The organism is Bifidobacterium longum subsp. longum JCM 1217 (assembly GCF_000196555.1).
Classification (GTDB): Bacteria; Actinomycetota; Actinomycetes; order Actinomycetales; family Bifidobacteriaceae; genus Bifidobacterium; species Bifidobacterium longum.
The window spans coordinates 691,227-748,897 of the sequence record NC_015067.1; the positions used below are offsets into that span (position 1 = coordinate 691,227).

At 61.2% G+C, this 57,671-nt stretch carries 54 protein-coding genes (2 of these 54 cut by a window edge); 42 read left to right on the forward strand and 12 right to left on the reverse strand.

The window, feature by feature from the left end; genetic code table 11:
• Positions 1 to 213, reverse strand: partial view of a hypothetical protein gene (locus BLLJ_RS02770; RefSeq protein ID WP_013582460.1) — the 5' portion only. It extends 321 nt beyond the left edge of the window; 213 of the gene's 534 nt are visible here — the first part of the coding sequence; the start codon lies at positions 211 to 213; the stop codon falls past the left edge of the window.
• A gap of 138 nt (positions 214 to 351) precedes the next feature.
• On the opposite strand from BLLJ_RS02770, the gene BLLJ_RS02775 reads away from it, so the two are divergent.
• The 3 genes from BLLJ_RS02775 (at position 352) to BLLJ_RS11585 (ending at position 3,409) form a co-directional block, all read left to right on the forward strand.
• On the forward strand, positions 352 to 750 hold the full coding sequence (locus BLLJ_RS02775; protein ID WP_013582461.1) for a hypothetical protein: 399 nt from the start codon (positions 352 to 354) through the stop codon (positions 748 to 750).
• Between the two features lie 162 nt (positions 751 to 912).
• Positions 913 to 2,019 (forward strand): FtsK/SpoIIIE domain-containing protein, encoded by a 1,107-nt coding sequence (locus tag BLLJ_RS02780; protein WP_013582462.1) that lies wholly within the window; start codon positions 913 to 915, stop codon positions 2,017 to 2,019.
• A 304-nt stretch (positions 2,020 to 2,323) separates the two neighbouring features.
• Complete coding sequence (locus BLLJ_RS11585) at positions 2,324 to 3,409, forward strand: MerR family transcriptional regulator (protein ID WP_371826241.1); 1,086 nt, start codon at positions 2,324 to 2,326, stop codon at positions 3,407 to 3,409.
• A gap of 113 nt (positions 3,410 to 3,522) precedes the next feature.
• Here BLLJ_RS11585 and glnA read toward each other — a convergent pair whose 3' ends face one another.
• The 4 genes from glnA to BLLJ_RS02810 all read right to left on the reverse strand — a co-directional run bounded on the left by glnA (position 3,523) and on the right by BLLJ_RS02810 (position 8,407).
• Positions 3,523 to 4,959, reverse strand: coding sequence for a type I glutamate--ammonia ligase (gene glnA / locus BLLJ_RS02795; RefSeq protein ID WP_013582464.1), 1,437 nt, complete (start codon positions 4,957 to 4,959; stop codon positions 3,523 to 3,525).
• Between the two features lie 319 nt (positions 4,960 to 5,278).
• The gene (locus BLLJ_RS02800; protein WP_007053625.1) at positions 5,279 to 6,061 is read right to left on the reverse strand and encodes a DUF4191 domain-containing protein; all 783 of its coding nucleotides are present in this window, start codon (positions 6,059 to 6,061) and stop codon (positions 5,279 to 5,281) included.
• Positions 6,062 to 6,144: 83 nt separating this feature from the next.
• On the reverse strand, positions 6,145 to 7,635 hold the full coding sequence (locus BLLJ_RS02805; protein ID WP_007051179.1) for a dihydrolipoyl dehydrogenase family protein: 1,491 nt from the start codon (positions 7,633 to 7,635) through the stop codon (positions 6,145 to 6,147).
• Positions 7,636 to 7,783: 148 nt separating this feature from the next.
• Entirely contained in the window at positions 7,784 to 8,407 is a 624-nt protein-coding gene (locus tag BLLJ_RS02810) for a DUF3043 domain-containing protein (RefSeq protein WP_013582465.1), read from the reverse strand.
• Positions 8,408 to 8,498: 91 nt separating this feature from the next.
• Between BLLJ_RS02810 and BLLJ_RS02815 the strand changes: the two genes are divergently transcribed.
• The 15 genes from BLLJ_RS02815 to BLLJ_RS02885 all read left to right on the forward strand — a co-directional run bounded on the left by BLLJ_RS02815 (position 8,499) and on the right by BLLJ_RS02885 (position 26,111).
• A complete protein-coding gene (locus BLLJ_RS02815) occupies positions 8,499 to 9,866 on the forward strand; it encodes a dipeptidase (RefSeq protein WP_007053622.1) in 1,368 nt (455 codons plus the stop codon).
• A 299-nt stretch (positions 9,867 to 10,165) separates the two neighbouring features.
• Positions 10,166 to 10,765: an ECF transporter S component gene (locus BLLJ_RS02820; RefSeq protein WP_008782764.1), complete on the forward strand. Its 600-nt coding sequence runs from the start codon at positions 10,166 to 10,168 to the stop codon at positions 10,763 to 10,765.
• Positions 10,765 to 12,240, forward strand: a complete 1,476-nt coding sequence (locus tag BLLJ_RS02825; RefSeq protein ID WP_007053620.1) for an ABC transporter ATP-binding protein — start codon at positions 10,765 to 10,767, stop codon at positions 12,238 to 12,240. Before BLLJ_RS02820 ends, BLLJ_RS02825 begins: the two co-directional genes overlap by 1 nt.
• Positions 12,237 to 13,064: an energy-coupling factor transporter transmembrane component T family protein gene (locus BLLJ_RS02830; protein WP_007056880.1), complete on the forward strand. Its 828-nt coding sequence runs from the start codon at positions 12,237 to 12,239 to the stop codon at positions 13,062 to 13,064. The genes BLLJ_RS02825 and BLLJ_RS02830 overlap by 4 nt, the downstream gene beginning before the upstream one ends.
• A 196-nt stretch (positions 13,065 to 13,260) precedes the next feature.
• Positions 13,261 to 14,139 (forward strand): TrmH family RNA methyltransferase, encoded by an 879-nt coding sequence (locus BLLJ_RS02835; protein WP_007053618.1) that lies wholly within the window; start codon positions 13,261 to 13,263, stop codon positions 14,137 to 14,139.
• Positions 14,140 to 14,192: 53 nt separating this feature from the next.
• On the forward strand, positions 14,193 to 15,260 hold the full coding sequence (gene pheS / locus BLLJ_RS02840; RefSeq protein ID WP_007051172.1) for a phenylalanine--tRNA ligase subunit alpha: 1,068 nt from the start codon (positions 14,193 to 14,195) through the stop codon (positions 15,258 to 15,260).
• Positions 15,261 to 15,267: 7 nt separating this feature from the next.
• Positions 15,268 to 17,877 (forward strand): phenylalanine--tRNA ligase subunit beta, encoded by a 2,610-nt coding sequence (gene pheT / locus BLLJ_RS02845; RefSeq protein ID WP_013411020.1) that lies wholly within the window; start codon positions 15,268 to 15,270, stop codon positions 17,875 to 17,877.
• Between the two features lie 30 nt (positions 17,878 to 17,907).
• Entirely contained in the window at positions 17,908 to 18,594 is a 687-nt protein-coding gene (locus BLLJ_RS02850; protein ID WP_007056863.1) for a hypothetical protein, read from the forward strand.
• Between the two features lie 98 nt (positions 18,595 to 18,692).
• Positions 18,693 to 19,787 (forward strand): N-acetyl-gamma-glutamyl-phosphate reductase, encoded by a 1,095-nt coding sequence (argC, locus tag BLLJ_RS02855; RefSeq protein WP_012471942.1) that lies wholly within the window; start codon positions 18,693 to 18,695, stop codon positions 19,785 to 19,787.
• Positions 19,784 to 20,959, forward strand: coding sequence for a bifunctional glutamate N-acetyltransferase/amino-acid acetyltransferase ArgJ (gene argJ / locus BLLJ_RS02860; RefSeq protein WP_007053613.1), 1,176 nt, complete (start codon positions 19,784 to 19,786; stop codon positions 20,957 to 20,959). The genes argC and argJ overlap by 4 nt, the downstream gene beginning before the upstream one ends.
• Before the next feature lie 71 nt (positions 20,960 to 21,030).
• Entirely contained in the window at positions 21,031 to 21,987 is a 957-nt protein-coding gene (gene argB, locus BLLJ_RS02865; RefSeq protein WP_011068277.1) for an acetylglutamate kinase, read from the forward strand.
• Positions 21,977 to 23,272 (forward strand): acetylornithine transaminase, encoded by a 1,296-nt coding sequence (locus BLLJ_RS02870; RefSeq protein ID WP_013582466.1) that lies wholly within the window; start codon positions 21,977 to 21,979, stop codon positions 23,270 to 23,272. The genes argB and BLLJ_RS02870 overlap by 11 nt, the downstream gene beginning before the upstream one ends.
• 43 nt (positions 23,273 to 23,315) lie before the next feature.
• On the forward strand, positions 23,316 to 24,281 hold the full coding sequence (argF, locus tag BLLJ_RS02875; RefSeq protein WP_013582467.1) for an ornithine carbamoyltransferase: 966 nt from the start codon (positions 23,316 to 23,318) through the stop codon (positions 24,279 to 24,281).
• A complete protein-coding gene (argR, locus tag BLLJ_RS02880) occupies positions 24,278 to 24,790 on the forward strand; it encodes an arginine repressor (protein ID WP_013582468.1) in 513 nt (170 codons plus the stop codon). The genes argF and argR overlap by 4 nt, the downstream gene beginning before the upstream one ends.
• Before the next feature lie 82 nt (positions 24,791 to 24,872).
• Positions 24,873 to 26,111 carry an argininosuccinate synthase gene (locus BLLJ_RS02885; protein WP_007053609.1) on the forward strand — a complete coding sequence of 413 codons (1,239 nt, stop codon included), beginning with the start codon at positions 24,873 to 24,875 and terminating at the stop codon, positions 26,109 to 26,111.
• A gap of 218 nt (positions 26,112 to 26,329) precedes the next feature.
• Here the strand turns inward: BLLJ_RS02885 and BLLJ_RS10295 are convergent, their stop codons facing one another.
• A complete protein-coding gene (locus tag BLLJ_RS10295; RefSeq protein WP_007056876.1) occupies positions 26,330 to 26,548 on the reverse strand; it encodes a type II toxin-antitoxin system YoeB family toxin in 219 nt (72 codons plus the stop codon).
• Positions 26,549 to 26,557: 9 nt separating this feature from the next.
• Here BLLJ_RS10295 and argH point away from each other — a divergent pair, with 9 nt between their 5' ends.
• The 12 genes from argH (at position 26,558) to BLLJ_RS02940 (ending at position 37,554) form a co-directional block, all read left to right on the forward strand.
• Positions 26,558 to 28,030, forward strand: a complete 1,473-nt coding sequence (argH, locus tag BLLJ_RS02890) for an argininosuccinate lyase (RefSeq protein WP_007051162.1) — start codon at positions 26,558 to 26,560, stop codon at positions 28,028 to 28,030.
• Positions 28,031 to 28,378: 348 nt separating this feature from the next.
• Positions 28,379 to 28,573, forward strand: coding sequence for a sulfur carrier protein ThiS (gene thiS / locus BLLJ_RS02895; RefSeq protein ID WP_007051161.1), 195 nt, complete (start codon positions 28,379 to 28,381; stop codon positions 28,571 to 28,573).
• Positions 28,574 to 28,584: 11 nt separating this feature from the next.
• Positions 28,585 to 29,454 carry a thiazole synthase gene (locus BLLJ_RS02900; RefSeq protein ID WP_003828815.1) on the forward strand — a complete coding sequence of 290 codons (870 nt, stop codon included), beginning with the start codon at positions 28,585 to 28,587 and terminating at the stop codon, positions 29,452 to 29,454.
• Positions 29,455 to 29,530: 76 nt separating this feature from the next.
• Positions 29,531 to 30,340, forward strand: a complete 810-nt coding sequence (thiF, locus tag BLLJ_RS02905; RefSeq protein ID WP_007056327.1) for a thiazole biosynthesis adenylyltransferase ThiF — start codon at positions 29,531 to 29,533, stop codon at positions 30,338 to 30,340.
• A gap of 56 nt (positions 30,341 to 30,396) precedes the next feature.
• Positions 30,397 to 30,753 carry a rhodanese-like domain-containing protein gene (locus BLLJ_RS02910; protein ID WP_007051158.1) on the forward strand — a complete coding sequence of 119 codons (357 nt, stop codon included), beginning with the start codon at positions 30,397 to 30,399 and terminating at the stop codon, positions 30,751 to 30,753.
• A gap of 161 nt (positions 30,754 to 30,914) precedes the next feature.
• Positions 30,915 to 31,448, forward strand: coding sequence for an HD domain-containing protein (locus BLLJ_RS02915; protein ID WP_007051157.1), 534 nt, complete (start codon positions 30,915 to 30,917; stop codon positions 31,446 to 31,448).
• On the forward strand, positions 31,445 to 32,212 hold the full coding sequence (locus BLLJ_RS02920) for a putative ABC transporter permease (RefSeq protein ID WP_007051156.1): 768 nt from the start codon (positions 31,445 to 31,447) through the stop codon (positions 32,210 to 32,212). The genes BLLJ_RS02915 and BLLJ_RS02920 overlap by 4 nt, the downstream gene beginning before the upstream one ends.
• Positions 32,213 to 32,337: 125 nt before the next feature.
• Positions 32,338 to 33,660: a tyrosine--tRNA ligase gene (gene tyrS / locus BLLJ_RS02925; protein WP_007051155.1), complete on the forward strand. Its 1,323-nt coding sequence runs from the start codon at positions 32,338 to 32,340 to the stop codon at positions 33,658 to 33,660.
• 27 nt (positions 33,661 to 33,687) lie between these two features.
• A complete protein-coding gene (locus BLLJ_RS02930) occupies positions 33,688 to 35,475 on the forward strand; it encodes a tetratricopeptide repeat protein (protein WP_011068271.1) in 1,788 nt (595 codons plus the stop codon).
• An 8-nt stretch (positions 35,476 to 35,483) separates the two neighbouring features.
• Positions 35,484 to 36,524, forward strand: coding sequence for an HAD-IIA family hydrolase (locus BLLJ_RS02935; protein WP_007053603.1), 1,041 nt, complete (start codon positions 35,484 to 35,486; stop codon positions 36,522 to 36,524).
• Between the two features lie 4 nt (positions 36,525 to 36,528).
• The gene (locus BLLJ_RS11255) at positions 36,529 to 36,675 is read left to right on the forward strand and encodes a hypothetical protein (protein WP_007051152.1); all 147 of its coding nucleotides are present in this window, start codon (positions 36,529 to 36,531) and stop codon (positions 36,673 to 36,675) included.
• A 105-nt stretch (positions 36,676 to 36,780) separates the two neighbouring features.
• Entirely contained in the window at positions 36,781 to 37,554 is a 774-nt protein-coding gene (locus BLLJ_RS02940; RefSeq protein WP_007051151.1) for a TlyA family RNA methyltransferase, read from the forward strand.
• Here the strand turns inward: BLLJ_RS02940 and BLLJ_RS02945 are convergent.
• The 3 genes from BLLJ_RS02945 to BLLJ_RS02955 all read right to left on the reverse strand — a co-directional run bounded on the left by BLLJ_RS02945 (position 37,536) and on the right by BLLJ_RS02955 (position 40,529).
• A complete protein-coding gene (locus BLLJ_RS02945) occupies positions 37,536 to 38,210 on the reverse strand; it encodes a hypothetical protein (protein WP_007053602.1) in 675 nt (224 codons plus the stop codon). The genes BLLJ_RS02940 and BLLJ_RS02945 overlap by 19 nt on opposite strands.
• Before the next feature lie 139 nt (positions 38,211 to 38,349).
• The gene (locus BLLJ_RS02950) at positions 38,350 to 39,012 is read right to left on the reverse strand and encodes a potassium channel family protein (protein ID WP_013582469.1); all 663 of its coding nucleotides are present in this window, start codon (positions 39,010 to 39,012) and stop codon (positions 38,350 to 38,352) included.
• Between the two features lie 50 nt (positions 39,013 to 39,062).
• A complete protein-coding gene (locus tag BLLJ_RS02955) occupies positions 39,063 to 40,529 on the reverse strand; it encodes a TrkH family potassium uptake protein (RefSeq protein WP_007051148.1) in 1,467 nt (488 codons plus the stop codon).
• A gap of 246 nt (positions 40,530 to 40,775) precedes the next feature.
• Between BLLJ_RS02955 and BLLJ_RS02960 the strand changes: the two genes are divergently transcribed.
• The 7 genes from BLLJ_RS02960 to BLLJ_RS02990 all read left to right on the forward strand — a co-directional run bounded on the left by BLLJ_RS02960 (position 40,776) and on the right by BLLJ_RS02990 (position 47,294).
• Positions 40,776 to 41,798, forward strand: a complete 1,023-nt coding sequence (locus tag BLLJ_RS02960) for an NAD kinase (RefSeq protein WP_013582470.1) — start codon at positions 40,776 to 40,778, stop codon at positions 41,796 to 41,798.
• A complete protein-coding gene (recN, locus tag BLLJ_RS02965; protein ID WP_013582471.1) occupies positions 41,798 to 43,624 on the forward strand; it encodes a DNA repair protein RecN in 1,827 nt (608 codons plus the stop codon). The genes BLLJ_RS02960 and recN overlap by 1 nt, the downstream gene beginning before the upstream one ends.
• A gap of 29 nt (positions 43,625 to 43,653) precedes the next feature.
• A complete protein-coding gene (locus BLLJ_RS02970) occupies positions 43,654 to 44,301 on the forward strand; it encodes an HAD family hydrolase (RefSeq protein ID WP_013582472.1) in 648 nt (215 codons plus the stop codon).
• Positions 44,302 to 44,541: 240 nt separating this feature from the next.
• Positions 44,542 to 44,916 (forward strand): GntR family transcriptional regulator, encoded by a 375-nt coding sequence (locus tag BLLJ_RS02975; RefSeq protein WP_007051144.1) that lies wholly within the window; start codon positions 44,542 to 44,544, stop codon positions 44,914 to 44,916.
• A gap of 21 nt (positions 44,917 to 44,937) precedes the next feature.
• Entirely contained in the window at positions 44,938 to 45,858 is a 921-nt protein-coding gene (locus BLLJ_RS02980; RefSeq protein WP_013582473.1) for an ABC transporter ATP-binding protein, read from the forward strand.
• A gap of 6 nt (positions 45,859 to 45,864) precedes the next feature.
• A complete protein-coding gene (locus BLLJ_RS02985; protein WP_032740687.1) occupies positions 45,865 to 46,578 on the forward strand; it encodes an ABC-2 transporter permease in 714 nt (237 codons plus the stop codon).
• Positions 46,579 to 46,580: 2 nt separating this feature from the next.
• On the forward strand, positions 46,581 to 47,294 hold the full coding sequence (locus BLLJ_RS02990) for an ABC-2 transporter permease (protein WP_013582475.1): 714 nt from the start codon (positions 46,581 to 46,583) through the stop codon (positions 47,292 to 47,294).
• Positions 47,295 to 47,369: 75 nt separating this feature from the next.
• Here the strand turns inward: BLLJ_RS02990 and BLLJ_RS02995 are convergent, their stop codons facing one another.
• A complete protein-coding gene (locus BLLJ_RS02995; protein ID WP_013582476.1) occupies positions 47,370 to 50,156 on the reverse strand; it encodes a calcium-translocating P-type ATPase, PMCA-type in 2,787 nt (928 codons plus the stop codon).
• Positions 50,157 to 50,675: 519 nt separating this feature from the next.
• Positions 50,676 to 52,166, reverse strand: a complete 1,491-nt coding sequence (gene thrC / locus BLLJ_RS03005; protein ID WP_013582477.1) for a threonine synthase — start codon at positions 52,164 to 52,166, stop codon at positions 50,676 to 50,678.
• A gap of 222 nt (positions 52,167 to 52,388) precedes the next feature.
• On the opposite strand from thrC, the gene BLLJ_RS03010 reads away from it, so the two are divergent.
• From BLLJ_RS03010 to nadD, 4 genes are all read left to right on the forward strand, one after another.
• Complete coding sequence (locus tag BLLJ_RS03010; RefSeq protein ID WP_007051137.1) at positions 52,389 to 53,090, forward strand: PLP-dependent aminotransferase family protein; 702 nt, start codon at positions 52,389 to 52,391, stop codon at positions 53,088 to 53,090.
• 121 nt (positions 53,091 to 53,211) lie between these two features.
• On the forward strand, positions 53,212 to 54,507 hold the full coding sequence (locus tag BLLJ_RS03015) for a glutamate-5-semialdehyde dehydrogenase (protein ID WP_007051136.1): 1,296 nt from the start codon (positions 53,212 to 53,214) through the stop codon (positions 54,505 to 54,507).
• Positions 54,504 to 55,085: a hypothetical protein gene (locus tag BLLJ_RS03020; protein WP_007053591.1), complete on the forward strand. Its 582-nt coding sequence runs from the start codon at positions 54,504 to 54,506 to the stop codon at positions 55,083 to 55,085. Before BLLJ_RS03015 ends, BLLJ_RS03020 begins: the two co-directional genes overlap by 4 nt.
• Positions 55,082 to 55,867 (forward strand): nicotinate-nucleotide adenylyltransferase, encoded by a 786-nt coding sequence (nadD, locus tag BLLJ_RS03025; protein WP_007051134.1) that lies wholly within the window; start codon positions 55,082 to 55,084, stop codon positions 55,865 to 55,867. Before BLLJ_RS03020 ends, nadD begins: the two co-directional genes overlap by 4 nt.
• Positions 55,868 to 55,964: 97 nt before the next feature.
• Here the strand turns inward: nadD and BLLJ_RS03030 are convergent, their stop codons facing one another.
• Positions 55,965 to 57,170, reverse strand: coding sequence for a glycoside hydrolase family 3 N-terminal domain-containing protein (locus tag BLLJ_RS03030; protein ID WP_013582479.1), 1,206 nt, complete (start codon positions 57,168 to 57,170; stop codon positions 55,965 to 55,967).
• A 172-nt stretch (positions 57,171 to 57,342) separates the two neighbouring features.
• Here BLLJ_RS03030 and BLLJ_RS03035 point away from each other — a divergent pair, with 172 nt between their 5' ends.
• A protein-coding gene (locus tag BLLJ_RS03035; protein WP_013582480.1) for a UPF0182 family membrane protein crosses the window boundary here: on the forward strand, positions 57,343 to 57,671 show its start. The gene runs 2,911 nt beyond the window's last position; the window shows 329 of its 3,240 coding nt (coding positions 1-329); its start codon is at positions 57,343 to 57,345; its stop codon lies beyond the right edge, outside the window.

Here is a 57,671-nt window from a genome sequence, read left to right on the forward strand (position 1 = left end):
CATCACTATGCGGCCGTTCTCTCGTTGTATTGGCATGACAGCCGTCTCTGCTTCCAGCTGTTTGGCTAAATCAGTGGACGCTTCATCGACTTGGTCGAGAAGATCGAGAACCATGTTGTGCATGAGTTTGCTGTAATAGGCGCTGTTCTCGATTTCCTTGAGAACTCGCATGTTATCTCGCGTGTGTTTCTGCGGTGATTCCAGCCGTGCCATAGGAGTCCCTTCTCCAGAACAATTCTATATGAATATGGTACCCAGAAAAACTTTGGGGAATTAGCTGATTGACGAAAGGATGGACATCGTCAAGGGAGCGCACAGAGCGATCCCGAAAACCAGAAAGGCGGCGGTCATATGCCACGCAGGAAAAGCTATACAACTGTCGAAGGATTTCAGAGCCTTGATCAGCATCTCATTGCCCAGCAGATGATTCCCCTGAGGGTTGATGCGAAGCAGGGCGATTGGGATGCCGAGACCAAAACCAATGCGCAGAAGACCAATGCGGACGGCGTACCCCAGTGGCTGATCCAGACCTTGTTCCAGCCAATCGACGGTGATGCAGAGCATGTGCCCGAGGTCGTGCCCGTTACCGTGACGGCCAAGGTGAAACCCGTCATCCGTGTGGGGGCTCCGGTGGAATTTGTTGGATTCGGCGCATGGGTTTACGTCTCCCACGACAAGACTACGAAGCAGGTCACGTCGGTGAGGCGCAGCTTCATGGCCGCCGGGTTCAAACAGAACGGTGGTGAATGATGATGGGGCGTAAGACCAGTATCACGGTCCGTATCCCCATTGACCTGCTGGACCGGTTGGACGCGTACGGGGAATCCGAATTCGGTCGTCGTTTTGATCGGAGCATGTTCGTCGTGGAAGCGGTAATGGATCGGCTGAATAATATCACGGAAGGAATCCATCATGGGTGACGTGTTGTTCTGGCCGGCGCTGACTTTGATTGTCTGCGTCGCGGCCGTGGTCTTTATCTTGGTCGTGCGGTTGCGGAAACTGCGCCATACGATTGAGCATCACATGCCTGAAGCGGTCGTGCGCCGCGATGGTTGGGGCTGTCGCGCGATTGCCCTACCCGGCCGTCGGATCTGGCTGGTGCCGACCGACATCGCCGAGCAGCAGGCGATGGACGCGTTGAAGGAGACGGCGAAGGCGTACCCCGGCTGGATCCCCTCGCATCGGATGATGGGACGTGGTACGCGGGCATACTGGTTGCTGTCCGTCCGCCGTCCGGTGCGGAAGATAATCCGTCGCGAAGATATACCGGCGGAGAAGGATCCGGCCCATTACGTCTGTATCGGTCTCAACTTATCTCGCAAGCCGGTCATGATCCGTAGCGACGCGCACACACTGGTCATCGGCTTGACAGGCAGTGGCAAGGGCAGCATCATGGCGACTTACGTCGACGGACTTTCGCAGCTGTATGAAGACGGCCTCGTCCAGTTCTGGGGCATCGACCTCAAAGGCGGCGTCGAAATGTCGGTGTACGGCACTCTCTTTGATTCCCACCACGCCTATACGCTCGACGACGCCGTCGCTCTCCTGCAAGATCTGTCTACCGAATGCGACCACAGAATGGACAGTCTGCGTGGGCGCGCGCGGGAGCTGCCGCCGACGCCCGAGTATCCACGAATCGTCCTGCTGATCGATGAAGCCGCCGAGCTACACGGCAAGGCAGATAGGAAGAAGAGCGAATTGGTCACGCGCTTGCTGGACTCGATCCTCAGACGTGGGCGTGCGCTCGGCATCGTCGTCGTGGCGCTCAGTCAGGATCCACGTGTCGAATCCGTCCCGCTGCGGGCACGGTTCCCGCAGCGCATCGCCCTCCGGTTGAACAGCGAGGAGGAAACCGCCATGTTGCTCGGCAAGGAGGCGATAGATAGGGGAGCGGCACCTTGGCTGATCGCTCCCAACCAGCAGGGATCCGGATTCGTCTGGAACCAAAACATGGGAACAATCGACTATTTCAGGGCGCCGTGGTATGGCGACGACGACCTGATGGAACTGGGCGCGTAGGCGCTGTGAGAACCCCGCCGTCGGAGCGATGCTCGCGCAGGCGGCGGGGTTCTCTATACCCAAAATTCGGTCATTGAAGCCCGGCTGCTCTTGATTATTAGATCCAAATCTCACCGAATACCCTGAAAGGAGGTGCATTATGCCCCGGATAACCGTCCGCCGACACGGCGCAAGCGCATCCATTCCACACGTCGGGGTGCATAATGGCACACTCCAATCAGACCCCACAAGGACGGCGAACAGGGGATGGACTCCCGCCGTCGCCCGGCGGAATGCGCAATTCCTCCAGCGGGTGGATTTCGGCATGATGGAAGGCATACCGTATGCGCTGACGTTGACGTTGCCGGCCAAAAGCATGGAACGTGTGACGCCCGACTTACTGCACCGCCTCATCGACGTCATGCTCAAATACCTTGCCAGAAGGGGAATGAAGCACTTCCACTGGGTCATTGAGTTCACCGCCAAGCACATGCCCCACGTGCATATGACCGTCTGGATGTCCGATACGCACCAGCGGTGGAATCCGAAAACCCATCAGCACGAAACCGTGGACAACGACCTTGTTACGGTTACCGGCATCGTTGTCGGCAAGTGGCTGGATGTGACAGCCGACTGTGGGATACATACCTCCGGACAATCGCAGGACGTGCAACTGTTGGACGGCAACGCTGCATGGCTTTCATATGTCGCCAAGCACACTCAACGCGGAGTCTGGCACTATCAGAGGGCGTTGGAGAACATGCCTTCCACGTGGAAGGAGAACCCGGGCGCGATGTGGGGACACTCCCGGAAAATTCCTCTGACCGAGGACTCCGTTCTTCCCGCCGATCTGCATGCCTTTCATCAATTCCGTCGTGAAACCCGGAAATGGTGTTGTTCGCAGGCCTCACGGATAGCTGACCCGAAACGTCGGGCAAAGGCCATCCAGCAAGCGCGGCGCATGAACCGATGCCCGATACGGGAACTGTCCGTTGTGCGTCCGATCTCGATATGGATTCCGCGAACGGTGTCAGCGGCGATCATTAGAGGATTGCGGTCGCGCGGATACATGATCGGTCGTGACGTTTACGAATGGGTGATATCAGAAATGGATCGATTGCGTGCGACCGGTGACGATCCTGACCGGATGCGGGCGCTCCAACGGACATTTGCGGAAATGATGCGGGGGGTGAACATCATGGCGATCGTCATCCCCGAAATCCCACTCAAGGACAAGCTCACGCTCACGGTGCCGGAGGCGTCGGCCCTTTCCGGCATCCCATACAAGATCGTCAACGCCGCCGTCAAGAACGGCAACCTCGCCGCATGCTACGCCGGCAGCTCCACCGTCCGGATCCGACGTTCCGACCTCGACGACTGGGTGGCGGCCTTGCCATCCGACTGGTGTTGAAACACAAGAAGACCCCGGAGAAATCCGGGGTCTCTTTGTATGCCAATTGGCTACCGTTTGGCTACCCTTAGAATCAAGAATGGCTCAATTCCATGGAAAATTAGCCATACGGGTCAGATGTGGAAGTAGAGCTCGTACTCGAGCGGGGTCGGGGCCAGGCGAGCCTGGTCGATCTCGTCGCGCTTGAGGCCAATCCAGGTCTCGATCAGGTCGTCGGTGAACACGTCGCCGGCGGTGAGGAAGTCGTGGTCCTCTTCCAGGGCGTCCATAGCCTCAGCCAGGGAGCTCGGCACCTGCTTGATGCCGGCGTGCTCTTCCGGCGGCAGCTCGTAGAGGTCCTTGTCGACCGGCTCCGGAGGCTCGATGTGGTTCAGGATGCCGTCCAGGCCAGCCATCAGCTGAGCGGAGAAGGCCAGGAACGGGTTGCAGGACGGATCCGGAGCACGGAACTCGATGCGCTTGGCAGCCGGGGAGGTGCCGGCCAGCGGAATACGGATGGCGGCAGAACGGTTACGAGCGGAGTACACCAGGTTGACCGGAGCCTCGAAGCCCGGAACCAGACGGTGGTAGGAGTTCAGGGACGGGTTGGTGAAGGCCAGCACGGAGGAGGAGTGCTTGATCAGACCGCCGATGTACCAGCGAGCCAGATCGGACAGGCCAGCGTAGCCCTTCTCGTCGTAGAACAGCGGCTTGCCGTCCTTCCACAGGGACTGGTGGCAGTGCATACCAGTGCCGTTGTCGCCAGCGATCGGCTTCGGCATGAAGGTCGCAGCCTTGCCGGCCAGAGCGGCGGTCTCGTGGACGACGTACTTGTACTTCATCAGGTCATCGCCTGCGTGCTGCAGGGTGTTGAAGCGGTAGTTGATCTCCTGCTGACCAGCGCCGGCCACCTCGTGGTGGGAACGCTCGAGAATCAGGCCGACCTTCTGCAGGTTGGCGACCATATCGTCGCGCAGGTCCTGAGTGTGGTCAATCGGCGGAACCGGGAAGTAGCCCTTCTTGACGCGGTTCTTGAAACCGATGTTCGGGGTGCCGTCTTCCTCAACGTCAACACCGGAGTTCCACGGAGCTTCGATGGAGTCGACCTCGTAGAAGGAGCGGTTCATGCCGTTCTCGAAGCGGACCTTGTCGAAGATGAAGAACTCGGCCTCAGGAGCGAAGGAGGCGGTGTCGGCGATACCGGTGGACTTCAGGTAGGCCTCGGCCTTGCCAGCAACCTGACGCGGGTCGCGGGAGTACGGCTCGTCGGTCAGCGGGTCGACGATGGAGAAGGCCACGTCAAGGGTCTTGTGCTTGCGGAACGGGTCAATGAAAGCGGTCTCAACGTCCGGGACCAGCTTCATGTCGGACTCGTTGATGGCTTGGAAGCCCTGAACGGAGGAACCATCGAACGGCATGCCGTCGGTGAAAGCGTCCTTCAGGAATTCGCTAGCCGGCACGGTGAAGTGCTGCTGAACGCCGATAAGATCGGTGAAACGGACGGAGACATACTCGATGCCTTCCTTGTTGATAAGGGCCTCGGCGTCTTCCTTGGACTTGAGTTCGGTCACGGGACCGCTCCTTTCGTATGAAATATAACGGTATCTATCGTAAAATCGAGCGTTTCGCCGGCTCGAAACTTGGGTTACGAGAATGTTTCGTGACTGTGGCCGACAATCGCGCAGGCGCGTTATTTCAACGAAACATCATTACAGAATGGAAACGGAGGCTATCGGGGGAGTGGGTAGAGGTGTCCGCAACGTGGACAGTGGATATTGACAGGTGACGTAGGTGGATGTATGTGGACGCGATTATGAGACATATGACGAAGCCCCGGAACCGATTGAACGGATTCCGGGGCTTCTGTGCGATTTGGTGGTGTGCTGCCGATCAGCGACCGCGCATCGCGCGGCGGGAGATCTTCTGCGGGTGGTTCGGGTCCATGCCCTTGGGGATGGCATAACCCTTCTTGGCCTGCAGCGTGCGCAGACGATCGTTCAGCGTTTCCATCTCGGCCTTGGTCAGCAGGAAGCGACGACGCGGATGAATCTTGGCGATCAGTGCGTTCTTGTGGTTCGTGGGCTCATAGCTCTTGGACTTGGTCACCGTGCTACGCAGCTTGTCCAGTGGCACCTGCTTGGGGCCGTGGCCCACGGAGATGCGGTACACCGGAATGGAGGAGCCGGCGGTGACGCCCTTGATATCGTGTTCCTGACGATCCATCGCCTTCATGATGCGACCGTATTCGCCTTCGCCGATCAGGTAGATGCCGTTCATCGAAGTGCCGCGCCAGATGGCATCCTTGGTCTTCGGGTCGATCCACACCGGTTCCTGCGGGAAGTTAAAGCCGGCTTTCTGCATGTTGCTCAGCACGCCGATGGCGGCACCAGGCTTGCCGTCAATCTGCTTGTAGCCGACTGCATCCGCGCGGCGGGTGAGCATCATGGTGGCCAGTAGCATGCCGAGCATGATGGCGGTGATCATGGTGAAGATCCAGGTCAGCCAGGTCCACTTGGCAATCAGACCGATGATGATCATCACGACTACAGGCAGCAGGAAAGCACCGGCCTCAAGCCACGGCAGGGCCTTGTCTTCCTTAGCCGTGTACTTGTAGATCTGGATGATCTGCTTGATTGTGCTCTGCTTCTTCGGCTTCGCGTCCTTTTCCGCCATCACTTCTTCCTTTGTTGGGACGAAACACACTAGACAACATCTTATCAGGTGCGCTGGTCCGAACTTGTTTGTGCTGGTTGGTCTCAGCGTGTGTGTAACGGCCGTCCGTCGGCCTTGAGCAGCGCCTCGCCGAGCGTTTCACTGAACGTGGGATGCGGGTGAACGAGGCGGGCTGCGTCGGCGAGCGGCACATGGTTGCCGACCAGCTGTTCGGCTTCGGCGATGATGTCGGAGGCCATCTGGGAGACCATGTGCACGCCGAGCACGCGCGGGGTGTCCGGGTTGGCCGCGTCGCAGCCGGAGACGATGGTCAGTGAACCGGCCGTGCCGCTCATCAGCATGCGCGCGTTCGCCAGCATCGGATAGTTGGTCTCCTTGATTTCAATGAGATCCTCTCTCGCCTGCGCCTGTTCGACGGTGAGCCCGACCGACGCCGCTTCGGGGAAGGAGAACACGATTTGCGGCACGGTGGCTTCGTCCACCGGCTTGGGATTGAGTCCGGCGATGGTCTCCGCGATGACGATGCCTTGCTCAAAAGCACGATGCGCCAGCGCGTGACCGGCCGTCACATCGCCCACCGCCCATACGCCCGGTTTGTCGGTGCGGCCGTACGCATCCGTGGCGACATGTCCGTGGTCGTCAATCGTCACGCCCCATGCTGGGTCGGTGATCGGGTCACGCCCGATGGCGACAAGGGCGATTTCGCCCCAGACGCTTTGTTCGCCGTCCTGGCCTTCGCACGTGTAGTGCACGGTGGCACCAAGGTTCGCGCCGGTGTCCACATGGGTGACGCTGGCGCGGGTGATGATGTTCACGCCATGACGTTTGAGCTCACGGGTCAGCGTGGTGCCGGCTCTCCGGTCCCAGGCTGAGAGCACACGGTCCTTGCGAATCAGCAAGGTCACCTTCGAACCGGCGGCGTTCCACATCGAGGCGAATTCAAGGGCGATGGCCCCGGCGCCGATAATCACCGCCGACGAGGGAAATTCGTTGACTTCCAGCGCCTGTGTGGAGTCGATGAGGGCGCCGGCGAACGGGTTGCCGGGCAATGGGCGTGGCTTGGCACCGGTGGCGATGACGATGTTCGTGGCCGTGAGGTCCATCGTGGGGCCGCTGGGCTCGGGGACATCGGCCTTGTGATAGGTGAGGATGTCGCTTTGGTCGGGGGAAGGGACGAGGTGGACGATGTGGTTGGAAGTTGCTGGAGCGGTCTCATCCGCATGGAACGCGGCATTGGCTCGGAACACGGTGATGCCGCGATGGGCAAGCAGTCCGGCCAGTCCTCCCACCATCGTCTTGACCACGCGCAGGCGATAGTCGCGCAGCGTGCCGAAGTCGATGCCATTCACCGAGGCGTTGACGCCGAGCTCGGCCGCACGGTGCACGGTGTCGATGGTGTGGGTGGCGGTGATGAGCGCCTTGGAGGGGATGCAGCCACGGTTGAGACATGTGCCGCCTACGGTGGCGTCACGCTCGACGAGTGCCACTTTCATGCCGAGTTCGGCGGCGCGCAAGGCCGTGGAATAGCCGCCGGGGCCGGCCCCGATGATGACCAGATCAAACTGTTCGCTCATGATTGCCTCCTTGATACATATAAGTATGGCTCCCACGCTAGGGAGCCATATGCGGCTATCGCCGCCACTTCGCCTAAAAACAGTCCACTGGACTGTTTTCTTTACGGCTCAGCCCCTCAACGAGGGGAGCCAGAGTATATATGGACAATCAGTCCGCCGGCCAGTGACCGCGCTTCGGGTAACGCGGCTTGGGAAGCCTCCAACGACGCATCTGAATCGAACGGCTCCAAGCGTAGGAGAAGGAGCGGGAGCCCTTGGACACGGACCGTTCGCCGTACTTGGCGATGAGCTTGGCCTTGAGCTTGCGCCACATCAGCCATACGTCGATGATCACGGCAATCAGGTAACCGTACATAAGCGCCATCATGATGATGGAAGCCCACTGGTTCTGCATCAAAGAAGTGACGAACATGGAAACGATCAGAATCGCGAAGGCCACCGGGATGAACCATTCACCAAGGTTGAAACGGGCATCCACATAATCACGGATGTAGATACGCCAAGGCAAGCGTTCCGCCTTGGGCATGTGGTTGATATCGCCATTCTGCATCGCCTCGTACTCGGCGTTCTCCTTCTCACGCAGACGGGCTTTGGCGGCCTTGGCGCTGGCCCTGCGGTCCACCGGAACCAGCGGACGGATACCGGCGGCCTGAGCCTGCTTCATCTTCGGGGTAGGACGGCCTTTTTTCTCAGAAGGATTGGCGGCCTTCTTCGGGGCCTGCTCAACAGGAGCCTGGACCTCTTCTTTTTTCTTAAACGGATTCCATGTCATGCTTTGAGGTTACGGTGACGTTCAGACACTTGTACACTGGCGCAGCCATTGCAATGACGCCGCTCACACATATATATAAAGGAGGACCATCATGACAACGCTCACCGCTGACGAGATTCGTTCGCGCGTCGAAACCGATTGGAACCGCATCGTCAAGGTACTGGCCGAAAAGGTCGCGCTGCAGTCGATCTCCGCCAAGGGCATCACCGCCGAACAAATGAAGCGCTCCGCTGAATTCGTGGCAGACGAACTGCGCCTCGTGGGTGTGGATACCAAGGTGGTTCAGGCTTCCAATGCCGACGGCACTCCGGGCGCATGGGAGGTCATCGGCTCGCATATCGTTTCTCCGGACGCCCTCACCGTGCTGCTCTACGCCCATCACGACGTGCAGCCTGTTCCGGACCCGGCCGAGTGGAACACCGACCCGTTCGTGGCCACCGAAATTGACGGCCGCCTCTACGGCCGTGGCTCCGCCGATGACGGCGGCGGTATCGCCATCCATTCCGGTGCACTGAAGGCCCTGGGCGACGACCTCAACGTCAATATCAAAGTGTTCATCGAAGGCGAAGAGGAGATGGGCTCGCCAAGCTTCATTCCCTTCATCGAGGCTCACCGCGACGAATTCGCCGCTGACGTGATTATCGTGGCCGATTCCGGCAACTGGTCGGCGGACATTCCTTCTTTGACCACCTCGCTGCGCGGCAACACCTGTGTGGACGTGACCGTGCAGGGCCTTGAGCATCCGGTGCACTCCGGCCAGTACGGCGGCCCGATTCTCGACTCCAATACGTTGGCCGCCATGCTCATCGCTTCCATGTATGACGAGAACGGCGATCTGGCCGTACCCGGCGTGGCCGCGGAAGAGCCGATCGGCGGTTTGCAGCACGACCTTGACGAAACCACCGTGCGCAAGGATTCTGGCGTGGTGGCCGGTTACGAGTTCGCCGGCACCGGTTCACTGGCCTCACGCCTGTGGACCAAGCCGTCCGTGACCGTGATCGGCTTCGACGCCCACCCGGTCGAGGGATCCTTCAACGTGATCGCTCCGGAGACCCGCTTCCGTCTGTCGCTGCGCACCGCGCCCACCCAGCGCCCTGAAGAAGCGCAGGAAGCACTGGCTGCATTCCTCGAATCCCACGCGCCGTTCGGCGCCAAGGTCACTGTCGAACGCGGCGAAAACGGCATGGGCTGGGCCATGGACCCGACCGCCGTGGCCACCAAGGACGCGCTGGAAGCCATGACCGAGGCCTTCGGCGTTGAGCCCATCAACAAGGGCGAAGGCGGCTCCATTCCGTTCATCCCCGAACTGCAGCGCATTTTCCCCAACGCTCAGGTGCTGGTCACCGGTCCCGAAGACCCGAAGGCCAACGCCCACAGCCCCAATGAGTCCATCTCCCTGCCCGGCCTCAAGAACAACGTGATCACCGAGGCTTTGCTGCTGGACAAGCTCGGCAAGTAGCCGAACCGCATCGGTAATGGTAGTGAGCCGCCGTCAGGTAGGTCACAGATGTGGCTATTGCCTTTGACGGCGGCTTGCTTTATAGTCGGGAGTTGACACGGGAGCTGCCGTTGGGCGGCTGAGAGGAGACTCATAGTCTCGACCGATGGAACGTGACCGGATAATGCCGGCGCACGGAAATGTCGCTCTTACCTACCCGTGCCTGAACCAACCCGCGCGTGGCCACGAACATATGCATCATGTGCGTACATATATCCACGTATGTTCGGCCTGCGTGCGAGCAGAAGAAAGGCACATTCATGACTGAAGCTGTGGCCAAAGCCAATTACAAGTGGCGCGTCGTCGATATCGTCGTCGCCGCAATCATCGCCGTCGCATCCGGCGTCATTTTCTGGGGCTGGGACATTGTCTGCTCCGCCCCGCTGGCCCTGTTTGAAGGCGTGACCCCCGGTTTCGAGGGTCTGCTCAACGGATTCTGGCTGTTCGCCGGCCCGCTCGCTGCAATCATTGTGCGCAAGCCCGGTGCCGCACTGTTTGCCGAAACCCTCGCCGCCTTCCTTGAGCTTACGCTGGGCAACCAGTGGGGCGTCGGCGGCTCGCTGATCGTCGGCATCATCCAGGGTCTGGGTGCCGAAATTGCCTTCGCCGTCTTCGCTTGGAAGAAGTGGAACATCGGCACCACCATCCTGTCCGGTGCGCTCGCCGGCGTGGGCTGCTGGGCCTACTACTGGGCCACCAACCCGGGCTGGAACGGCCTGCGCGTCACTTGGTATCTGGTGGGCTCCATCATCTCCGGCGTCGTGATCGCCGGCGTGGTGGTCTGGTACTTGTCTCGTGCGCTCGCCGTCACCGGGGCTCTGGAGCGTTTTGAATCCGGCCGCAGCAAGGCGCGCGTCTGATGCAGATTAATCCGGCTGCGGTAGAGGCCAGCGGCTGGGGATGGCGGCACGCCACGCGTAAGGACTTCGCGTTGCGTGCCGTCGATTTCACCATCCGGCCAGGTGAACGTGTGTTGCTGCTCGGTGCTTCGGGCGCGGGCAAAAGCACGATGATGGCCGGTCTCGCAGGCGTACTTGGCGGCGATGAGGAAGGCGAGCAGGAGGGCTCGCTCACCATCGATGGCGTCGATGCGCGCGAGGCGCGAGGTCGCGTGGGACTGGTGCTTCAGGACCCGGACTCGCAGATCATTCTTGAACGACTGGGCGATGACGCGGCCTTCGGCTGCGAAAACCTCAACGTGCCGCGCGAGGAGATTTGGCAGCGAGTGCGCGAATCATTGGATATGGTGGGACTCGGCGGACTCGAACTGGATCGGTCCACCCGCCATCTGTCCGGCGGTCAGCGTCAACGTCTCGCGTTGGCCGGCGTGCTGGCTATGAAGCCCGGTCTGCTGTTGTTGGACGAACCGACCGCCAACCTCGATCCCGAAGGCGTGGTCGAAGTGCATGACGCGGTCAAAAAGGTCATCGAGGCCACCGGACAGACCATGGTTGTGGTCGAACATCATATCGATGTATGGCTCGATCTGGTCGATCGCGTGATTGTGCTCGGCCGACCCGATGCAAGTTCGCCCACGGGTGCGGTCATTGCCGACGGCAAGCCGGACGAGGTGTTCGCCGAGATGGGCGACGTGTTGGCCGCCGGTGGCGCGTGGGTGCCGGGCCGTGCGATTCCCGATTACTCACCGAAGCAGGAGTCTGCGCACGATGCGCCGGTGCTCAGCACCGAGAACTTAAGCTTTGGCCGTGGGGCCGCTCTTGGCGTTGGTATCAATCTGGATTTTTATCCCGGCGAAGTAACGGCTCTGATGGGTCCGAACGGCGCGGGCAAATCGACCTTGGCCTTGACCTTGGCCGGGCTACTCAAGCCTATCGCCGGCAAGGTGCTCATCGCCGACAACCTCAAGCCCGCGCATGCCGGGCGTGAGCCGATCGACTGGAAAAGCAAGGAACTGCTGGGCCGTATCGGCATGGTGTTCCAGGAGCCCGAACACCAGTTCGCTGCCAACTTTGTGCGTGACGAGGTATCCATCGGCCCCAAGTCGATGGGGCAGAGCCAAGACGAGGCTTATCAGACCGCCGACCGCATGCTTGAGCAGATGAATCTCACGCGCTTCGCCAAAGCCAACCCGTACACCTTGTCTGGCGGGGAGAAGCGGCGACTGTCCGTGGCCTCCATGCTGGCCGCCGCACCCAAAGTGTTGGTGATGGACGAGCCGACATTCGGACAGGATTTCAGTACGTGGAATGAAATGGTCAAGCTGATCGCCGCCATCCGCGACCAAGGCTCGTGCGTGATCATGGTGACGCACGATGAGGCGCTGGTGGATGCGCTGGGCGCACGACGCGTGATGTTCGAGGAGGCGAAGGCATGAGTGACGTGGTAACCGTCAGCCCGCAGGAAACGCGCGTGGAGCCGGTCAAAGCCTCATCGCCCTCATGGTTCATCGCGCGCATCAACGCGGTCAGTCGCATCATCGGTGCGTTGCTGCTGTGCATTCCGATGTTCATCAGTCTGGATGTGGTATCCGCATCCACGGCGCTCGGCATCGAATTCGTGCTGCTGTGGATTGGTGGCGTGGCTCCGTGGACCGTATGCCGTAAGACCTGGCCGGTATGGATCGCCGCCGCCGGCAGTTTTATCTCCGTGTTCCTCTACGGCCGCACCTCGGGCGAGATCCTGTGGCAGGGTGGCTGGATTGTGATCAGCGAGGGGTCCATCAATCTGGCCATCGCCACGGCTATCAGGGTGGCGGCCATTGCCGTACCCGGCGTGATTCTGGCCTTGGGCCTCGATCCCACTGATTTGGCGGACGGTCTGGTTGAGATTCTGCACTTCTCACCGCGATTCGTATACGGCGGATTGGCCGGATTGCGCATGTTTACGCTGCTGCAGGAAGATTGGCGCGCACTCGGCTTGTCCCAGCGTTCGCGCGGCCTTGGTGACGGTAACGCCATCGCCCGTGCTCTCTCCCAAGCGTTCGGACTGCTGGTGCTCTCCATCCGGCGTGCCACCAAACTTGCCACCGCCATGGAAGCGCGCGGCTTCGGCTCCGGCGCCCCACGTTCCCAAGCCCGCATCTCGCGTCTGAAGCCTATCGACTGGATCTTCTACGTCATCTGTCTGGCCGTCCCGCTGGCCTCCATAGGCGTAGCCGTCGGCACCGGGAATTGGCACTTCGCCTTTCAGGGTGTCTGAAAGGCGACAGGCTGGCACAGTGCCTTTCAGGGTGTCTGAAAGGCGACAGATTAGCACAGTGCCTTTCAAGGTGTCTGAACGCCTTATGATGCCCCCGCTGGCGGGGGGCTGTCGGCGTAGCCGACTGGGGTGGTTCCAGCCTCGACCACCCTCAGTCTCGCGACTGACGTAATGACCCGGCAGTAGGGTAGTGGCTATGCCCATCAACGCCCAGATTCTTGATAATCCGAAATCCGACCGCGTGCGCCGCATCGCCGATCTGACCCGCGCCAAAGGCCGCGAACGTTCGGGCCGTTTTCTTATCGAAGGCCCGCAATCCGTGCGCGAGGCCGTCACTTGGCGGCCGGACGTGGTGCAGGACCTGTATGTAGAGGTTTCGCAGGCGCTGGAACATCCGCGTATCATCTCCTCCACGTTGGAGAAGATCGTCGAAACCTCGCAGGATGCCACGATTTATGTGCACTACTGCACCGGCGACGTGATGCGCCGCATCAGTCCGGACGCCCAAGGCATCGCGGCCGTCGGCAATGCCGAGTCCATGCACGCCGGAGCCGATGACGTCGAACTTGGCAAGAACGGTCGGGCCCCGCAGATTGCCGCCTTCTGGCAGGTGCGCGACCCGGGCAACGCCGGCACCGTGATCCGTGCGGCCGATGCGGCCGGCTGCGACGCCGTAATCTTCGTGGACGACTGCGTGGACGTGCTGAACCCCAAGGTCATCCGCTCCACCGCAGGCTCCCTGTTCCATCTGCCGGTACTCGCCATGAGCACCGACGAATTCTTCACCTGGACAGGCGACCATAATATGGACGTCTGGGCCGCCGACGTATACGGCACCGAAGAACGCAAGCCGGAAAGCCTGCCCGCAGTACTGGCGGACAAGGCGGCGGTCGAGGCTCCGAAAGCCGTGCTGTTCGGCAATGAGGCGCGTGGCTTGGAACCGGACATCCTCACGCGCTGCGGCCGCATCGTCTCCATCCCGCTTTATGGCAAGGCCGAATCGCTGAACCTCGGCACCTCGGCCGCGGTGATGCTGATGTCGCTATCTATGTCGGGTCATGTTGAAAGAATGTGAAACCGGTAAAAACGCTGTGAAACGCTGAGAAAACATCAGACGAAAGGGTTCTCGTGGCAGAACAAATGGTGTTCGACGCCGACCAGGTGACCGCTGAGGTTGCCGAGGGCATCGAGAAAATCCAGAACGCCTCCAACCTGGAGGAGCTCAAGGCCATCAAGACAACGTACGCAGGTGCCGATTCGGCGATGACCAAGGCCAGCAAGGCCATTGGCTCCCTGCCCGCCGACCAGAAGAAGGAAGCCGGCAAGCTCATGGGCAAGCTGCGCGCCGACTTCGGCCGCGCCTATGGTCCCAAGGAGGTCGAGCTCAAGGAAGCCGCCGAGAAGGCCGCGCTTGCCGCCGAAACCGTGGATATGACGCTGCCGGTGAGCCGTAAGCCTCTGGGCGCCCGTCACCCGCTGCCTAAGCTGATGGAGGACGTCGAGGACTTCTTCATCTCCATGGGCTGGCAGATCTCCTCCGGCCCGGAAATCGAAGCCGAATGGTACAACTTCGACTCCCTGAATTTCGGCCCGGACCATCCGGCCCGCCAGATGCAGGACACCTTCTACGTCAAGGGCAATCAAGCCAAGGACGCCGCCGGTTTCGTCGGCTCCAACATGGTGGTGCGTACGCAGACCTCCTCCGATCAGGTCCGTGCCCTCCTGACCCGTGGAGTGCCGCTGTACATCGCGTCCCCGGGCCGCGTGTTCCGCACCGATGAGCTGGACGCCACCCATACTCCGGTGTTCCACCAGTGCGAAGCCCTCGCCGTCGACAAGCACCTGACCATGGCCGACCTGAAGGGCGTGCTGGACAAGCTCGCCGTCGCCATGTTCGGCCCTGAAGCCAAGACGCGCCTGCGCCCGAGCTACTTCCCGTTCACTGAGCCGAGCGCCGAACTCGACCTGTGGTTCCCCGACAAGAAGGGCGGCCCCGGCTGGCTCGAGTGGGGCGGCTGCGGCATGGTGAACCCGAACGTGTTGAAGTCCGCCGGCATCGACCCGGACGTCTACACCGGTTTCGCCTTCGGCGTCGGCATGGAGCGCACGCTCCTGCTGCGCAGCGACATCAACGACATGCACGACCTGGTCGAAGGTGACGTGCGTTTCGCCGAACAGTTTGTGATGGGGGAGTGATTCAGCCATGCCTATGATCGATATCGATTGGCTCAAGGACCATGTCGAGGTTCCCGAAGGCCTGACCTACGAACAGCTCGCCAAGGACCTTGTCAAGGTGGGTCTTGAGGAAGAGGAGATTCACTCCTCTCAGGTGACCGGCCCGATTGTGGTCGGCTACGTGGTCGACGCCACCCCCGAACCGCAGAAGAACGGCAAGACCATCAACTGGTGCCACGTGGACTGCGGCGACGAATGGAACGAGACCGACGAAGACGGCAACAAGGTGCCGCGCGGCATCATCTGCGGCGCGCCCAACATGAAGGCCGGCGAAAAGGTCGTCGTCACCCTGCCCGGTGCCGTGCTGCCCGGCGACTTCAAGATCGAACCGCGCAAGACCTACGGCCACATCTCCAACGGCATGTGTGCCTCCGAACGTGAGCTGGGTCTGGGCGACAACCACAACGGCATCATCCTGCTGCGTCAGTACGGCTTCTCCGAGGCTGAATACGAGGCTCTGAAGCCTGGTCAGGATGCCATGCACCTGCTGCACCTCGACCAGCCTCTGCTTGAGATCAACATCACCCCGGACCGTGGCTACACGCTGTCCTACCGTGGCGTGGCCCGCGAGTACCACCACTCCACCGGTGCCGCCTACACCGATCCGGCCGTGGCACTCAACGAGAAGGCCCCGGAACCTGCTGACTACCAGCCCGGCACCCCGGTGGACATCGATGTTGAAATCGACGATAACAATCCGATTCACGGCGTGCCCGGTTGCGACCGCTACTACGCGCGTATCGTCAAGGACTTCAATCCCAACGCCCACACGCCCAACTGGATGCGCCGCCGCCTGATTCGCGCCGGCATGCGCTCCATCTCCTTGGCCGTGGACGTGACCAACTACGTGATGCTTGACCTCGGCCAGCCGATGCACGCCTACGACCTCGACAAGCTCGAAGGCCCGATTGTCGTGCGCCGCGCCAACGAGGGTGAGAAACTCACCACCCTGGACGGCAAGGAACATGACCTGAGCGTCGAAGATCTGCTTATCACCGATTCGCCGAACGGCGAACGCGGCTCGCGCATCCTCGGCCTTGCCGGTGTGATGGGCGGTCTGTATGGCGAAGTGACCGCCGACACCAAGAACATTCTTCTGGAGGCCGCGCACTTCGATCAGGTGACCATTGCCCGTTCGGCCCGTCGCCACAAGATTCCATCCGAGGCCTCCCGTCGCTTCGAACGTGGCGTCGACACCGCGCTGCAGCCTGCCGCCACCCAGATGGCCGCCGAGCTCATGGCCAAGTACGGCAACGGCGAGCCCAGCGAACACCCGAACGACGTGAACAACACGCCGCGCGCCAAGGCCATCCACTTCAAGGCCTCCGAAGTGGCCCGCGTAGCCGGCCTCGACGTGGACATCAACCGCATCTCCGACATCCTGACCGACATTGGCTGCACGGTGGCCGGTGGCGGCAACGGTGAGTTCGCCGTAACCGCGCCGAGCTGGCGTCCGGACTTGAACGAGCCGTGCGACCTGGTCGAGGAGGTCGCCCGACTGGTCGGCTACGACCAGATTCCGATCACCGTGCCGCCGGCACCGGTCGAGGGTCTGGTGGGCCTGACCCCGGACCAGCAGCGTCGCCGTCGCGTGGCGGACGAGCTCGCCGAGTTCGGCATGGTCGAATCGCTGAGCTACCCGTTCGTGGGTGACGACGATTACAAGGCCTTCGGCTTCGACCCGGAAGCCACCAAGAAGGTCAGCGTCGAGATCGCCAACCCGCTCTACGGCGACCGTCCGTACTTGCGTCGCGAGATTCTGCCGACCCTGGCCACCACCGTGCAGCGCAACATCCGCCGCGGCATCGAAAACGTGTCCCTGTACGAGCTCGGCCACGTCTACCTGTGGGATCCGAACGCGCCCGCCATCCCGGCACTGCCCGGCGGCGTGCGCCCCACCGACGAACAGCTCGCCGCGCTTGACGCCGGTCTGCCCGAACAGCCCGACCATGTGGCCGGCATCCTGACCGGTCTGGCCGAGGACGACGGCTGGATGGGCGGCAAGCGCCCGGTCGACTGGTCCGACGCCGTCGAGGCCGTGCGCCGCATCGCCGGCCGTATCGGTGCCGCAATCGAACTCGACCAGCCCGCCGCTGACGATGTGCCCGTCCAATGGCACCCCGGCCGCGCCGCCCGCGTCATGGTGGGCGACGTCTTCACCGGCTGGGTTGGTGAACTGCATCCGCGCGTCAACGAGGCGCTCGGCTTCCCGGCCCATTCCGCGGCCTTCGAGCTGAACCTCACCGCGCTGTTCGCCACGCTGACCGGCAAGCCCGTCCAGGCCAAGCCGATCTCCACGTTCCCGCCGGTCAAGCAGGATTTGGCCTTCACCGTGGACGAGACCGTGACCGCAGGCCAGCTTGAGAACGTGATTCGCAAGGCCGCCGGCGCGAACCTCGAATCCATCGAACTGTTCGACGTGTTCACCGGCGAACAGGTGGGCGAGGGCAAGAAGTCCCTGGCCTATGCGGTGGTGTTCCGTTCGCCGAGCAAGACGCTGTCCGCCGAAGACAGCGACGCCATCCGCAAGGCCATCGTGGCTGAGGCCGCCGAAATCGGCGCCCAGCTGCGCGCCTGACCCAACCAATCATCCGAATCGAGGAGCGCCATGAGCCAACCGGAGCAGGACAAGCCGAAATACGGGCAGTACCAGCAGCCTGAATATGGTGCTATGTCTGGCCAATACGGGCCGAATTACAACCCGTATATTTATGGCGCTCCCGAGCCGGATACTAAGAAGGATTCCGCCGCAGCCGCTGGCGATAACGGTGGCGCGGCACAATCTCAGCAGGCTGGCCAGCCGTATGGTCAGCAGCCGGCGTGGCCCGGCAATCAGCAGGCGGGCGGCTGGCCGTACGCTCAAGGCGGCCAACAGTCCGGTCCGGGCGCATATCCGGGCGGGTACCCGGGCATGCAGGGCCAGCCGTATGGTCAACAGCCGAACGGTCAGCCTCACCAGCCGCATTATTACCACGGCATCGACCTGAACGATCCAAACCAGAACCCACTCTACGGGCACTGGGATTCGTATGCGATCATCTCCTTTATCCTCGCCCTGTTCTTCCCGGTGCCAGTGCTCTCGGCACTGATGGGCGCGGTGGCAATGTGGCGCACGCGCACTTTCCATATGAAGGGCTTCGGTTTGGCCGTGGCCGCCGTGGTAATCAACGTGCTGTACACCATCGCCGTCATCTGGATGGCCTTCAATGGCTATGACGCCATGAGCCTTTACCAGGAAGCCCTCCAGCAACTGACCGGCGGCACCGGCTCCTCCTCCGACTCCATCTCCGCATAAGTAGCGTTCACATACCAACACACCCACTGCATAAATATGCAATAGTCTGCATAATCGCGTATACTCATCCGAAGACACATCAGTGAAAAGAGATGAGTATGGCGAAATATACAGTGGCCGTGGCCGGTGCCACGGGCTATGCCGGCGGTGAAGCGCTGCGCATTCTGGCCGCGCACCCCGACTTCGACATCACCTGCGTGGCAGGCCATTCCTCAGTGGGGGAGTCGATGGCCAAGCACATGCCGCATATTCCCCAACTGGCCAATCTGGTCGTTGAAGATACCACGCCCGAAGTGCTGAACGGGCATGACGTTATCATCCTCGCACTGCCGCACGGTGCTTCGGGCAAGCTCGCCTCGCAGCTCGATCCGAATGCCGTGGTTGTGGATTTGGGCGCCGACCATCGCCTCGAAGAACAGGCCGCTTGGGATGAGTTCTACGGCGGCGATTTCTATGAGCATTGGACCTACGGCATGCCCGAGCTCATCACCGGCAAAGCTGCGGACGGCTCCTACACCCGCCAGCGTGCGGCGCTTCCTGGCACCAAGCGCATCGCAGGTCCTGGCTGCAACGTCACCGCCACCACGCTGGCCCTCCAGCCCGGCATCGCCGAAGGACTGGTTGAATCGCAGGATATCGTGGCCGATCTGGTCGTCGGATACTCGGGTGCCGGCAAGAATCTCAAGCGCACCAACCTGCTTGCCGCCGAGGCCCTGCAATCCGCCCTGCCGTATTCGGTGGGCGGCAAGCACCGCCACATTCCCGAAATCCTGCAGAACTTCGCCCACGCGGCCGGCAAGAGCGCGGCCGAAGCCAGCGAATTCACGCTCGGCTTCACACCGATTCTCGCTCCCATGTCCCGAGGTATCCTCGCCACCGTGTCCGCCCGCATGACGGACAAGGCCAAGACACTGAGCGATGAGGAGATTCGCGCCGTATGGTCCAAGGCCTATGAAGGTCAGGACTTCATGGTGCTGCTGCCCGAGGGCACGCTGCCCGCCACCGGCAACATCATCGGATCCAACGCAGCCCACCTGCAGGTCGTCACCGACCGCAAGGCCGGCCGCATCTACGCTTTTGCCGCCATCGACAACCTCAACCGTGGTACCGCCGGACAAGCGGTCCAATCACTGAACATCGCACTAGGCCTGCCGGAAGACGCGGGCCTGACCAAGATCGGAGTAGCACCGTGAGCGTTACATTTGCACAAGGTTTCTCCGCCGCCGGCGTGGCGGCTGGTATTTCATCCGTCGAAGGCAAGAAGGACTTGGCCCTCGTGGTCAACAACGGCCCGCTCGACGCGGCTGCAGGCGTGTTCACCTCGAACCGTTTCTGTGCCGCCCCGGTGCAGTGGAGCCGTAAGGTCGTCGCCGACGGTCACGTCAAGGCCGTGATTCTGAACTCCGGCGGTGCCAACGCCTGCACCGGCGAGGCCGGTTACGCCCAGTCCGTCGCCACCGCGGAAACGGTCGCCGGGCTCATCGGCGCCGAACCGAATGATGTGGCTGTCTGCTCCACCGGTCTCATCGGTGAACTGCTGCCGTTGGACAACGTGCTGGCTGGTGCCAAGAGTGCCCATGAGGCTCTTGCCGCCACCGCCGAAGCCGGCACCGACGCCTCCCACGCCATCATGACCACCGACACCAAGCCGAAGACGGTCGAACTGACCGGCTCCAACGGCTGGAAGATCGGCGGCATGGTCAAGGGCTCGGGCATGATTGCCCCGCAGCTGGCCACCATGCTGTGCGTCATCACCACCGATGCGGTTGTCTCCGCCGGTCAGATGCAGGCCGCACTCGCTGTGGCTGCCGAACATTCGTTCAACCGCATCGACGTGGACGGCTGCATGTCCACCAACGACACGGTCCTGCTGCTCGCCTCCGGTGCCTCTGGCGTCGAACCGGACAAGGACGAATTCAACAAGCTGGTGCGTGAGGCCTGCGCATCCCTGTCCCGCCAGATCATCGGCGACGGCGAAGGTGCCTCCCACGACATCCGTATCACCGTCACCGGTGCCACCAGCGAAGACGCGGCACTTGCCTGTGGTCGTGCCGTCGCCGCCTCGAACCTGCTCAAGTGCGCCATCTCCGGCAACGATCCGAACTGGGGCCGCATCGTCAGCTCCCTGGGCACTGTGCCGCCTGAAGTCGCGCCTTACGATTCGAACAAGGTGACCGTGGACGTCAACGGCGTGCGCATCTGCGAGAACGGCGGTGCCGGCCGCGACCGTAGCGAGGTCGACATGACCCCGCGCGAAGTCCACATTGACATCGACCTGAACACCGGCTCGGACGCCGAGGCCACCGTCTGGACCGACGATCTCACCCACGAATACGTCCACATCAACGCCGACTACGAAAGCTGACAAACAGCCCAGTGGGCTGTTTGTAGCAGCCGGCAGCGATAGCGTCGCCGGCGTCGCAGAAAAGAGAAAAATTGTCTACAGAATTGAAGGGACCTGGGTTCCATTTCGACGTGCACACCGATTTGCGCGCCGATCAGAAGGCAGAAGTGCTTATTGAAGCGCTGCCATGGCTGGAGGAGTTCGCCGGCCAGCGTATCGTCGTCAAATACGGCGGCAATGCCATGGTCGATGACCATCTGAAGCAGTGCTTCGCCGAAGACATGGTCTTTCTGCGTCAGGTGGGTCTGCACCCGATCGTCGTGCACGGCGGCGGTCCGCAGATTTCCCACATGCTCAAGGCCCTCGGCATCAAATCCGAATTCAAAGGCGGCCTGAGGGTCACCACCCCCGAGGCCATGGATGTGGTGCGCATGGTTCTGACCGGCAAGGTGTCACGCGAACTGGTAGGCCTGATCAACGCGCACGGCCCGCTGGCCGTAGGCATGTCCGGTGAAGACGGCGGCCTGTTCTCGGCCATGCAGCGCAGGCCCGTCATCGATGGCAAGCCCACCGATATCGGCCTGGTCGGCGACGTGGTTTCCGTCGATGCCTCGGCAGTCGAGGATCTGGTGGCTGCCGGTCGTATCCCGGTCGTCTCTTCCGTGGCTCCGAACGAAGAAGATGCCACTGAAGTGCTCAACGTGAACGCTGATTCCGCCGCCGCCGCTTTGGCTGCCGCTGTGGGCGCGCACAAGCTCGTTATCTTGACTGATGTGGATGGTCTGTACGCCGATTGGCCGGATAAGAATTCTCTGATTGGCCGGATCGGTGTGGAAAACCTGCGCGATATGCTGCCGGACCTGGAATCCGGTATGCGACCCAAGATGGAGGCCTGTGTCAGGGCCATCGACGGTGGCGTGCCCCAAGCCCATGTCATCGACGGGCGCAAGCCGCATTCGATTTTGAACGAGATATTCACCTCCGCAGGCATCGGTACCATGGTTATGCCCGATGAAGGACTGGAAATGAGGAGCTCTTATGGCTACTGAGCATGAGGAAAAACTAGGTACGGAAGACAGCAAGTGGCTGGGAGAGTACTCTCAGGTCCACATGAATGTGTTCGGTACGCCGTTGCGCGTCATGGATCACGGCCAAGGTGCCCACATCTGGGATGTTGACGGTAACGAATACCTCGATTTCCTGGCAGGCATCGCCGTCAATTCCCTCGGATACGCCCACCCCAAGTGGGTCAAGGCGGTTGCCGATCAGGCTGCCAAGGTGGCTCATATCAGCAACTATTTCGCGTCCGAGCCGCAAATTGAGCTGGCATCCAAACTGGTCAAGCTGGCTGGTGCACCTGAAGGCTCCAAAGTCTACTTCGGCAACTCCGGTGCTGAAGGCAATGAAGCTGCCCTCAAGCTTGCCAAGCTGTATGGCCGCACCTTGCCTGGTGCCCTGCCTTCCATCGGCGGCAAGCCCGCACGCATTCTCGCAATGACTCACGGCTTCCATGGCCGTACGATGGGTGCGCTGTCCGCCACATGGAAACCCGGTATCCGCAAGCCGTATGATCCGCTGGTGCCGAACATTGAATTCGTACGCGCCGGCGACAAGGTCGCCCTGCACGACGCTTTTGCACAGACCGGTCTCGGCCGCTATGGCAAGGGTCCGGTGGCTGCTGTGATTCTGGAACTTATCCAGGGCGAAGCCGGCGTACAGCCGTTGGGCGCCGATTACGTCAAGTTCGTGCACGAACTGTGCGATATCAACCACGCGCTGCTCATCATCGATGAAGTACAGACCGGTATCGGACGTACCGGCAAGTGGTTCGCATTCCAGCGTGACGATCTGTCCGGCGGCGTGACGCCGGATATGGTGACTTTCGCCAAGGGCGTGGCAGGCGGATTCCCGATGGGCGGCATGATCGCTTTCGGCGAGAAACTTGCGGCTCTGTTCACTCCTGGTTCCCACGGCTCCACCTTTGCCGGCAATCCGCTGGGTGCGGCTGCGGGACTCGCCACTCTTGGCGTGATTGAAGACGAGAATCTGGTGGCCAACGCCGAAGCTCGCGGCGAACAGCTGCGCGATGGCATTATGGCCACCGGTAATCCGCTGTTCGTTTCCGTACGCGGTCGTGGTTTGCTGGACGCCGTCGAGCTCAAGCATCCCTGCTCCCACGCGGTGATGAACTACTGCCTCGAACACGGGCTCATCGTCAACGCGGTGGCTCCCAATGCGCTGCGTTTCGCACCGCCGCTGATTATAACCGCACAAGACGTGGATCAGGCACTTGCCATCCTCAAGGATGTGCCTACGGACCTGCCCGACGACTGATTTCTCTCCGTCACTGCCGCCCCACCGATCCAAGGAGATCATCATGACCCCAGAACTTCGCCACATGCTGCGTGACGACGACCTCAACCATGAGGAACAGAAGCAGGTGCTCGAACTTGCCATCAAGTTCCACCACGACCGCTTCTACAAGCAGCCGTTCGCCGGTCCGCAGGCCGTCGCCGTACTGTTCGACAAGCCCTCCACCCGCACCCGTTCCAGCTTCTCCATCGGCGTTGCCGAGCTTGGCGGTTACCCGCTGGTCATCGACAAGTCCGGCTCCCAGCTGGGCCGTGGCGAGCCCGTGGCCGATACCGCTCGTGTGCTCGACCGCATGGCTTACGGCGTGGTGTGGCGCACCTTCGGTCAGGACCGCGTCGAAGAAATGGCCAAGTACTCCACCCATCCGGTGGTCAACGCCCTGACCGATGACTTCCATCCCTGCCAGATTCTCGCCGACTTCCAGACCATCGCCGAGCACCGAGGCGGCGTCGACAACCTGAAGAACCAGACCATCGCCTACCTCGGTGACGCGGCCAACAACATGGCCAACTCCTACCTGCTCGGCGGTGCCGTGGCCGGCATGGACGTGCGCGTGGCCGGCCCCCACGGCTACCTGCCCCGCCCGGACATCGTGGCCGACGCCAAGCGCATCGCGGCCGAGACCGGCGGCTCCATCCTGGTCACCACCGATGCCAAGGAAGCGGTGCAGGACGCCGACTGCGTGTTCACCGACACCTGGGTCTCCATGGGCGAGGAAGCCGAATACGCCATCCGTTCCAAGCCGTTCTGGGATTACCAGGTCAACACCGAACTTATGGCATTGGCCAAGCCGGATGCGCTCTTCCAGCACTGCCTGCCCGCCTACCGCGGCAAGGAAGTCACCGCTGAAGTGATCGACGGCCCGCAGTCCGTGGTGTGGGATGAGGCCGAGAACCGTCTGCACGCACAGAAAGCGTTGCTGACTTGGTTGACCGGCAAGGCCCGTGGAGACGAAAGCCTGCTCGCATGAGTGAAACCGGTCCGTCCCTGCAGCGCCCTGCCACCAGGGCGGCGCGGCTGAGTGCCATAGAACAGGCGCTCGCCACGCATATCATCACCTCGCAATCACAGCTGTCCAAAATCCTTATCGACGAGGGCATTGCGGTGACTCAGGCGACGCTGAGCCGCGACCTTGACGAGATGCACGCGGTGAAGACCCGGTTGAAGGACGGTACGGTGGCCTACGCGGTGGGTCGCAGCGTCGTTGCTTCAGAAGGTGAGGATGTAGGGGAGCGCGGTGAGGCACAGATGTCCCGCGTGCTGAACGGACTGGTCACCTCGGTGGCCGCCGCCGGAAATCTGGTTGTGGTGCACACGCCTTCCGGTGCCGCACAATACGTGGCCTCGGTGATTGACAGGCAGCCGATCGAAGGCGTGCTGGGCACCATCGCCGGAGACGACACCGTCATGGTGATTTGCACCAATGACGACACCGCCGTCTCCCGCTCCGACTGGCTACTAAGCCTCGCCTCCAAATGACCAACACGCCGTGCATAAATATACAGTCCTCTGTATATACTTGCATCAGTTTGTTTTTCAGACCTTGAACGAAAGGGAACCAATGGCAGATAACAAGCGCATTGTTCTGGCCTACTCCGGCGGTCTTGACACATCCGTCGCCATCTCGTACCTGAAGGAGCGCACCGGCAAGGACGTCGTGGCCGTGTCCCTCGACGTCGGCCAGGGCGGCGAAAGCCTCGAGACCATCAAGCAGCGCGCCCTTGCCTGCGGAGCCGTCGAATCCTACGTGGTCGACGCCCGTGACGAGTTCGCCAACGAATATTGCATGAAGGCCCTCAAGGCCAACGCCATGTACGAAGGCGTCTACCCGCTGGTCTCCGCCATCTCCCGTCCGCTGATCTCCAAGCACCTCGTGCGCGCCGCCCACCAGTTCGGCGCCGACACCATCTCCCACGGTTGCACCGGCAAGGGCAACGACCAGGTTCGTTTCGAGGTCTCCATCGCCTCCATCGACCCGACGCTGAAGGCCATCAGCCCGATTCGCGACCTGTCCCTGACCCGCGACGTCGAGATCGCGTTCGCCAAGGAGCACAAGTTGCCGATCACCCAGACCGAGAAGTCCCCGTACTCCATCGACCAGAACGTATGGGGCCGCGCCATTGAGACCGGCTTCCTTGAGGATCCGTGGAACGGCCCGACCAAGGACTGCTACTCCTACACCGACGACCCGGCCTTCCCGCCGGTCGAAGATGAAGTCGTCATCGAGTTCAAGGAAGGTGTGCCGGTCAAGATCGATGGACGTGACGTCACCCCGCTGCAGGCCATCGAAGAGATGAACCGCCGCGCCGGAGCCCAGGGCATCGGCCGCATCGACCTCATCGAGGACCGCCTGGTCGGCATCAAGTCCCGCGAGCTGTACGAGGCTCCGGGTGCCGTGGCTCTGATCACCGCTCACCAGGAACTCGAAAACTGCTGCCTCGAACGCGAACAGCACCGCATCAAGCGCGACATCGACAAGCGCTGGGGCGAGCTGGTTTACGATGCGCAGTGGTTCTCCCCGGCAACCCAGTCGCTCAACGCCTTCATCGAAGACACCCAGAAGTACGTGTCCGGTGAGATTCGCATGGTCCTGCACGGTGGCCGCGCCGTGGTGACCGGCCGTCGTTCCGACTCCTCGCTGTACGACTACAAGCTCGCCACCTACGATTCCGGCGATACCTTCGACCAGAGGTCCTCCAACGGCTTCATCGACATCTATGGCCTGCCGTCCCGCGTGGCCGCAGCCCGCGACGTCAAGTTCGGCAACGGCATCGAGGTCCCGAAGAACACCGTCGAGTAATCATTTACTTTGGCTCCCCTCGTTGAGGGGTCGCGCCGTAAAGCAAACAGCCCAGTGGGCTGTTTGCAGGTGAGGTGCGAACGACAGTGAGCCAACAATCAGCAGCCGTCAGGCTGTCCGTAATTACAGGACGCTGTCGCCGCAGATGACTGAGGGGAGTACGAGCAAAGATTATGCTCGTGCTCCCCTCGTTTTTTTTTGCCGATGACGGAAGAAGCTCAGTGCTCTCCGTAATGAGTTCGGCAGACGGCTATTTCCAGGTTTTGAACATCGTTACCCGTAATGCGGTATACGATGCGGTTCTTTTCATCAATACGACGTGACCAGTATCCCTGACATTGCCGCCATGGAATACGAACAACTTGAATCCACCGGTATGTAGCCCAACGCTGATAGTCTGACAAGCAGTCTGATTTGTTTGCAATCCATGGTTTCAAGGAGCCTTCATGACTGAGAACAACGAACATCTGGCCCTGTGGGGTGGTCGCTTTACGTCTGGTCCGTCGCCGGAATTGGCCCGACTGTCCAAGTCCACGCAGTTCGACTGGCGCTTGGCCGACGACGACATCGCCGGTTCCCGCGCCCACGCCCGTGCTCTCGGCCGTGCGGGACTTCTGACCGCCGACGAGCTGCAGCGCATGGAGGATGCGCTCGACACGCTCCAGCGCCACGTTGACGATGGCTCCTTCGCCCCCATCGAAGACGATGAGGACGAGGCCACCGCCCTCGAACGCGGTCTGATTGACATTGCCGGCGATGAACTCGGCGGCAAGCTCAGGGCCGGCCGTTCCCGCAACGACCAGATCGCCTGCCTGATTCGCATGTGGTTGCGCCGTCACTCCCGCGTAATCGCCGGACTCCTGCTTGACCTCGTCAACGCCCTGATCGAGCAGAGCGAAAAGGCCGGCCGCACCGTGATGCCGGGCCGCACCCACATGCAGCACGCCCAGCCCGTGCTGCTCGCGCACCAGCTCATGGCCCACGCTTGGCCGCTGATTCGCGACGTGCAGCGACTGATCGACTGGGACAAGCGCATCAACGCCTCCCCGTACGGCTCCGGCGCACTGGCCGGCAACACGCTCGGCCTCGACCCGGAGGCCGTGGCGCGTGAGCTCGGCTTCTCCCGCGTGACCGACAACTCCATCGATGGCACCGCCGCACGTGATCTCGTGGCCGAATTCGCGTTCGTGGCCGCCATGACCGGCGTGGACATCTCCCGCCTGTCCGAGGAGATCATCATCTGGAACACCCAGGAGTTCGCCTTCGTCAAGCTCGACGACGGCTATTCCACCGGCTCCTCCATCATGCCGCAGAAGAAGAACCCGGATATCGCCGAGCTCGCCCGCGGCAAGTCCGGCCGACTCATCGGCGATCTGACCGGCCTGCTGGCCACCCTGAAGGGCCTGCCCACCGCCTACGCTCGCGATCTGCAGGAAGACAAGGAGGCCGTGTTCGACCAGGTCGATACGCTAGAAGTGCTGCTGCCCGCCTTCACCGGCATGGTCAGGACCATGCACTTCGACGGCGACCGCCTGGAAGAGGAAGCTCCGACCGGCTTCGCGCTGGCCACCGACATCGCCGAATGGCTCGTCAAGAACGGGGTGCCGTTCCGCCACGCGCACGAGCTCTCTGGTGCCTGCGTCAAGCTCGCCGAAGGCCGCGGCCAGGAACTGTGGGATCTGACCGACAATGACTTCATCGAGACCTTCGCCGCGTTCCTGCCGGCCGACAAGGCTCCGGGAGTACGCGAAGTGCTCTCCAGCCACGGTTCGGTCGACTCCCGCAACGGCAAGGGCGGCACCGCTTACGGTCGCGTGCGCGAGCAGATCGCCGACGCCAAGGCCGAGGTCGAAGAACTCAAGCTCTTCCCCGCATCCACGTCGGATGGCTCCGCCTACAAAGCCCCCGGCACGTTCTAGTCCCAATGAAGCTCCCTCTGATGAGGGAGCTCTATTTTGTTGTTGTCACTGCAACGGCATACACTGAGAAACCGTAACGAACGGGAGCCGTGAGGCTGAGAGGAAGTCGCCAGACTTCGACCGGGGAACTTGACGCGGGTCATGCCGCCGTAAGGAATCGTTGTCGCAGATTTGCCGGGTTCTCCGATACAGCTTTCATTCCGTTTGCATAATTCAGCCGTGAGACGGTCGTGATGGAGCCAATACATCACAGCGGTCGAACGGTCGCATGATTGGGTTCATGAATGGGCGCACCACTTAAGGTACGGTTCGTTTCGTGCACCCTTTTTTACTATCTGAAAGGATATTATGCAGGTCAACGGAGAGCAGGTCACGCTCGAGACGCCGGTCAGCGTCGCCGATTATCTCGAAGCGCACGGATTCCGCGCCGAGCGTGTGGCCATCGAACTCAATGGTGAGATTATCCCGCGCGATAAGCGTGCCGACGCCATGCTCGACGACCAGTGCGTCATGGAAATTGTGCAGTTTGTACAGGGTGGATGAAAGGAAAAGCTATGAGCAATATTAATCCGGTTACTGAAGCATCTGTTGAGGCGACTCCGCTGCCGCCGCAGCCCGCCGTCACCAATCCGGTCGGCACCGCCGCGCCGATTCTCCCGGTGGAAGACAAGCCGCTGAACCTGGGCGGTCACGAGTTCCAGTCGCGATTCATTCTGGGCTCCGGCCGCTACGACCTGAACCTCATCAAGGCTACGGTCGAACATGCAGGCACGCAAATCGTCACCATGGCACTGCGCCGCGCGCAGACCACCGAGAACAGCGTGCTCGACTACATTCCCGAAGGCATTACGCTGCTGCCCAACACCTCCGGTGCGCGCAACGCCGAGGAAGCCGTGCGTATCGCCCGACTGGCACGCGAAGTGTGCCACACCGACTTCGTCAAGGTCGAAATCGAACACGAGACCAAGTACCTCTTGCCGGACAACGCCGAAACCATCCGAGCCACCGAAATGCTGGCCAAGGAAGGCTTCGTGGTCATGCCCTACATGTTCCCGGACCCGATTGCGGCCCGTCAGCTGGAGGAGGCCGGTGCCGCTGCCGTTATGCCGCTCGGTTCGTTGATCGGCTCCAATATGGGCCTGCGCATGCGTGACTTCATCGAAATCATCATCGCCAACGCGCATGTGCCGGTCATCATCGACGCTGGTATCGGCCGTCCGAGCCAGGCCTGCGATGCGATGGAGATGGGTGCGGATGCGGTGATGGCGTACACGGCCGTTGCCTCTGCTGGCAATATCCCGCTGATGGCTGAGGCGTTCAAGCACGCCATCGATGCTGGTCGTGCGGCGTATTTGTCTGGCCTTGGCAAAGTGACCGAGGGACAGGCTGTGCCGTCCAGCCCGACTACGGGGTATTTGCACTGACACTTTTATTAGCTCCCCTCTCTGAGGGGAGCTGGCCGCGTAGCGGACTGAGGGGAGATGGAAACATGGAGAAAACATGGCATTGACTGATGAACAGGTGGAGCGGTACGCGCGCCATCTGATTTTGAAGGGTGTGGGGGTCAAAGGGCAAAAGCGGTTGCTGGCCTCCAGCGTGCTCATCATCGGAGCGGGCGGTCTTGGTTCTCCGGCCGCCCTGTATCTGGCGGCGGCCGGCGTCGGCCATATCGGACTGGTGGACGGCGATGTGGTGGATATGAGCAATCTGCAACGCCAAATCATCCATACCACTGCACGTGTCGGAGCGCCCAAAGTGGAATCCGCGGCCACAGCCATCCGCGCGCTCAACCCGGATGTGACGGTTGATACCTACTACGAGCTCGTCGACGCGAGCAACATCGCCGGCCTCATCGAACCGTACGATCTGGTGATCGATGCCACCGACAACTTCGCCGCAAAATTCCTCATCAATGACGCCTGCGTGCTGGCCGGCAAGCCGTATATCCATGCCGGCGTGGTCGGATTCGCCGGTCAGGTGATGACCGTCATTCCCGGCGAAGGCCCCTGCTACCGCTGCATCTTCCGCGACCTGCCCGCCGCCGGTGAGATTCCGACCTGCAAGGAAGCCGGCGTACTGGGCGCGGTGGTCGGCGTGATCGGCAGTCTGGAGGCGACTGAGGCCGTCAAGCTGATTGCCGGCGTGGGGGAGCCGCTCGTGGCTCGCATGCTCACTGTGGATGCCCTGACCATGAATATTCGACGGGTCCCACTGCCAAAGCATGTGCCGGATTGCCCGGTGTGCGGTGAGCAGCCGACCATTACTGCTATTGATCCGGCCAACTATATTCAGCCGGCCTGCGCGATTTAGAGCTATGTGGTGCCCCTCCTTGAGGGGTGCCAAGATCAGAACGAGAGGGGAAGAACATGCCTATTGCTTTGCATAATGCGGTCGATGACGATGAGAGCAGTGAAGCATCGTACCGCCGCATCACGCCGGCGGAATTTGCCAAGCTCGACCCGAATACGGTCACGCTGCTCGACTTGAGGGAACCAGCCGACTTCGCCGCCCACCCGGTCGAAGGTGCCATCAATGCACCACTCGACCCTCTGGCCCATGTGCTCAAAACCGTGCCCACAGATCGAACTGTCGTAGTCTATTGTGCTCAAGGATGGTGGAGCGAGGAAGTAGCTGAAATCCTTGCCGATCGCGGCTACGATGTAGCAAGCCTCGATGGCGGTTTTCAAGGTTATCTCGACTATCTTGAAACCCACCACGATTAACGGTTCCCGTTGTCGTTCTTTTGGATGAGTGTGCACGGACATATTTGTGCCCTACAATCGGTCACGGTATTACTCGATGGATTCTTGAATATCGCCGGGTAATCGTAATTCACAACAGGGGATTGCACTGAACCAACCCAAAACGGGAAGGACCGAAAATCGTGGGACATCTGCTCACCCGAACGCAGATTCAACGCCTGGTCGCCAAGCACGGCCGTGAGGTCATCGAGCATCGCCACATGCAGATCGAACGCTGCTGCTACCAGCACGGCAATGTCACCACGTTCGAACATTCCGTGCGTGTCGCCTGCCTGGCTGTGTGGATGGCCGACCGCGCACACCTGTGGTACCGCGTCGACCTCAAATCCCTGATTCGCGCGGCCCTCCTGCACGATTACTTCCTGTACGACTGGCACGACTGGGATAACGGCGAACACCAGTGGCATGGCTTCACCCATGGCCACGCCGCCCTGGTCAATGCCCTGAAGGACTTCAAGCTCAACGATATCGAACGCAACAGCATCGAGAACCACATGTTCCCGATGACCCCGGTGCCGCCGCGCTATATCGAAGGCTATCTGGTCACCTTGGCGGACAAATGCTCCGCCACCGCCGAGACCTTCTCGTTCGACCGGTTCAACAAGCGCGCGTTGCCCGCCGCGAAGCCTTACGCCGAGATCGAAGCCCGTCGATGATCATCACACTCGAACATTATTTCCTCTGGTTTCTGTTCTACAGTTTCGTCGGCTGGATGTACGAGTCCATTCTCGTCTCCTGCCAACAGCACCGCTTGGTCAACCGAGGGTTCCTCAACGGCCCGCTGTGCCCGATCTACGGCACCGGCGCGATACTCGGCGTCGCCATTCTCGGCAACGTACATAACCCGATCATCATCTTCCTGATTTCGATGGTGGGCGCCACGATACTCGAATACACAACCTCGTGGGTCATGGAGCAGCTGTTCCACGCCCGCTGGTGGGATTACTCGAACTTCCGCTTCAACCTCCAAGGCCGCGTCTGCCTGCTGGGCGCGTTGATTTTCGGCCTCGGCGGCGTGGGCGTGGTACTTGGTTCGCAGCCATATGTCGAGCGGGTCACGGATATGATTCCGCTGCCGATGCTGCATACGCTGGTCACGGTACTGGCCCTGATCACCATCATCGACTTGGCGGTCACGGTTGCGGGCATGCTCGAATTCGAGCGGGTGCTCGATTCCGTCTCTCAGGTGGTGCAGGATGTGGCGGCACGCGCCGGTGGCACGTGGCAGTGGGGCTCCAGTGCGGTATCCGACAGGATGCGTGAGCTTTCGCAGGATACGGTTGAGCGTCTGCGCTGGGCCGTCAATGGCGTCATCAACGCACAGCAGAAGCGTATGCTCAAGTCCTTCCCGAAGTTCCAGGTGCCGGATCGTCAGGACATCATCGACTCTTTGCGCGAACTTATGGGCCCGCGCCGCTAGAATAAGGCGTTTTACTGAATCGCGCGGCTCGGCTGGTGTCCGGCACTGTCGCCATGTTCTGCGAAACTTGACTGTGCCCAATTGGGCAGTCTTATTCACAATTCGATAGGGAGAAGCGACAAGCTATGGCTCACGTCACCGACTTCAAGGAAGCGGGTTTCAACACCCTGCTTGAGGAACTGGAATGGCGCGGGTTGATTTCCCAGTCCACGGACCGGGATCGACTCGCAGAAGCACTGAACGGCGAGCCCATCACCTATTATTGTGGCTTCGATCCCACCGCTGCATCGTTGCATATCGGCAACCTCGTGCAGCTCATCAACATGCGTCACCTGCAGCTTGCGGGCCATCATCCGATCGCTTTGGTCGGTGGCGCCACCGGACTCATCGGCGACCCGCGCCAGTCCGGCGAACGTACGCTTAACCCGAAGGACGTGGTGGCCGGCTGGGCCGATCGCCTGAAGAATCAGATCGGCGGCATTCTGGACACCGAAGGCGCGAACGCCGTACGTTTCGTGTCCAATTACGATTGGACCGCCTCGATGACCGTCATCGACTTCCTGCGTGACGTCGGCAAGAACTTCCGTCTGGGCACCATGCTCGCCAAGGACACGGTCGCCCGCCGCCTGAACTCTGAGGAAGGCATCTCCTTCACCGAGTTCAGCTACCAGGTGCTGCAGGGCAACGACTTCCTCCACCTGTTTGACGAATACCACTGCACGCTGGAACTCGGCGGCTCCGACCAGTGGGGCAACCTCACCTCCGGCCTGGACCTGATCCACAAGGTGCGCGGTGTGGACGTCAACGTGTTCACCAGCCCGATTATCACCGATGCTTCCGGCAAGAAGTTCGGCAAGTCCGAGGGCAACGCCGTCTGGCTCGACGCCACGATGCTCAGCCCGTACAAGTTCTACCAGTTCTGGATCAACCGCCCGGACGTGGAGATGGAAAGCCTGCTGAAGGCGTTCACCTTCCTGCCCAAGGCCGAAATCGAACGACTGGTCGAGGAATCCAAGACCAACCCCGGCAAGCGCGAGGCCCAGAAGACCCTTGCCTGGGAGGTCACCAGCTTCGTGCATGGCGAGGCCGCTACCCAGGCTGCCATCGATGCTTCCGGTGCGCTGTTCGGCCGCGGTGGCAACCTCGAAGACATCGACGAGGAAACGCTGGAATCCGTGCTCGACGGTTTCAAGGTGGTCGACGAGAACGGCGAGCACGTCTTCCCCGTCTCCAAGCCCGGCGATCGCGTAATCGACGCCGCCCAGGCTGCCGGACTGTTCAAGTCCGCTTCCGAGGCACGCCGCGCCATCAAGTCCGGTGGCGTGTATCTCAACAACAACCGTATCGAGGATGAGGAGCAGGTGCTGGCCGAAGCCGACTTCCTGGCAGGCCGCTTCGCGCTTATCCGTCGTGGCAAGAAGGCGCTCGGCGCCGTGGAAAACCGTTAATCAACAACGAATTAAGGAAAACAAGTAATGGCAGAAGGTAACGAGCGTTCCGGCAAGTCTTACGGCGGCGGCCATAAGGGGTATGGCGATCGCCGACCGGGCAACCGCGGCGGCAAGGGTTTCAAGCCGCGCGGCAAGGGCGGTTTCAAGCCGCGTCATGATGGTGAGGGTTTCAAGCCGCGTCGCCGTGAGGATGGCGAGGGCTACGCGCCGCGCCGTGACGGTGATGGCGAGGGCCACGGCGGCTACCGCAAGTCGTACGGCAAGTCCGGCGGCTTCCACAAGGGCGGCCGCTCCGGCTTCGGCGGCAAGGGCGGTTACCGCGGCAATGGTCCGCGCCGTGACGGCGAAGGCTTCAAGCCGCGCCGCGAAGGCGGCTACCGTTCCCACGAAGGCGAGAACGGCGAGAATCCGCGCTACCAGCACCGTGATAACGATCGTCGTGATTTCCGCCGCGATGGTGAGCGTCGCAGCTTCCGCCGCAACGACGACCGCCGAGATTTCCGTAGGGACGACCGTCGCGATGGGGACCGTCGTGACTTCCGTCGTGACAATGACCGTCGTGACTTCCGTCGCGATGACCGCAGGGATAACGATCGTCGTGATTTCCGCCGCGATGGTGAGCGTCGCAACTTCCGTCGCGACGACGATCGCCGTGATGGCGACCGCCGCAACTTCCGCAGGGACGACCGCCGCGATGATCGTCGTGACTTCCGCCGTGACGATCGCCGCGACAACAACCGTCGTGACGGCGAATTCCGCGAGTTTTCGCAGGAAGAGAAGCGCCAGTACCGTGAGGAGAAGCGCTCTGAATACATGAGGCGCCCGCGCCGTAACTCCGACGGCACGATGAGCTTCCCCTCGCAGAACCCGTACACCGACCGTCGTCCCGACGAGCCCAAGATGCCCAAGGGCATGGAATGGTCGATGCTGTCCAAGGATGAGCGCGAACGTCTGCGCGGCCTGTCCAAGGAGCACGCGGAGAACATTGGTCTGCACATCCTCGCCGCTTTCGCGCTGGAGGAGAGCGACCCCGAACTTGCCTTGGAGCACGCCAAGTGGGTGGCCCGTCAGGCCTCCCGCATCGACTTCGCCCGCGAGACGCTTGCGTTCGTGGCCTACCGTCAGGGCGACTACAAGCTGGCCCTGCGTGAGTTCCGCACCGCCTACCGTATGAACGGCTTCCTCGACTACCTGCCGTTCATCGCTGACTGCGAGCGTGGCGTCGGAGAGCCGAAGAAGGCCGTGGAACTGGCGCTGTCCGATGAGGGCAAGCAGCTGCATGGCGCTCCCAAGGTCGAGATGTTCCTGGTGTACGCCGGTGCCCTTGGCGATTTGGAGATGTGGGACAAGGCCATTGAAGTGGTTCACACCGTCGGCCGTTCCCAGGGGCTGCCGGGTGAGTACCGCATGCGTGCCGTGCAGGCCGAGCAGTACTTCCTTGAAGAGGCCGGCCGCAGCAAGGAAGCCGAGCAGCTCAACGACCTGCTGGACCGTCTTGAGGACCAGTATGCCGACGAGGAGATTGACGAAAACAGCGACGACGTGGTGATCGATCACGATCTCGAAGACATCACCGACGACTCCGACGTGCTCGAAAAGCTCGGCATCGATCCGGATGAGGCGCAGTACGCCCCGGATCCGGAGCAGGAATACGGCGATGAGGATGACGAGGCTGAAGACGGTGATGCCGAGTCTGATGAGGCCGACGAGACCGAGACCGATTCCGCCAATGACGCCGAGGCTGACGATTCCGCCGAATCCGCCGACTCCGACTCCACCGAACCCGAAACCGAAACCGAAACCGAGGAGTGAACGGCGTAATGACCCGTTTCCTCAAAGGCACCGATCGCCCGCTCGCCGAGGCCTATCAGCTTGCGCTGCTGGACCTCGACGGCGTGGTGTATCGCGGCAAGAATCCGGTCGAATACGCGGCCGATTCCATTCGTGCGGCCGAAGCCGCCGGTATGACCATCGAATACACCACGAACAACTCCTCGCGCTTCCAGCACGTGGTGGCCGACCAGCTCAAGGGCTTCGGCTTGGACGTGGAGCCGTGGCAGGTCATCACCTCTTCGGTGGTGGCCGCCCGTATGGTGGCCAAGGCGTTGCCCGCCGGCGCGCGCGTACAGGTATTGGGCGCCGAGCATTTGCGCGATGAGGTCACCCGCAACGGCCTGACCATCGTGGACGGTCCTCAGGACCGCCCGCAGGCCGTCATTCAGGGCTGGTATCCGGATATGACTTGGCAGATGATGGCCGATGCCGCGTTCGCGGTCGAGGCCGGAGCCACGTATTTCGTGACCAACCGCGACCTAACGATTCCTCGTGAACTGGGCATCGCCCCCGGTTGCGGATCGATGATTCGCGCCGTGATCACGGCCACCGGCGTCGAACCGGTCGCCTCCGCTGGCAAGCCGGAAGCGTACATGTACGATGAGGCCCGCGAACTGAACGCCGCCGAAGGCCACGATTTGGTGCCCAAGGAGGCGTCCATCGCCATTGGCGACCGCCTCGACACCGATATCGAGGCCGGTAACCGCGGCGACTACGATTCGCTGGCGGTGCTGACCGGTGTCACCAACCCGACCGAACTGATGCTGGCTCCGTCACACCTGAGGCCCACATTCATCGCCCCTGATCTGCGTGAACTCGGCGAAGCCCAACCGGAGCCGGTCCGCGATGAGAGCGGTACTTGGGAATGCCGCAAGGCTAGCGCTTGGTTTGAAAACGGCCAGGTACACGTCAGCGACCCCACCAGTATGGACGGCCTGCGCGCCGCCGTATGCGCCGCATGGGAAGCCGCCGACCAAGGCGCACAGCTTAGCGAGGCCACGGTACCGGTGTTCGCCATCGAGGCATAGTCCTATGCCTACGGATAGCGAACATGCGCCGGTCACCGAGCGATACCCCGAACTTGCGGATATCGATGAACAAGACAACGACCGCAAGCTTGAGACCTATCGCAACGTGCTGGAATCCTTACAACACGAGCTTGATAACAGCCGCAGCTAGCAGAGGTGATTCATTCTCCCGCCAGCGGAAGATGACGTGAAGTGCTGGATGGTGGCTCCATGCCGAGCCACCCCGTTGGTGGATGGTGGGCCGAAAGGAAGATATATGACCGAGCAGCATATCGATCCCGCGACTCCACTTGACCGACTTGACATGATGCTCGTGGCTTCGGGACTGGTCGAATCGCGGGCCAAAGCGCAGCGACTCATCAAGGCCGGGCATGTGCGCGTGGACGGCGAGACCATCACCAAGCCATCGTTCATGGTCAAAGCCGGGCACAGCGAACTCGCCGTGGATAAGGGCGACGACTACGTCTCCCGAGGCGCTTACAAACTCTTGGGCGCGTTCGAAACCTTTGCCGGCAATGGCCTTACCGGGCCGGAAGGCTTGGAATGTCTGGATATCGGTGCCTCCACCGGTGGCTTCACCGACGTACTGTTGCGCGGGGGAGCGGCCAAAGTCGTAGCGCTCGACGTTGGGCACGGCCAGCTCGACCCGCGCATCGCCAATGACGAGCACGTCATCGAAATGAGCGGCGTCAACATTCGCGAAGTAGAGGCCGACGACCTGCCTTACCGGCCGGCGATGATCGTTTCCGACGTCTCCTTTATTTCCCTGACCTATGTGATCCCGGTAATCGCGCGCATCGCGGCTCCCGGTGCGCAGATTGTGTTACTGGTCAAACCGCAGTTCGAGGTCGGCCGGGCAGGACTCGGCAAAAACGGCATCGTTGAAGATCCGGCATTGCGGGAGCGGGCATTACACGACGTGGTCGCCTGTGCTGAACAGCACGGACTTGACGTGGTGGCCACTGCCGATAGTCCCATCATCGGCACCCACGGTAATGAGGAATACCTGCTTTACGCTGTCTTGAGATGAATGCGTTGGCAGTCTCCGTTCACCAGCAGCACGCTGGAGGTACGGTCGATGCCTAGTGCGGTGGCACACGTGGCGCTTTCCACCGCACTGCCGTTGCGTAGCATGGCGGAGTCCGCCGTCAAAGTCCGGCATTGCAGATGGTTGGCTTCAACCGTGACGGCTGTGATATGGCGAACCGTGCTGCCATCCTCATACCCATCCATATCAAAACGGGAAAACATCGTACTGCGGAGTGGATGAACTTCCAGAGCCCTGCTGTTGACGTCATGACCCTTCAACACGCCGTTCAAGCGGACTGTCTGACCGCTAATATGACGGGTGCCTAGGGAGCCATTGACGGACAGATTTCCGGAACAAACGATATCGCCGTTGCATCGTAGTTTGCCGGTAAAGGTTATTTCATCGCAAATAATGTCGCCGCCGACTTCGATGTCGCCGCTGCCGCTGATGCTGGATACGCGAATATCACCATCACACCGCACAATGCCACTTTTGATGACCAGTTTGTCCCCTTCTATAACTGAGGCCTCGAGGGTGCTGGTCACAATCATGGTGTGAAAATGCGCGCCATCGGCAAGACGGGAACGTTGGTCCACTCCTATGGTGCCGTAGACTCCTTTGCCTATCAGCGTGCAATTCTGCGTATGCTTGCCCATGATGATAAAACTCCCCTTATTAATATGGACGTACAGCTTTATGGCTTATTGCCACAATAATGAGCGCATCCATGTTGAGGGGGTTATATCGGTCACGATGTGAGCAGATAGGGGGTATAGCGAGCGCAGTTAGGGGGGGCTAGCCTTGGATGAAGTGGTCGATCTGATCCTGCTTGCCCATGAGGATGAGTTCGTCGTTGCGATGCATGACCAGTTCCTTGGAGCCGTACTGGAACTCCTTGCCTGGGGCCTTGAGGCCCACCACGGTCACGCCGTATTTGCCGTGCACCTGCACGTCCTCGATGCTGCGGCCTACCGCGTACAGGGGCGTGTGGATCTTGACGACGGTGTACGGCCCGTCGATTTCGATGTAATCCAGATAATTGCCGGCCACCAGATGACCCACGCGCTTGCCGGCATCGGTCTCCGCATTGATGATGTGACGGGCGCCGATGCGCTGCAGAATGCGCGCATGCTCCTGGGACACGGACTTGGTCCACAGATCGGAAACGCCGGCGTCCAGCAGGTTGCCGGTGATGATCACCGAAGCCTCGATGCTGTCGCCGATGGCCACGACGGCCGTGTCGAACTGGGCGGCGTCGATCTGCTCGATGGCCAGCACATCGGTCATGTCGGCCTGAATGGTGGGCAGATGCGCGGACCAACGGGCCACAAGCTCCGGGTTCTTGTCCACTGCGAGCACATCCTGACCCATCTGGTCGAGGGTGGCGGCCACGGACCCGCCGAAACGGCCCAAGCCGATGACCAGCACGCTTTTGTTGCCGCTCGGTTTTGCTGCCATGATGATGGTCCTCTCTATGTCAGATTGCTGGGCGCCGATTGAATGGCCGATCAGCCAACGATAATGTTTTCCTGCGGATAACGAATAGGTTCGGGAGCCATCGGTCGGCTGATGGAGTAGGCGATGGTCAACGGGCCAAGTCGTCCGACAATCATCTCGGCGGACAGAATAAACAGGCTGGCCGGATTGCCGGCGCTTGCCACGCCCACCGAATAACCGCCCAACGAGAAGGCCGAGCAGGCTTCGAACACGGCGTCCACGAACGCGCAGCCGGTGGTGAACATCAGCATCATCGCACCGACCATAACCAACGCAAAGCAGGCCGTGGTCACGGACACGGCGGTCATCTGAATACGGCGGGGGATACGGCGGCGGAACACGGTGACATCGCGATGGCCGGTGAATGCGGCGCGGCAAATCAAGAGAATCACCGCGAACGTGGTGACACGGATGCCGCCAGCGGTGGATGAGGAACCTGCGCCGATGAACATGAGTATGCTCATGAACACCTTGGTCTCATTCGTGACTTCGGGCACCCAGGAAATATCGAAACCGGCGGAGCGGGGCATGACGGCGGCGCTCATCGCACGGCGCATCTTCATGCCGGGGTCATCTGCGGGGAACAGGCCGGTATTGCTCCACTCGACCAGCAGGAACCAAGCCAGTGAGGTGGCCACCAGCACAGCGGTGGTCACCAAAGTGAGTTTGGTGTGCAATGTCCAACGTTTCGGGCTGAGCCGCCGGCGTGCGCACTGCACCAGATTCAGCACCACGGGGAAGCCGAGCGTTCCGATGAATGCACTGATGAGAATCGGCAGCCCCACGCCCCAACGGTTCACATGCAGACCAGTGGCATCCGGCGTGAAACCGGTGTTGTTATAGGCCGACACCGCGTAGAACAGCGCCTGCCACAAGGTACGCCCCATATTGCCATGGTTCACGCGGAACAGGTCGGGCAGCAGCAGCACGAAGGTCAGCACCTCGGCGATGATGGAGGTGCCCAGCACCACGGTGAGCACGCCTTTGACCTCGGAAAGCTTCGTGGTGCCCAGCTCGTTCGCGGTGAGCATACGCTGGGAGACCTTGAGTCTGCGGGAAACGCCAAGAGCCACCATCGAGGCGAAGGTCATGACTCCCAGACCGCCGAACTGGATGGAGAACAGGACGACGACCTGGCCGAACATCGACCAGTATTCGCCGGTGTTCACCACCGGAATGCCGCAGGTGGACAGGGCCGAGACGGCGGTGAAGAACGCGATCGGGAAATTGGTGAAGATGATGTCCGATGTGGAGATCGGCAGCAGCAGCAAACCGGTGACGATGATGATCAGTGCGCCGAAATACACCATGGACAGACGGCCCGGGTGCCTGAGCAGACGGTCGGTGATGCTGATACGTCGAATGCGCTTGGCGGTTTTATCGCTTTTGTCTCGGCTCAGTACATCGGCTGAATACCACCATGACAGTCCCTTCGAGGCCTCCTCATTGGCGGAGGATTCGTCGAAGTCATTGGCCATGGGTCCTCAAGCTCCTCAACTGATACTGCTGTACGGTCATACGGCATGCCATCGCGCTGCGCACGGCACGCGTACGGTGATTGCGCGGCTGTACGCCATTGTATGCCGAAGCCTTACGATAATCGACTCTGTGGAACGTTGCCGGCGACGCGCCACGAAGCAGCATTTTTCGAACACCTGTACGACTGATGACGGTGTCTGCGGCTAGAATAATGAGCAGTGCGACCGAATCGACAGGAGGATGCCATGGCCAAGCGCAACGCGGTGGTGGTGACGCATACCAGGCTCAGGCAGACCGGAACCGTAGTGGCCGAGGCGGTGAGCCAGCTGCGAGTGGCCGGTTTCGAAGTCACCATCATCGACAACACCGAGGCCCCCGATTTCGGCGTGCAGCCGCCGTGCGTATCGGACGACACCGAAATCGTCGTGGTCCTGGGCGGCGACGGCACGATACTGCGCGCCGCCGAACTCGTCCACTGCACCCAGGTGCCGATTCTCGGCGTGAACATGGGGCATGTCGGCTTCCTGGCCGAATTCGAAAGCTTCCAGATCGACGAGGCGATCCGCCGGATCGCCACCCACGACTATTCGATCGACGAACGCATGATCGCCCATGTGGACGTCTGGCTGCCCGGCGCCACCAAGCCCATTGAGGATTGGGCGCTGAACGACATCACACTGGAACGCGCCGACCGGGGCAAGATGGTCGAACTGTCCATCCGCGTGGACGATGTGGAGATGAACTCGTTCGGCGCGGACGGCGTCATCGTCTCCACGCCCACCGGTTCCACCGCCTACGCCTTCTCCGCGGGCGGTCCGGTCATGTGGCCGAACGTCAAGGCCCTGCAGTTGATTCCGTTGGCCGCGCACGCCCTGTTCGCCAGGCCGCTGATCATCGGCTCCGGCTCGACCTTCACCATCGATATTCTGGACGATTCCATGTCCGAAGGCTGGATTTGCTGCGATGGACGCCGTCAGCGCGCCCTGCCGCAGGGTACGCGCGTCATGGTGCGCGAATCGCGCGATACCTTGCGCCTCGCCCGACTCTCCGGCGTGCCGTTCACCAACCGTCTGGTCTCCAAGTTCGATCTGCCCGTGGTCGGTTGGCGCGAGCACGCGCGCAACGAGGCCTCGAGCCAGTCGCTGCATCACGGGCACACGTTCCCGGCGGCCGCGTATGCGGCTGGCGTTGCCGTTGCCGGTGACGCTGGCGTCGCTGGTACCGAGCCCGACAAGCCGGGCGAACGTGACGGCAAGGCAGGATCCTGATGCTCGAAGAACTCGATATCCGCAATCTGGGGCCGATTCGAGAAGCCACCATTGCGCCGGCCGCAGGCATGACCGCCATCACCGGTGAGACCGGTGCCGGCAAATCCATGCTGCTCTCCGCGATCCGACTGGTCTCCGGCGGGGCCGCCGAATCCTCGCGCGTCTCGGCCGGGGCGGACGAGGCTTGGGCCCAGGCGATTTTCGCGCTCTCGGATGATGCCGTCGCATCTGAACATTCCGGCGACACCAACGATGCCGGTTCTGGCGATGCCGACAGTGGGTTCACCGGTGCTGCCGCGGCCGTGGCCAAGGCCCATGACGCGGGCGTCGACCCCGAAGACGGCGAACTGTTCCTTTCCCGCACCGTACGCGCTTCCGGACGTTCGCGGGCTGTGCTCGGCGGCAAGTCCGTACCGCGTTCGGTGCTGGGGGCCATCGCCGGCGAACTGGTTACCATTCATGGCCAGACCGATCAGCTGAAAATCGCGGCCTCCTCACGGCAACGCGAGTTTCTGGACCGGGTGGCCGGAGACGAAGCCGAACTGGCCGCCTACCGCAAGGCGTGGGATGCGCTGGCCGCCATGGATGAGCGGCTGGAACGCCTGCGCTCGCAGGAATCCTCTGCCCGCCAACAGGCCGACTACCTGCGCGAATCCATCGACCGCATCAACCGAATCGACCCGCAGCCGGGGGAGGATGAGGAGCTGAAGGCGCGCCGCGAACGCATCGAAAACGCGGCCGACATCGCCCAAGGCGTGGGTTCGGCGCTGGGCGCGCTGGATGCCTCGCAGGTGGATGTGGACGCCGCCGACGGCGCTTCGGCCGTGGAACTCATCAATCATGCGGTGACCTCGTTGCGCGCGATTCGCGTCGGCGGCACGTTCGCAGAGCAGGCCGATCGGCTTGAATCCATCAATGCCGATTTGGGCGACGTGGTGTTCGCCCTGAGCCAGGAGCTGGGCGACGAAGGCAGCGTGGAGGATCTGGACCAGATCAACGGCCGTATCCACGAGCTTGGCGACCTCACCCGTCGGTGGGGCCCCACCTTGGCCGACGTGCTCGCTTGGCGGGACAAGGCGGCGTTCGATCTGGAGGATCTGGACGCCTCGCCGGAAAAGGTCGCCGAACTCGAATCCGAACGGCAGACGCTGTACGATGCGGCCCTCGCCGCCGCCGACGTGCTGAGCGCCGCGCGCGTGGCTGCCGCTGCCGACTTGGGCGCGCGCGTCACTGAAGAACTCGGTTCGCTCGCCATGCTGGGCGCCTCCTTGGAAGTGCGCGTCACGCCGCGAGACAAGGCCGATGATCCGCTCGGCCCGTATGGTCGCGACGATATCGCGTTCCTGTTTACGCCGTTCGAGGGGTCGCCGCAGTTGCCGATGGGCAAAAGCGCTTCGGGCGGTGAACTGAGCCGACTGATGCTGGCCTTGGAGCTGGTGGCCGCCGACACGCGCGGCGGTGCCGACCAGACCTTCATCTTCGACGAGGTTGACGCCGGCGTGGGTGGCAAGGCCGCGGTCGAACTGGGCAAACGTCTGGCACGGCTGGCCCGCAGCGCGCAGGTCATCGTCGTCACCCACTTGGCGCAGGTCGCCTCGTGGGCGGACGCGCAGTTCGTGGTCACCAAGGAGCCGCCGGATGCCGATGACGACGATTTGGGCGTGGTCACCACCATCGCCGAAGTCAGCGGCGAAACCCGCGTCCATGAAATCGCCCGCATGCTCTCCGGCAGCGAATCCGAAGCCTCCCTGGACCACGCCCGAGAACTCCTATCCGATTCTCGGCTTACGCTCCCGCTGGCGCGAGCTGGCGCCGCAGGCGACTGAGGGTGGTTGAAGAAGATGGAGATTAGCAAATGACCAAGGCCGCCATATTCGACCTCGATGGCACCCTCCTAGACTCCATGGGAGTCTGGGACCAAGTCGACATCGACTTCCTGAACAAGCGCGGAATCGAAGTACCGCCTGACTACATGACCAAAGTTTCCGCCATGCAATTCCGCCAGATCGCCGAATACACCATCGCACGCTTCGGCCTTACAGACGCGCCCGAAGAGCTCATGCAGGAATGGGACGACATGGCCAGCGTCGCCTATTCCACCACGGTCGAAGCCAAACCCGGCGCGCTTGACTATCTGCGCGATCTGAAAGACTCCGGTGTCAAACTGGGTGTCGCCACCTCGCTGCCCCCGCGTCTGCGTGAGCCGGCGCTACGCCACGTCGGCATGTTCGATTTGTTCAACGATATCGTCTCCGTCGATGACGCGAACGACGTCGGCAAGGACCAGCCCGACGTCTACCTGCTCGCCGCCAAGCGCCTGGGTGCTGCACCGGCCGACTGCACAGTGTTCGAAGACCTGCTGGTCGGCATGAAGTCGGCCAAATCAGTCGGCATGAAGGTCTGGGCCATGCACGACGACTCCTCCGCCTCCGACTGGCCCGAAATCTGCCACCTAGCCGACGGTGTCCTCTTCGACTTCCACGACGCCCCGCGCGTGCTGTGATAAAAAAGTTACGCCCCCGCTGGCGGGGCTGTCGGCGGAACGGCGTTGTTCGGCATAGGTACCCCTTTCCGAGGCCATTGTAGGCACGGCCCATGTTTCGACACTATAAGTTGGCGAGGTGTTTGTTCACCGTTTAACTGTTATGTAACACACCTTGACAGTTAAGCAGAACAGTTATACTGTGTTGTATAACAGCTAAACAGCTGGGGTGCTAGTCAACCACAACCGAAAGGGGCATAGATGAAACTGATCATCTCATCCGTGTCCGGTGAGCCCATCTACGAGCAAATCAAAACCCAAATCCGTTCGGCGGTGCTCGGCGGCGAGCTGAAGGCGGGCGAGGCCCTGCCTTCCCTGAGAAAACTCGCCAAGGAGTTGCGCATCTCCGTACTCACCGTCACCAGGGCGTACAACGAACTGGCCGATGAGGGCGTGGTGCAGAACATCCAAGGCAAAGGCACTTTCGTGATGGACAAGGGCAACGAACTGATGCAACGTCAGCTCGAAACCCAGATTCGCGAAAGCCTGGCCGAGGCAAGCCGGGGCGCCAAAGCCGCCGGCATTCCGCTGGACGCATTGGGCCACATGCTCGAAGAGGAATACCGCAAGGAATAACCTCAAGAAAGGACCATGGCCATGACCGCCATATCCGAATCCGACGCGATGGCGTTGCAGGTCACCGACGTCACCAAACACTATGATTCCGGCTTCACGCTGGACGACGTGACCTTCGACCTGCCCAAGGGCTACATCATGGGACTGATCGGCCCGAACGGCGCCGGCAAATCCACCCTCATCAAACTCATCCTCAACATGATCCACCGCGACGCCGGTTCGATTCACGTGCTCGGCCTCGACAACATCGCCGACGAGGAGCCCGTCAAGGAACAACTCGGCGTGGTATTCGACTCCAGCTACCTGTGTGAACAGTGGCAAGTCAAGAACATTGAACGTATCGTCGCGCCACTGTATTCATCATGGGACAGTGGATGCTATCGCAAGTATCTGGATACTTTCGGCCTTGGTGGCGCACAGAACGGCAAGAAACATATCAAGGATCTTTCCCGCGGTATGCAGATGAAGCTGATGCTCGCCATCGCATTGAGCCATGACGCCAAACTGCTGATTCTCGACGAGCCGACCAGCGGACTCGATGTGCTTGCCCGCGACGAACTCATGGATATCCTGCATGCCTACATTGAGGATGGCGAACATTCGGTACTGTTCAGCACCCATATCACTGCCGACCTCGAACGTGCCGCTGACTTCATTACCTACATCACCGATGGCCGTCTCTACTACACCGGTCCGAAAGACGAGTTTGAGGAATCGTTCCGCCTGATTAAGGGCGGTCCAGACGAACTGGCACAACTGCCTGCGGACGTGGTGCTGGGCTCACATATGTATGCCACCGGATTCGATGCGCTGGTCCGGTCAGACAGGCTTTATGCTGTTGCGTCGGTGGTTTCGGGGCTTGCCGTTGAATCGGCTTCCATTGATGACATCATTCGCTTGACCAATGCCCATGATTCCAATCGTGACTTGAGCGGGAGGTGAGCGGTCATGGGGGCAATACTGAGGGTGCCGCGGTCTCGGCAACATGCATTGACCACTGCATTGCGCGTCGATATGGCCTACCTGTGCGTCGGCGTACAGACTGTGTTCTCGTTGTTGTTGGCACCGTTGTTCTCCGCCATCTTTCAAGGTGAAGTTTATGGTGATGGTTTCGGCTATCGCATGGGTGTCATCATGACGGTATTCACCTGCGCCATGTGGGTGCTCACCATGGCTGTTGCTGACCTGCAGAACGGATATCGGCTTCGTGGCATTATTCCGTCTTCAAGGAAGAACCAGGTGGCCGCGCGATATGTGGTTGGATTGGTGATTTCCGTATTGTCGGTAGCGATGATTGTGTTGATTGACGGGTTGCAAGTGCTGGTCAATCCGAATTGGTCATTCGCGGGCAATCTGTGGGCGGCGCCGTTGGGAGGTTTCTGCACCGCGCTGATGATCGCGCTTATCGTGCCCACGGGTTATCTGTGGACCAAACTAGGCGGTCTTCAAGTCACGATGATGGTGATTTATGTCGTTGTATTGGCTGGATCCATACTGCTATCTATTTTGCCTGCTTCGGTGACCAGAGGATTGGCCCATGCCGCGAATGCCGTCATCGCGCAACGATTGTGGCTGGTTATTGCGGTATTGACAACGACGGTTGTGGCATATGGGATCTCGTATGTAATTGCCTCTCGCATATTTGCTTCAAGGGAGTGGTGACGATGAGCTGGAAATCCGTAGTAAAGCAATGTCGATTCGATTGTGTCGGGACGGGTCTGTTCAGCGTGGCGAATATGGTGTTTCTGCTGGTTTTCCCGGTGCTGTCTATCGTGGTATCGCTGGTGATGATATCGACCCATGTCGATGAACACGTTGCCAGTGGTCTGATGGGCGGACTCGGAGGTCTGGCATCGGTGATGGCATATATGAGTGCATTGGGGCCTGCTGCATCCGAGGAATCTGCAGGGCACAGTGCCATGCGAGGGCTGATTCCTGTTTCACGCACTGCGCAAGTTGTAGGTCGGTACCTCTTTCTGTTGGTGGTTGGCCTGCTCTGGGCTCTGGATGTGGTGATATGCGGTGGCATCTTCATTATCTTTGGCGATATAGCAGATATGGGGTGGATTGGTGCCTTGGCATCAGGTGCCTCCATCTTCGCTTTGGCTATCATTCTTGGGTCGGTGCTGCTGGCCTGTGCATGCCGGTTCACATTCCGCAAGATGATGATGGCCTTTGGCGCGGTCATGGTTGGCTTGTATGCCGTCATTGCGCTGCTGGCTCGATTGCCTGTCGACTGGCAATGGCTATTGCTGAATATTGCCGATTTCCTGACGATCTGGTGGCATACGGCGCTTGTTCTCGCCGTGTTGTGTCTGCTCGCATTTTTTGGCTCCATGCTTATAGCCATCCGCATCTACCGAGCCAAAGAACTCTAGCCGCGCATTTGTCCGACCGCGAATGAAAAGAGACCGACAGGAATCTGTCGGTCTCTTTCCGTTATCGGTGTGTTATCAGTCCACCAGATCCAGAGCGATTGGCTGGTGCGGTTGCTGGGAATCGCTTTCATTGGCCGTGCGGCGCGCGCGGATGGCGGCGGCTGCGCGCTTGACGGTCTTGATAACTTCCTGCAGCACCACCACGCCGAAACCGACCGCGATGATTTTCAGCCACATGTCGATCGGCAGCGGCACGGTGCGGAACATCGCGCCGCCGAATTGCACCACTAGCACCTGAAGTGCGAACATCAGCGCGAACACGCCGATCATCACCTTATTGCGCAGCAGATTGGCGAACAGGCTGGCGTTGCCCAGCTCGCGGCTGTTGAAGGCGTTGAACAGCTGGAATACCACGAACAGCGTGAACAGAATGGTCGACTGCTGTTCGGCGGTGCCGCCCATGAAGTTCGTCCAGCTTTGCGCCATGAACACCACGGCGATGAACGCGCCGGAGACGATGATGCGCTCCAGCATGCCGCGCGAGACGATGCCGGCGTCACGGCGGGTGGGCCTGCGGTCCATAAGATTGTCGCGAATCGGCTCCATACCGAGCGTCAGCGCGGGCGGGCCATCCATGATGATGTTGACCCACAGCAGCTGCAATGCGGTGAACGGCGCGGCCAGACCACTGAACAGCGAGGCGAGTACCACGACCACCGAAGACAGGTTCACGGTGAGCTGGAACTGGATGAATCGCTGGAAATTCTCGTAAATGCCACGGCCCCAGTGCACGGCCTTGACAATGGTGGCAAAGGAATCGTCCAGCATCACGATATCGCTGGCTTCCTTGGACACCTCGGTGCCGGCGATGCCCATGGCGATGCCCACGTCCGCGTTCTTGATGGCGGGCGCGTCGTTGATGCCGTCGCCGGTCACCGCCACCACATTGCCCTGGGCTTTCAGAGCGTTCACCACGCGCATCTTGATAACCGGCGTGCTGCGGGCGATCACGCGGATGCGGCCGATTTCGCGGGACAGTTCCTCGTCGCTCATTTCCTCGATCTGGCGCGCCTCGACGGCGATATGCCGCTCGTCCAGAATGCCGAGTTCGTTGGCGATGGCCGTGGCGGTCACGATGTTGTCGCCGGTGAGCATCTTGAGCTCGATGCCCGCCTTGCGGCAGCGCTCCACGGCACCGGGCACATCCTCGCGCAGGGGATCCACGATGGCCACGAAGCCGTCGAACATCATGCCGGATTCCAAGCCGGCGCGGTCGGCAGCGTAATCGAGAGCCGCAGTGTCGGCGTCCTTATCGGAAATATGGCGGTGGGCGAAGCCGAGCACTCGGCAGGACTGCGCCTGGAACTTCGCGATCTCCCGTTCGATTTCGCCGCGCGTCTTGGCGTCGACGGCGCACAGGTCGAGCATCTTCTCCGGGCTGCCTTTGGCGAACACGGTAATGCCGTCGCCGTCACGCACCACAGTGGTCATGCTCTTGGTCTCCGACGAGAACGGATACGTGTGGAGCACCGTCGCGCGCTCGCGGCGAATCCGGTAGTCGAGTCCGGCCTTGTGCGCGGCGACCAACAGTGCGCATTCGGTGGGGTTGCCGATGAATTCCGGCATCGCGCCGGCCTCGGCTTCGGTGGCGCCCGGGAAGGTCACGTCGGCGGTGCCGTTGACGCAGAAGTTCTCCAGCAGCATGCGGTTCCTGATCTGCTCGGGCTTCTCCAAGGCGCGGCCCGGTGCATTGTACGCCTCGATCACGGTCATGCGGTTCTGGGTCAATGTGCCGGTTTTGTCCGAGCAGATCACGTTGATGCAGCCGATGGTCTCGCACGCCACCATCTTCTTGACCAGCGCGTTCTGCTTGGACATTTTGATGATGTTCACCGCGAGGCACGCGGCCACGATGGTCGGCAGGCCTTCGGGCACGGCGGCCACGATCAGCGTTATGGAGGTGATGAACGCCTCGGAAATCGTGTCGAACGAGGCGGTGCCGGAAGCCACGAACCGGGCCACCTGAAGCACGAACACCAGTGCGGCCACAATCGAGCCCACCACGGCGATCACCTTGCCGAGCTTCGCGAGCTTCTCCTGCAGCGGCGTCATACCGGTGTTGGCGGCGCGCAGTTCGCGGGCGATCTTGCCGAACTCGGTGTCGTCGCCCACGGCGGTGACCACGGCACGGCCATTGCCGGCGGTCACGAAGCAGCCGGAATAGAGCATGTTCGTGCGGTCGGCCACCGGGGTCTTCGGGTCGGTGAACACGGCGTCGGTGGCTTTGGCACTCGGCACGCTTTCGCCGGTGAGCGCGGATTCGTCGGCGGTCAGATCGTTCGATTCGATGAGGCGCGCATCGGCCGGCAGCTTGTCGCCGGTGCTGATCTGCAGCACATCGCCGATGGTGATGTCTCGCTGCGACACCAGCGTGACCTCGCCATCGCGCACCACGGTGACGGTCGTGTCGTCATTGATGTCGTTCAGCGCTTCGAATGCCTTGGCGCTGCGACCCTCCATCACCACGGTGATTGTCACGGACAGGGCGATGGCGAAGAAGATGCCCACGCATTCGAGAATGTCGGCGTGGCCGCCGGCCATGGCGCGGGTGATGTTGACGCCCAGGGTGATGGCCGCCGCGATCATAAGCATGATGAGCATCGGGTCGGCGGCCGTCTTGACGATGCGGGAAAGCATCGATTCCGGCTTCGGCTTGGTGAAGGCGTTGGGACCGTACTGGTTCAGGTTGTGCGCGGCCTGTTCGCTGGTCAGGCCTTGATGTGCATCGGTGTCCAGCGTGCTGATGACTGCTGGCGCATCCTGCATGAATGGTGCGGGCGTCTGCCCGTTGGCCGTGGTCATATGTTCCTCTCGTTTGGTTGACACACCGCACTGAAACCCGCGTAATATCACTCGCGTACCGCGCAACATGGCGGCACGCAGCCAAACGAATCGTTGACGACCATGTATCGCATACTCCGCGGTACATGAGTCTCGTCATTTAAGGCAAAGCCAGACCGTAACGGAACTGCCGACGGCCACGATGTTGACTTGCCACATTGCGGTTTGGGCCGAGCCCTTCGCCGCAATGCTGTCTACTCCCTCATGGGACTATTCAGTTGCAGAAACAGAACCTAACAAACCACATGGATTTTCCCGTTCGCCGGCAGCATGGCGATTCCCGCCTTCCTAGAAAAAACAAGCAACACGCCATTGGCTCGTTGCAGGTGAAAAGCCGCAAGAAAGCCGCGCGTGACAAGGCTCGGACATGCTTGAACATGCCTGGACCTTCGACTTGTGACATCAGAAAACAAAAAACCGATACATGCTGGTAAAGCATGTATCGGTTAGGAATTGTCAGTTAGTGCCGTCAGCGGACTATCACAGCGCCTGGGCGGCCTTCTCCACGTAGCCCTCCATGCCGTCGATGGCCACGACGTCCTTGAACCGCACGTCGGCGGTCTCAAGACCACGCAGGGCGGCCGGGGCGGTGGTGCCGGTCTCGTGGGCCAGCACATCCATGCACTCGAAGTCGGTGCCGGTGGCGTCGAAGCCCAATGCCTCGTTCACCACGCGCGGGAACTTGTAGGGGCTGGCGGTGGAGAGCAGCACGCGCGGGGTCAGCGGGTCGCGCGGCATCTGCTCAAGCAGGTAGTAGCCGCAGGCGGTGTGCGGGTCGATCACGTAGTGGTTCTCGTCCCAACAGTGCTTGATGGACTCGCGTACCTGATCCTCATCGGCCCAACCGGTGCCGAAGATCTGACGAATCTTGGCCAGCAGTTCTTCCGGGATCTCGTACGTGCCCCACTTGTTGAGGTCGTTCATCAGCATGGAGATCAGACGGGTGTCGCCCTCGGACAAGTAGTACAGCATGCGCTCCAGGTTGGAGGAGATGAGGATGTCCATCGAGGGGGAGATGGTCTGGAAGAACGGGCGCTGGCGGTTGTAGGTACCGGTGGTCAGGAAGTCGAACAGCACGTTGTTCTTGTCGGAAGCCACCACGAGGTGCTTGACCGGCAGACCGAGCAGCTTGGCATAGTAGCCGGCGAGGATATCGCCGAAGTTGCCGGTCGGGACCACAAACTCGACCTCATCGCCGACGTTGATCACCTGGTCGGCGAGCAGTTGGGCGTAAGCGGAGAAGTAGTAGACGACCTGCGGCACCAGACGGCCCACGTTGATGGAGTTGGCGGAGGAAAGCACCACGTGCGAATTGCCGGCGAGACGCTCGGCCAGGGCGCGGTCGCCGAAGATGCGCTTGACCGCGGACTGGGCGTCGTCGAAGTTGCCTTCCACGGCGGCCACCTGCACGTTGGAGCCGGCCTGCGTGGTCATCTGCAGCTCCTGGACCTGGGAGACCTTGCCTTCCGGGTAGAAGACGGTGATCGCGGTGCCCGGGGCGTCCGCGAAGCCGGCCAGCGCGGCCTTGCCGGTGTCGCCGGAGGTGGCGGTGAGGATCATGATCTTCTCGTCCGCGTCGCCATCGGCCGGCGTGGTGTGCGCCATGAAGCGCGGCAGGATCTGCAGCGCCACGTCCTTGAACGCGGAAGTCGGGCCGTTGAACAGTTCGAGCACGTAATCGTCGCCCAGGGGCTTGAGCGGGGTGATGCGCTCGTCGGACCACTGTTCGCCGTAGGCGTCGGCGATGCACTGGCCCAGCTCCTCGGCCGTGAAGTCCGGCAGCAGCGCGCCCAGCACCTCGGCGGCGATTTGCTGGTACGACTTGCCCGGCAGGGAGGCCACGTCCACCTTGGTCTTGCCCAACGCGTCCGAAACGAACAGGCCGCCGTCATCGGCGATGCCCTTACGAATCGCCTGCTTGGCGGTCAGCGAATCGGTGGTGCTACGGGTGGAATGGAAGGTGGTTGTCACGATGAATCCTTCTGCCTGAAAGGGATGATGAATCCACATCAGTCTAGCGTGGGCCGTGGGCAGAAGGGCCGTCCGTCTCGCATAACCGACCGGTCGCACCGGCGAAAATCACCATTGCCATCGAACGGGGACCGGCCATATCATGAAACAGGCCGGCTGCAAACGGGCCATACGGTAAGGCGACAACGGCGAATCAATTGTCGCTTATACCAAAGAGCACCCATGACCGCTTCACCCCTTGCGCAGAAGGCAACCGATGCTTTCAACGCGCCGATCTGCGAAACCGATCCTGAGATCGCCGAACTGCTGGACTCCGAACTGGGCCGCCAGCGCAGTGGCCTTGAGATGATCGCCTCTGAGAACTTCGTGCCGCGAGCGGTACTGCAATGCCAGGGCTCCGTGCTGACCAACAAATACGCCGAAGGCTACCCCGGCCGTTTCTACCACGCCGAGGCGTACGGCGTGAACCCCGAGACCTTCCGCACCGACCCGGAGATCATCCGCCAGCGCACGCTCGACGGTGCCAAGATCCTTGCCGAACGACTACTGGCCGACGACGTCAAGGCCAACGGCATCTCCGTGCTGACCGGCGGCACCGATGTGCATCTGGTGATGGTCGACCTGCGCAACAGCGAGATGGACGGCCAGCAGGGCGAGGATCTGCTCGCCGCCTGCGGCATCACCATCAACCGCAACACCGTGCCCTTCGACCCGCGCCCGGCCTCGGTGGCCTCGGGCCTGAGAATCGGCACGTCCGCCCTGGCCACCCGCGGCTTCGGACCGAAGGAATACGAGGAGGTGGCCGACATCATCGGCACCGCGCTCGCCGCCGGCCCGTCCGCCGACGTGACCGCGCTGAAGGCCCGCGTCGACAAGCTCGCCGAAGACTTCCCGCTCTACCCCGACCTGGACCAGATTCACTGATTTTTTGCGGATGTACGCAGCTCCCTCATCAGAGGGAGCCGCGCTTATATCCCCGGCTATCTTCGGTGCAATATGGGTCGAAACGGGCAATGCGGCCCATTGTGGGTTACTCTTGTTTTTTATGAGCGATGAATTGAGTCCTGAGGTGTTCGACGCGGTGTGCCGCCAGGCCGATCAGGCCGCACGCGCACAGGAGCGTCTTGCACAGGCAAATACCGAAGCCAAAAACGAACTGTTGCTTGCCATTGCGGACGCGTTGGACGAGCATGCTGCGGACATCGAAGCCGCCAACGCGCTGGACATGCTCGAATCCAAGGAAAACGGCATGGATGCGGGCAAGCTCGACCGCCTGCTGTTCGACGTGCCGCGCGTGGCCGCCGCCGCCCAAGGCGTGCGCCATGTGGCCACCCTGCCCGATCCGGTCGGCGAGATCGTGCGCGGATACAACCTGCCCAACGGTCTGCGCCTTACCCAGACGCGCGTGCCGATGGGCGTCATCGGCATGATCTACGAGGCTCGGCCGAACGTCACTGTGGACGTGGCCAGCCTGTGCCTCAAGTCCGGCAATGCCGCGTTGCTGCGAGGCGGCCACGCCGCCGAACGCACTAACGCCGCCACGTTGGGCGTCATCGCCCCGGTGCTTGAAGCCCACGGTTTCGAATCCGCACTGGTGCAATCCGTCGACCAGTACGGGCGCGCCGGCGCCACCGCCATGATGGAGGCGCGAGGCCATATCGACGTGCTCGTGCCGCGAGGAGGAGCGGGTCTGATCCAAGCCGTCGTGCGCAACTCCAAAGTGCCGGTCATCGAAACCGGTGCCGGCAACGTGCATATCTATATCGACAAGTCCGGTGATCTCGCCAAGGCCATCCCGATCATCATCAACGCCAAAACCCAGCGCGTGGGCGTGTGCAACGCCGCCGAAAAGCTATTGGTTCATAAGGATGTCGCCGCCGAATTCCTGCCGCAGATCGCCGCCGCTCTGGCCGAGGCGAACGTCGTGCTGCAGACCGACACCACGTCGTACGGCATCATCTCCGGCGCGGCAATCGAGGGCCTTGACCTCAACCACGCCGCCGAAGAGGATTGGGACACCGAATACCTGGCCCTCAAAATGGGCATCAAGGTGGTGTCGGACCTGGACGCGGCCATCGACCACATCAACACGCATTCCACAGGCCACACCGAATCCATCATCGCCGAGGATTATGCGGCCATCGAGGAATTCACCAAGCGCATCGACTCGGCCGTGGTCATGGTCAACGCCTCCACCCGCTTCACCGACGGCGGCGTGTTCGGCTTTGGTGCCGAGCTTGGCATCTCCACGCAGAAGATGCACGCACGCGGTCCCATGGGATTGCGGGAGATGACCACCACCAAGTGGATCGGTTACGGAACAGGACAGGTGCGCGCATGAACGAGGACGGCAACATGAACATTACGGCTGACACGGCAAACAAGGCAAGCGAACTGCGGCCCGACATCGACCTCAACGATCCCAAGCTCGGCCTGAAGATCGCGGCCGAACGGCTCAGCATCGTCCGCTACGTGTTCCTTGTGCAGATCGAGGACGGCATCGCCTCCGCCGCCCAGCGTGCGTCGCTCGAATACGCGGACGCCGTGCTCATCGGTTGGCCCGAGACCGATTCGCCCGAAGTCGCGGACCTCGACGATGCCCAGCTCAAGATCGTGCGCGAACACATGGAGCTCATGGAAGGCTACATCGGCAAATACAGCCAGATGGAGCACGACGGTGACCTTGACGGCATGACCGACACGCTCATCCGCATCACCGAGCGTGTGGCCGAGGTCCGCCGCCTCTACCAGCCGGACTTCCCGCTGCCCACCTTCGCCGAAATTCGTCGCGTGGTCCAGGACGAATGGGATGAAGACATGGGCAAGATCGATCCCAGGGAAGACAATCCCACCGCCGGCGAAATCGAAGAGGAAACCGAATCAGCCGATGACGCCGCCGGCGAGGGCGACCAGGCATGAGTGGTGTTACCGACAGCCACAAAACGGCTGCGTCAGTTCAGTCCGAAAAATCAGTGGAATCCGCCGAGCCCGCCGAAATCGTTGCCGTCACCCAAGGCGAAACCGAACGGCGCATGTCTGACCTGTCCGCGCCGGCCGGGGCCAGCAGCCATGGCAAAGGCAGGCTTTCCGCACGCGGCAACTGGCATACGCGCCTGCGCGTCGGCATCATGGGCGGCACGTTCGACCCGATTCACAACGGCCACTTGGTCGCCGCCTCCGAAGTAGCTTGGGTATACGACCTCGATGAGGTGATTTTCGTACCCACCGGCCGACCTGTGTTCAAGCTGGACAAGCACGTCACCAACGCCGAAGATCGGTATCTGATGACTGTGATCGCCACCGCATCCAACCCCAAATTCACCGTCTCGCGTGTCGACATCGACCGTCCGGGCGTCACCTACACCATCGACACCCTGCGCGATATCCGCGCCCAACATCCCGACGCCGAGCTGTTCTTCATCACCGGCGCAGACGCCGTGGCCGAAATTATGCAGTGGAAGGACGCCGACCTCATGTGGGACCTCGCCCACTTCGTGGCCGTCACGCGCCCCGGCTACTCCAGTCCGGACGGCGTGACCTTGCCCGAAGGAAAGGTCGATACGCTTGAGATCCCGGCCTTGGCCATCTCTTCGACCGATGTACGCCGCCGCGCCGAACACGACGAGCCGGTCTGGTATCTGGTGCCTGACGGCGTGGTGCAATACATCGGCAAGCATGGTCTGTATTCATACGAGGACTGACGATTCGTACGAGGACTAGTGTGCATTTGTACGAGGGCTGGTGAGGATTAGCGCGAATCAGTGCGCATCAATCCTCACCAGTGCAAAGGATAAGCAGTCAGGCCAGTCCCATCTTGATTTTCAATGCCATTACGCGAGTCGCCGCCGCCGTCACTTTCGAAGCGAAAGCCGGATCGGACTTCGCCCGTTCGTTGAGGCCGTCCACAATTGGCTTTACGTAATCCGTCTGACCGATGCAGGACATGTCGCCGCCCGCCTCGACAAGCTTTACTCCCAATTGGCTTACATCGTAGCTGCTTAACGCTTCGGCAGACATCGAATCCGAAATCACCACGCCCGTGTACTTCAGGGCGTTGCGAATATGACCGTCGATAATCGTAGAAGAAAACACCGCCGGATTATTCGGGTCGATGGATTGATATGTGGCCAACGACATCATCAACATTGCAGGATCGGCCTTGGTAATCGCCTGGTCAAAGGCACCTGCCTCGGCCCCGTCCAACGTGGTGGTCGTATCCAGAATGCCTTCGGTGGTGAAGTCGGTATTGCCGCTTACCGCGCCCAACCCAGGATAATGTTTGACCGCCGCACCGACTTGAGCGTCTCGCAAACCTTCAATAACGGCGATGCCATGTTCGGCGTTGCCGGCCGCATCCAATCCGAAATCACGATCCAGCGCGCCAATCGGAGCATTTGAGGCACGATTGCCAACCACTGTGCCAAGCACCGGTGCCAAATCGACATTTATGCCAGCAGCAGCTAATTGCGAACCCCACGTGCCTGCCGATTGGCGCAATGCGTCAGCGGACATTGTGCCCTGCTCAACGGCACTGGGCATTGTGTCGAAACCGGTACCAGTCAGATGCTGTACCTGACCACCCTCCTGATCGGTGGCGATGATGAGACGATTGCCGGCCGGCGCATATCCTTGGAGTTGCGCGGTCGCGGTCTTGACCGTATCGACGCCGGTATTCCAATTGCCAATGAGAATGGCCGAGCCAATGTGTTCGTCGGCGATTGTTGAAGCCAACGAGGAGGGTTCGGAACCGGCGAACAACGGCACCATCACTAACTGTCCCACACGTTCCTCAAGCGTCATGGCGGATACCGCACGTTGGGCTTGTGCCGCCGGATCGTCGTTCTTCTTCGGGGAAGGAACGTCGGTGCGCGGTAACGCACTCGTCTGGGAGGTCTGGGGAGTGGTGGTGTTGCCGTTTGATGTGGATTTGGCGAACCATCCGACATGCCATCCGTAGACTGCCACACCGGCCAACACCACCGCCAAAGCACATATTGCCGCCACGATTGGAATGCTCCTGTGCCGAAGTTGGCGTGTGGCGTGTGCTGAGGGACGCATATGTTGTGGCCGTTGTCTGTTCATAGCGGCAAGCGTAGAACAGAGCGTAGAACAGGATGTTGCCTCATTCTGTGCTCAGGGCATAACCGACCTCCCGCCCTTTCGATAGGCTTGAGTTATGTCTTTTAACGATCCTTTCTCAGTACTGTTCGGCAATGGCGGCGATTCACGACGCAACAATGCGAACAATGACGATCCGATCATCCTCGATGTCGAGGCCGATGGGGACGGTCCGGCCCACAACACCAACGCTGGCCCCTCCGGGTCATCCCGCCCTCCACGTGGTCCGGCCAATCCGCGTATCACCCGTAAGCCAGCGTCCGGTGGCTCAGGAGCCAGCCGTGGCAGCAAGATTCTGATCGGCGTGGTGCTGGCCTTGGCCATCATCGTCGGTCTGTTCTTCGGCCTGTCCCGATTCATCACCGATCTGATGTGGTACGGCCAGCT

Coding starts and splice junctions, on each gene's coding strand:
- BLLJ_RS02775 (WP_013582461.1), top strand. CDS start 352: ATGCCACGCAGGAAAAGCTATACAACTGTCGAAGGATTTCAGAGCCTT.
- BLLJ_RS02780 (WP_013582462.1), top strand. CDS start 913: ATGGGTGACGTGTTGTTCTGGCCGGCGCTGACTTTGATTGTCTGCGTC.
- BLLJ_RS11585 (WP_371826241.1), top strand. CDS start 2,324: ATGATGGAAGGCATACCGTATGCGCTGACGTTGACGTTGCCGGCCAAA.
- BLLJ_RS02800 (WP_007053625.1), bottom strand. CDS start 6,061: ATGGCGGAAAAGGACGCGAAGCCGAAGAAGCAGAGCACAATCAAGCAG.
- BLLJ_RS02805 (WP_007051179.1), bottom strand. CDS start 7,635: ATGAGCGAACAGTTTGATCTGGTCATCATCGGGGCCGGCCCCGGCGGC.
- BLLJ_RS02810 (WP_013582465.1), bottom strand. CDS start 8,407: ATGACATGGAATCCGTTTAAGAAAAAAGAAGAGGTCCAGGCTCCTGTT.
- BLLJ_RS02815 (WP_007053622.1), top strand. CDS start 8,499: ATGACAACGCTCACCGCTGACGAGATTCGTTCGCGCGTCGAAACCGAT.
- BLLJ_RS02820 (WP_008782764.1), top strand. CDS start 10,166: ATGACTGAAGCTGTGGCCAAAGCCAATTACAAGTGGCGCGTCGTCGAT.
- BLLJ_RS02825 (WP_007053620.1), top strand. CDS start 10,765: ATGCAGATTAATCCGGCTGCGGTAGAGGCCAGCGGCTGGGGATGGCGG.
- BLLJ_RS02830 (WP_007056880.1), top strand. CDS start 12,237: ATGAGTGACGTGGTAACCGTCAGCCCGCAGGAAACGCGCGTGGAGCCG.
- BLLJ_RS02835 (WP_007053618.1), top strand. CDS start 13,261: ATGCCCATCAACGCCCAGATTCTTGATAATCCGAAATCCGACCGCGTG.
- pheT (WP_013411020.1), top strand. CDS start 15,268: ATGCCTATGATCGATATCGATTGGCTCAAGGACCATGTCGAGGTTCCC.
- BLLJ_RS02850 (WP_007056863.1), top strand. CDS start 17,908: ATGAGCCAACCGGAGCAGGACAAGCCGAAATACGGGCAGTACCAGCAG.
- argC (WP_012471942.1), top strand. CDS start 18,693: ATGGCGAAATATACAGTGGCCGTGGCCGGTGCCACGGGCTATGCCGGC.
- BLLJ_RS02870 (WP_013582466.1), top strand. CDS start 21,977: ATGGCTACTGAGCATGAGGAAAAACTAGGTACGGAAGACAGCAAGTGG.
- argF (WP_013582467.1), top strand. CDS start 23,316: ATGACCCCAGAACTTCGCCACATGCTGCGTGACGACGACCTCAACCAT.
- argR (WP_013582468.1), top strand. CDS start 24,278: ATGAGTGAAACCGGTCCGTCCCTGCAGCGCCCTGCCACCAGGGCGGCG.
- BLLJ_RS02885 (WP_007053609.1), top strand. CDS start 24,873: ATGGCAGATAACAAGCGCATTGTTCTGGCCTACTCCGGCGGTCTTGAC.
- argH (WP_007051162.1), top strand. CDS start 26,558: ATGACTGAGAACAACGAACATCTGGCCCTGTGGGGTGGTCGCTTTACG.
- thiS (WP_007051161.1), top strand. CDS start 28,379: ATGCAGGTCAACGGAGAGCAGGTCACGCTCGAGACGCCGGTCAGCGTC.
- BLLJ_RS02900 (WP_003828815.1), top strand. CDS start 28,585: ATGAGCAATATTAATCCGGTTACTGAAGCATCTGTTGAGGCGACTCCG.
- thiF (WP_007056327.1), top strand. CDS start 29,531: ATGGCATTGACTGATGAACAGGTGGAGCGGTACGCGCGCCATCTGATT.
- BLLJ_RS02910 (WP_007051158.1), top strand. CDS start 30,397: ATGCCTATTGCTTTGCATAATGCGGTCGATGACGATGAGAGCAGTGAA.
- BLLJ_RS02920 (WP_007051156.1), top strand. CDS start 31,445: ATGATCATCACACTCGAACATTATTTCCTCTGGTTTCTGTTCTACAGT.
- tyrS (WP_007051155.1), top strand. CDS start 32,338: ATGGCTCACGTCACCGACTTCAAGGAAGCGGGTTTCAACACCCTGCTT.
- BLLJ_RS02930 (WP_011068271.1), top strand. CDS start 33,688: ATGGCAGAAGGTAACGAGCGTTCCGGCAAGTCTTACGGCGGCGGCCAT.
- BLLJ_RS02935 (WP_007053603.1), top strand. CDS start 35,484: ATGACCCGTTTCCTCAAAGGCACCGATCGCCCGCTCGCCGAGGCCTAT.
- BLLJ_RS11255 (WP_007051152.1), top strand. CDS start 36,529: ATGCCTACGGATAGCGAACATGCGCCGGTCACCGAGCGATACCCCGAA.
- BLLJ_RS02940 (WP_007051151.1), top strand. CDS start 36,781: ATGACCGAGCAGCATATCGATCCCGCGACTCCACTTGACCGACTTGAC.
- BLLJ_RS02945 (WP_007053602.1), bottom strand. CDS start 38,210: ATGGGCAAGCATACGCAGAATTGCACGCTGATAGGCAAAGGAGTCTAC.
- BLLJ_RS02950 (WP_013582469.1), bottom strand. CDS start 39,012: ATGGCAGCAAAACCGAGCGGCAACAAAAGCGTGCTGGTCATCGGCTTG.
- BLLJ_RS02955 (WP_007051148.1), bottom strand. CDS start 40,529: ATGGCCAATGACTTCGACGAATCCTCCGCCAATGAGGAGGCCTCGAAG.
- BLLJ_RS02960 (WP_013582470.1), top strand. CDS start 40,776: ATGGCCAAGCGCAACGCGGTGGTGGTGACGCATACCAGGCTCAGGCAG.
- recN (WP_013582471.1), top strand. CDS start 41,798: ATGCTCGAAGAACTCGATATCCGCAATCTGGGGCCGATTCGAGAAGCC.
- BLLJ_RS02970 (WP_013582472.1), top strand. CDS start 43,654: ATGACCAAGGCCGCCATATTCGACCTCGATGGCACCCTCCTAGACTCC.
- BLLJ_RS02975 (WP_007051144.1), top strand. CDS start 44,542: ATGAAACTGATCATCTCATCCGTGTCCGGTGAGCCCATCTACGAGCAA.
- BLLJ_RS02980 (WP_013582473.1), top strand. CDS start 44,938: ATGACCGCCATATCCGAATCCGACGCGATGGCGTTGCAGGTCACCGAC.
- BLLJ_RS02985 (WP_032740687.1), top strand. CDS start 45,865: ATGGGGGCAATACTGAGGGTGCCGCGGTCTCGGCAACATGCATTGACC.
- BLLJ_RS02990 (WP_013582475.1), top strand. CDS start 46,581: ATGAGCTGGAAATCCGTAGTAAAGCAATGTCGATTCGATTGTGTCGGG.
- BLLJ_RS02995 (WP_013582476.1), bottom strand. CDS start 50,156: ATGACCACGGCCAACGGGCAGACGCCCGCACCATTCATGCAGGATGCG.
- BLLJ_RS03010 (WP_007051137.1), top strand. CDS start 52,389: ATGACCGCTTCACCCCTTGCGCAGAAGGCAACCGATGCTTTCAACGCG.
- BLLJ_RS03015 (WP_007051136.1), top strand. CDS start 53,212: ATGAGCGATGAATTGAGTCCTGAGGTGTTCGACGCGGTGTGCCGCCAG.
- BLLJ_RS03020 (WP_007053591.1), top strand. CDS start 54,504: ATGAACGAGGACGGCAACATGAACATTACGGCTGACACGGCAAACAAG.
- nadD (WP_007051134.1), top strand. CDS start 55,082: ATGAGTGGTGTTACCGACAGCCACAAAACGGCTGCGTCAGTTCAGTCC.